The sequence below is a fragment of the Legionella tunisiensis genome (genome assembly GCF_000308315.1).
GTDB classification, from domain to species: Bacteria; Pseudomonadota; Gammaproteobacteria; order Legionellales; family Legionellaceae; genus Tatlockia; species Tatlockia tunisiensis.
In genome coordinates this window covers 1-40,410 of the sequence record NZ_CALJ01000318.1, presented here as the reverse complement: position 1 = coordinate 40,410, position 40,410 = coordinate 1, and the positions used below count along the sequence as shown (strand labels likewise).

The following is a 40,410-nucleotide window of genomic DNA, read 5'->3' as shown; positions in this document are numbered from 1 at the left end:
GCTTCAACCTGATTGGTATGAGCTAATAGCAAGGCAATAACATGCTGTGCCACGCTATCGGTGCTGTAATCGGGGATATTAGTAACGACAATACCTCGTTTGGTTGCGGCTGTAACATCAATATTATCTACTCCAGTCGCTGTTTCACCGATATAACGAAGCTTGGGTAATTGCGCAAAATGTGAATCATTTAATTTAATCTTATTCGTAATAATCATGTCAGCATCTTTTGCACGTTCAATTACTTGCTCAGCTGAAGTTTGATCGTAAAGACTAATTTCACCCAGTGCATATAAATTATCTAAACATAAACCATCATTTATTAAAGGTCTGGTATCGAGGAAGACGATATTAGGTTTTTTCATGACAGATAACTCCCTGTTGACTAAGTACACGTACTTGCTTGATATCCTGATAAGTTTGCAACTCAGAGCTAACACGTGCTTTGAGTGATTCTAAGCGAGTACTGCTATGGTTACATATCAAGTCGATGGTCATTTTGCCGTCGAGATAATGGAGCGTCCAATTTTGCAATTCGGGATAATCTTGTTGCCAGGCCAGCAAGAGTTTTTTTGTAGTACTTCCCGGCTTGGCAGATTAAAGGAAGGACAAGTTATTTCGTCATCTTCAGGATCAACATGAACGATGACATCTTTGACTCGCATAAATTTTTTAACGAGGGTTCGATGGACGTGCTGAGCAATGTAATGACCTTCTGATACTGAAATGTGAGGAGCGACTAAGATATGAACGTCAATCAAGATATCTCCACCCATTAAACGGCTGCGCAGTTGATGAATCTTTTCTACACCATCGACAGCCTGAATAGTTTGCTCTATTTGAGCAAGCAGTTTGGGATCAACTGCCGTATCGACCAATTCCTTGACGCTATTCCAACCATAGCTCCAGCCCATTTTAACGATCATGAATCCAACAATAATTGCTGCGAGGGCGTCAAGATAGATAAAACCAAATAGAGTGCCTATTAAACCTATGGCAACCACAATGGAGGAGGCAGCGTCTGAACGATGATGCCAAGCATTGGCAAGGACCAGCGCTGATTGAATAGAGGTTCCTACATGCCGAGTGTAATGAAATAAAATTTCATTGGCGACAATAGATAATAAGGCAATGGGAAGTGCAATCCAACCTGGTTTATCATGACTACCATGAAGGATTTCATCCAACGAATCCCAAGCAATGCCGATACCTGCCAAAATGAGTAGCAAGGCCAGCATAAGGGTTGCTGCAGTTTCGATCCGTTGATGGCCGTAGGGATGTGAATCGTCGGCATCTTGGCTGCCATATTTGGAAGCAAAGACTACCATAATATCAGTGATGAGATCGGCAAAAGATGCACACCATCGGCGACTAGAGCATGAGAGTGGTAGAGAAAACCGCCAATTAGTTTAATAACACCTAATACAGCGTTAGTAAGTGCGCCAACAAGCGTGACTTTTTTCGCTTGCCAATAACGATCCTGTTGTGTCATTCGCCATCCTTGACCAGTTGTAAAGTAATATGGATTTCATCATCCTTGTGTATGCAGTCGATAAGCTGGTGGCCATTAATACGACACCAGCTTGGCAGATCATGTTGAGCACCGGGATCGGTTGCAACGATTGTTAATGTATCACCATGATTGAGTTTTTTCGCCATATTTTGTGCTTTTATTACGGGCATAGGGCATAACAGGCGACGAGCATCTAATTCAAAATGGGGCATAACAATCTCACAAATACCATTCTTGGGGAATTTCTTCTGCACGCATCGGTTTAGCTTGTAATATCTGAGTTTCGCCATTCAGATGGTGTAAGTCTACTTCAATCTGTGGTTCATCACGTCCAGAGCAAAAACGGCCAGCGATGCGGGCACAGGTAAGCAAGTCATCTGTTGTGGGTTGTCCCTCAATCAAAATCATCGGACCACGATGTGTACGTATTTGCATATGGATGAATTCTTTGCGATAACCTGTTAAAAAATTACTTTCGGCCTCGTCGCGTGCAATGATCATTTTATAATGGGGTTTAGGGCGGATATGTCTGCCTGCTTTTAAAAGAATAATATCTTCCATATCGTAATCACAACTGTCGCGATGATCCCACATATCTCGTAAACGTCGAGTGTAATTTTCATCAGTTAATACACAGCAACCGCCAGCAGGTTGTGCAAACTCTTCAATTGCCATGGTTGCGGCAAGTCCTAACTGCGGTTTTCGATTGCGGCCTTGAAAATCATACAGTTCTTCGCGATTAACCCAACCTTCGCGTTCTGGCAATGTTGGTGGCAATAATTTCGCGCATAAAGGACGCAATAAACGATCCTCTGCGCCTGACTCTTCTGCAATAAGAGGCATGGTGGCTTTTCGTTGCGATTTTGGACGCTGGCCGACGACTTCACCAGTAATAATGAAATCAAAATGATTTTCTATCATCCATTCATGTGCTTGTTGTACCATGAAAATTTTGCAATCCAGGCAGGGATTGATATTTTTGCCATAACCATGTTTAGGATTCAGTAAAACATCTTTGTAAGGCTCAACGATATCAACGATATGTAATTTAATACCGAGTTGCTCCGCAACCCACAGGGCATCATTGCGAAGGGGCTTGGCACTATTCTTACGATTACGTATTGCCGAAGTGTGGCCGGAATGACAAAAACCAGTATAAAAATTGATTCCCTCAACATGAATGCCTTGTTTTTGGACAATTTTAACAGCTAACATCGAGTCCAAGCCACCCGAAATCAAGGCGACTGCTTTACGTTGTGACGACATGGGATAACCTGATAATAAAATGACCAGTATTTTAACCTTTCCTCGCCAAGGGTCAAGCCTAGGTATTTGTTGGTTAATGCTTTTTAGTAACCGGTAGCAAGTTGGTAAGTTCTGAAGCAGGTAAATTATACGCTTTATTTTCAAGCCTTTTCCCATTCTGTGCACAGGATTATCCACAGATTTTGTGGATAAAGGGAAGAGCTAACTAATTAAACAAAAAACAATAAAAGTTAGTACTGGCAAGGAGTAATGGTGAAAGGAGGCTCATTACGCGAATAATGAAGTTAGACGTTAACGAATAAGTTATCCACAGACATGGCTTGAGGAAACAGCAAAACCACTTCGGCTATATTAGCTAAAGAAAAAATGAAAAAACAGTCTTGACTTAGACTATTTTTAACTATTTTTACAAAATTCTTTATTAAGGCAAAATGGCTTTCCTGCATTTTAACCTTGCAAAAATTGTTCGAAATCACCTAACCAACGCTGAGCAATTGTGCGTGCCAGCTGAGGATTCTCGAGCACTAATTGCTTGGCTGTGTTGGCTACGACCGGTAAAAAATGGTGATCGCGTTGTAGGTTGGCAATTTTAAATTGATGGTAACCTGTTTGTCGGGTACCCAATACTTCACCTGCTCCACGCAATTGCAGATCTTTTTCTGCAATGATAAAACCATCACAGGTTGCCCGCATGATGCGTAAACGTTCGGCACCAAGTTGCGAAAGGGGTGATTGATAAAGAAGCAGGCAATGAGATTGCGCACTACCGCGTCCGACTCGGCCGCGTAATTGATGTAATTGTGAGAGGCCTAAGCGCTCCGCATTTTCAATAATCATTAAACTGGCTTTAGGTACATCGACTCCTACTTCAATAACGGTAGTTGCCACCAATAAATCGATTTCTCCTTGTTTAAATGCCGCCATAGTGGCTTCTTTTTCGATGCTTTTCATTCGGCCATGAACCAAGCCTACTCGCACATTAGGTAGCTGAGCCTGGAGATTTTCTGCGGTGGCAGTTGCTGCCATGCACTGTAATTTTTCCGATTCTTCGATGAGCGTACAGACCCAATAAGCTTGCCGACCATCGGCAATGGCCGATTGTAAGCGATTGATAACTGGTTCACGTTTTTCCTGGCTTAATACGGCAGTGCTGATCGGCGTACGTCCCGGTGGTAACTCATCAATAATCGATAGATCAAGATGAGCAAATTGAGTCATTGCTAAGGTTCTTGGAATGGGGGTAGCGGTCATTAACAGTTGATGAGGAGTAAGTGCTGCCTGTTGTCCCTTTTGTTGTAATAATAAGCGTTGTTCTACTCCAAACCGATGTTGTTCGTCAATGATCACCAGGCCGAGTTTGGCAAAGAGAACATTCTCTTGAAAGAGAGCGTGGGTTCCTATAAGAATTTGGCAGCCATGATTGGCCAGCAATGTTAACGTTTCCTTGCGTTTACTGGTTTTCATGTTACCGCTAAGCCTGCGGCAGCATATTCCTAGAGGATTAAACCAGGTCTCTAGATTGGCTGCGTGTTGTTCGCTTAGCAATTCTGTTGGTGCCATAAATGCAACTTGATAGCCGTTGGCAATAGCTTGTAAAGCAGCTAGCGCTGCTACCACCGTTTTACCAGAGCCCACATCACCCTGAACCAGGCGTAACATCGGTTTTGATTGTGATAAGTCTGTTGATATTTCTTCATTAATGCGTTGTTGTGCCGCTGTTAATACAAAGGGTAATTGCGCAATAAAGCGAGTCTGTAATTCCTGATTGTGGAGAATAAGCGGTGCCGATAACTGGCTTCTATGCTGCCTGGCAAATTGCATGGCCAGGCGTTGTCCCAATAACTCATCAAATACCAGGCGCTGCAAAGCGGGGTGTGTACCTTCTTCTAACGTTTGTAAGGAAATATCGGGGGGAGGGTTATGCAGTATTGTGAGGGCGTGGGAGAGGGGATAGAACTGCTGTTGTTGTAGCTGTTCTATTGTCATCCATTCTAGTTCGTCAATGGTTTTGTGACAGGTTTTCAGGGCTATTTTGACCAGTTGTCGCAGGCGGCTTTGCGTTAAACCTTGCGTAGAAGGATAAATTGGCGTCAGGGTTTCATCCACTATACAGTCTTCTTCATTCGCTAATAATTGATATTCCGGGTGAATCATTTCAAACTTATTAGCAAATTCACGAACTTCCCCAAAAGCACGTATCAGAGTACATTCCTGTAGCGCTTTGATTTGTTGTTTATTAAAGTGAAAAAAGCGCAGTTGCAAAATACCGGTTTTATCTTCCACATGGCAATAAAGCATCATGCGTTTGCCATATTTAACCTCGGTTTTACAAACTCTACCGACGATCACAGCCCAATCGTTGGCACGCAAATCACGAATAGCTGTAATTCGGGTTCTATCTTGGTAGCGATAGGGTAGATGAAAGAGCAGATCAGCCACTGTGGTTATACCACATTTGCTAAGTTTGGCACTCAATGTCGGGCCTACACCTGCTAAAATTTCACAAGATTGATGTAACACAGTATGATTTGTAAGAAAAAACTCATAATAGCAGAAAATAAGTTACTGTTGACCTTTATGACGATAAATGCAGGGACAAGGGTTCGTACTGTTACATTTGCAGCCAGTTTGATTCTAGTATGGATCATCGGCTATTTACTTATTGCTGGTCGCAGTTTGTTAATTCCCATCGTTATTGCCATTTTTATCTGGCATCTGTTAAACACAATCCATAACGCTGTACAGCGGACACCTTTTATTGGCCCCCGTTTACCTAATTGGCTGAGTATGGTACTGGCGTTATTAGTAGTAGCGCTTCTGGTTAAGATTCTCATTGATATTATTAGTAATAATGTCAATGACGTGATTGCTGCTTCCTCCCGTTATCAAGAGAATTTGACCAATATTTTTAATAGGGTGGATCAGCGTTTTCATATTAAAACCTTGGCAAATGTAGATGGGTTTATCCGTGGTCTTAGTTTGCAAGGTATTTTAGTGAACATTTATGGTGTTTTTACTACTATCACAGGCTCTGCTGTTTTAATCGCACTATATGTCATTTTTTGTTTGTAGAACAACATTTTTTCACTCAAAAGCTGGATGCTCTTTTCCCTCAGGCTGGTCATCGTAAATTGGTCAATAACATTATTACTCATATAGTGAAGGATACCCAAACCTATTTGGGCTTAAAGACTCTGTTGAGTTTACTTACAGCAACTACCAGCTGGATTATCATGAAATGGGTCGGTTTGGATTTCGCAGAATTTTGGGCTTTACTCATTTTTTCCTAAATTTTATTCCTAATATTGGGGCTATTTTGGCGACAGCCTTTCCTGCTTTATTAGCATTAATTCAATTCCAAAGCTGGCTGCCTTTTATTGTCATTACTTCAGGTCTTGTCGCAATCCAATTTATTGTAGGTAATCTTGTTGAACCCCGTTTTTAGGGAAATCCTTAAATTTGAGTGCCCTGGTGATTTTATTTGCCTTGGCTTTATGGGGTGCTGTGTGGGGCGTTTTGGGTATGTTTCTGTCAGTACCTATTACTGTCATGATGATGATTATTTTTTGCTCATTTCGAGGCAACCAGGCCCTTAGCCATTATGTTGTCGCAGGATGGACAAATACATAAGGCCTACGAAACCTTATAGAGGTTGGCTTTGTACTTCCTAATGGTTTTATTTAGTTTATACTGATAGAAACTGCCTCGTTAGCGAGCTCCTTCATGTCAGTTTTTAAGAAGCTAAAAAATTTTATCAAGCATCCGCAGAGAATAGGACTCAGATTCATGTGTTTTTGGGTTTTCTTGTCATTCCTGTAATTGGCATGAGTCTTCTTTATGCCTATGTCTGTATTTTTTGGTTATAAATCAACGGACATAGGTTGCGATGCACGGGCTGATTTCTCATTTCTTTTGTGGATTGAAAACTTGCCCTATAAACAGAATAATTCCTGATTTAGTATCGTAGAGAATGAATAAAAAGGGATGGTTTGCATTAAATTGGATAGGTTGCTGTAAAGCAGCACCAAACATCACTACAGCAGTTGCAGCCGCGGCGACAGTTCCTTGTTCATCAACTTCTATAACCGCTTTTTGAATAATATCGGAAATTGCCAAAGCAGACGTTGTTATGTTGGAGAAGGAAGCCTTATCACTGAACGCATCGATGACGCCCATTTGTTGTAGGGGTTGCTTTAAGGAGTTAAAGGTTGATGCCAGTTTAAATTTTGGCAGACTAACAAGAACTTTGAGGTTAGTTGCGTTTTGAAGAAGCTGAGAAAACGTTTCTTGAGTCAATGCTTGTTGTATTTCCTTTACTGAGTGAGTAGCTTTGGGCAATAAGACTGCCATTCTAATAGCGCTTTTTAAATAAGGTAATTGCAGCATTTGTAAGCTATTATTTTCACTATAGAAAAATTATCCAACTTGCCCATCATCGCTGTTTGGACGGAGCTTCCGTCTAATAACAGGAAGGGCTTTTGTTCGGTGGCTTCCGGTTTGAAAGGGGACTCCCATAACCCATTAAAATAAATAGCATTGACTAGAATGAGTCGAGTCGCTCTATTAATCATACCTGGTGCAATAAGCTCTTTGATATATTGATCCGTTTTTTCTTCGACCCAGTTATTAATACGTTGTCTGGCCGCCTCAGGCGTTTTATTAAAATTAACCTGGTAAAAATGATTGATGTGGCTTTGTCCCATAGCGGCCAGAAAGGACTTCTTATAAATCAAACTCTTCTCTGCCCAAAGTGAATTAGCAATTAAAAAAGTGGATGATTTGTTGAAACCAAACCATTTACTGGCGTGTTTAAATTTGCAACTGAACCAGCCTTGGCAATCACTATCGGGCATTAATTCTGTATCAATTTTAGCTAATTCAGCGGTACTATCGGTACTTCCTGCAGGAAAATGCAAGGCTTGATTGAGCTGTAGTTGTGTATTGTCGCTAGCACCCTCAGCTAAAATAACTAGAAGAGATGATAGGCTATAAGGTGATAAAATAAGATTCTGGTCGGTTGTGCCTATTTGCCGATAAAGATCAAAAGCAAATTCATTTAATTGTTGTGCTTTGAGGGCGAAATTTGCTGGTGTTGTGCTTGATACTGGTAAAGCAAATCCGAGAAATATAAGTAGGAGAATAAAAATACGTCCTTTTTGCTTTATTGTTTTCAAAATATAGCTCCTCTTTCCCTATACAGCCATTATAAAGATTTTTTACCTGAGGTAAGCAAAGTAGACGGAATTTAATCGCTCTTTCTTTATAGAGATATTGTTGTGATTCTATGCCTTATGCTGTCCCAGCGGAGTTAGACCATAGATCCATCTAACTTTGTCCGGTAGAAATAAGAAAAGACCGGTTTAAACCGGTCTTTTTATAAAGCTAGTCATATATAGGGCACTTATTTAGGGCTATTGAAAGCACTACCACTGCCAAGGACAGAATCTTCATTATGGAAACGAGCTTCTTTTGACTCTCCATACCCGTTAATTGCAGTAGCAACAGATCGAGTGATTAGGCTAACTGCGGATTTTAAGAAGCTTGCTACTGCACCTACAAAGGTTGCTGCGGAGACCATTAAACCCATCGCAGCATTTTCTCCATGATCTTTACCATCGTCTTTAGCGAATCCTGCATGAATTGCTAAGGCTTGAGCACCTTCCCATATGGCGTAACCAAGAGCAGCAACAGAAGCCACCATTCCTAAAGCCGGAATTGCAGTGGCCCCAACTACTTCGTCTGCAAAATCATAACGATCACGAAATCCTTCAAGGAAGTTCATTCGTTTAGTAGCTTCATCCTTAAGATAGCTCATGGCATCTTCGAGAGAACCTTTGTTTTTTGCTTTTTCCCATATTTTTTAGCATCTATTTCTAATTGATCCAAATGATCAGAATAGTTCTGAAGAAAATTTTTCTTAGCATCAGGTGTGTGTTGATTTGTTTTGACTTTCAGATTGCTTATGTCCTGCCCCAAACCTTTTGCACCCTGCTTTAACTCTTTAAAGAAATTTCCAAATTTTGGCATGATACTCCCCTATAGAGAAATTTTTTTGGCCTCTTGAGATTAAGTATAATACCCAATCATTAAGAAAATATTATGACCAAAATGAAGGGAATAGATTCGCGAGGTGACTTTTTTAAAATTTAAATAATATAAATAGATAGAGCAATTATTCCCTCCTTCTCTGAGGTAATAGGATTAGAAAGGGATGAAATAGAGACAATTATTCAGTGGATTGTTATACTAGGCTGATCGATATTTTTTCCCTCTATCAAGGCCATAACTGCCGCCTGTCACGGAGTCTTCCGTGGGATTGAAATCCATAGCCACTGCAAAACCAAGTTCGTTCTCTTCGGTAGACCAGGAGCGTTGATGCAAAATAGGTTCTATACGTTTGGTTATTGCATGCAAGGCTACTTCATCAATAGAAAGAAGATATTGTTTTCTGCTGGTTATCATCTTTTGCAGAGTGATATGAAGCGCGTACTTTAGTAAATAGAGGGCATGCTCCTCCGCTTTGTTCTGCGTGTTAAGTCGAATAAGTTGGGCTCCATCATAAAGATGGCTAAACTGATATTCATAAGCAGAAAAGTCCTGCTCAATAAGCTCTTTTTTATCTGTCTTATTACATTCACAACGAAAAAAAGCAAACGTTGATTGTGGTTATTTTTATCTGTCAATTTAAAACAGCCTTGAAAGATTAAAGGTTGTTCCCAAACAGCAACAAGGATTAAGGTTTCGATATAGATAGAAGTAAATGTTGACATAGTTAGCTTTACTGCGCTGCGCCTCGTGCATCAATATCCCAAACATCAATAACGGTGTCGTTGCGGGTGATATAAAATTTATCGAATAAATTAATGGTGGGATCACAATGCGGAACGATTAATTCAAGGATTTCTTTATTAACAGGTAGCGGAACATTGTTTTGGGCAGTTATTTTGCCATGCTCGTCACCAAAACCACCCCAATCGTAATTTAAATGGGAGTGACTGATAATTTTAGGTTTATTCACAGGATCAAAATAGAGCGCTTTAGTACCGGCATCAACAGTAACATGCTCTTGGCGGTTAGCACTGATGACTGTAGTCAGTAGTGTCATGGCATGTTGAAAGGTAGTAAACTGGTGAGGATTTTCTTTGGAGCCAATTCTAGCGTAATCAACATCCATAACGGCATAAGATCCTGGTTGTATTTCAGTGATTTCTGCTGCTGCGCTATCGATATCATAGGTACCTGTACCAGTACCTGTTAAAATAGAACAGGGCAATCCGGCTTTTTTAAGCCTTTGTACGATTTCACTGGCCTGTTGCATTGTTTTTAAAGAGTGTTCTTGTCGTTCTCGATAAGAGAAAATATGTTGCAAATTTCCGGCGTAGCACTGTACCCCAAGGAAATTCAGCCATTTGGAATTCACAATAGTGGTTGCTAAGGGTAAAGCGAGCTCTGGTTTGATCCCAGTCCTCCCTATACCTGGATCCAAATCGAGTAAGACATTCATTTTTTGATTAATGGAAGCAGCTGCTGTGGCAAGTTCAGCAATATTCTCCTCGTTATCAACGACTAGCATCGTATCAGGTGATTTTTTAGACAGTTCAGGAGACGTCTTATTTTGTAGTCACTAACAAGGGGAGACGTAATTAAAATGCCACTGATACCTTGGTTAATGAGTACTTCTGCCTCAGAGATTTTTGCCGCGCTAATACCAATTGCTCCATATTGGCGTTGCAGTTTTGCTAGTTGCGAGCATTTATGAGTTTTACAGTGAGGTCTAAGATTAATACGATTTGCATCAACATGTTGCTGCATACGTTTAAGATTGTAATCAAGTTTGTCTTTATCAATGACTAGGCAGGGAGTATCCAAGGCAAATTTATTAATACCAATAAACGCGTTTGACATGTTCGTTTCAGAAATAAGGTTCGTTAGGGGTAGGATAGCAAAGAATGTAAATCAACCCCTAGTATGATTAAACAAATACTGAGAAGAGTGGTGCAATTGTTTACTCCATCTCAGGATAAATCACGGAACCCTTATGGCTGCCCTGCCAAATTTCTTCCTCACTTAGTTCTGTTTCAATGAATTCAATGGGGGCACCACATTCTGCAATCATTGCAACCTTGAATCCTGGAAAAGGCTCATAGGGCGCAAGAATCACTTCTTTTCCTGCTATGGCTTCATCAATGCTATCGACTTTAAAGGCCACATGAGCTTTGGTTTTTATTAAAGGGTGTAAGGGAGAATCGGCTTCAAAGCGATGGTATTGAATACGATATTCACTGTCATGTCCTCCACTCGTATACATTTTAAATGTCGAACTGTATTTTTCACCTTCCCGAGGACTATCTGTGGGTATCCCCATGTGATGATATTGGTAGCCTGTAGTTTGTGTAGTCATTTTTTAGCCTCGTTGACAACTTTTATAACTAGTATAATTCAGAGAAAAAAGTTGTAAATTGACTTGTAATTAATTAATTATGAATAATAAGTTCATAATAAAGGGTTAAAACGATGTATAACCAGGGACAGGTATCCTGTTTTCTGAAAGTGGCTGAGCTGGCCAGCTTTTCTTTGGCAGCCAAGACGTTACACTTGACCGCAACAGCAGTTAGTAAACAAATAAAAATTTAGAGCGGGCGATTGGTGAACAACTGTTCTTACGAACTACGCGTCGTGTTTATCTTACTGAGTTTGGTCGCTTATTTTATGAACGTTGTAAGTCAATTGAAGAACAAATCCTGGCTGTTAATCGATTTATCGAATCAAACCGAGAGGAGCCACAGGGAGAATTAAGAGTCTTGGTTTCAACGATTACAGCCAAGGAATGGGTATTACAGCATTTACCAGCTTTTATAAATAATTACCCATTCCTTGAGCTGGAGTTATTTTTTCAGAGCAGGATGATGCGCTGTCACGTACTGATATCGATATTATGGTGGGGTTTCCGGTTATTCCGCCGGCAACAGAAACACTGAAATACCGTAAAATGTATAGTGTGAATAATATTCTCTGTGCTTCCAAAGAATTTGTCGCTCGTTATGGCTTGCCGAAGGATGCAGAGGACTTGCCGCGCTTTAAGATCATTTCGCATAGTCTGCGTAAACCAGCTCATTTTTTACCACTTGCTGATGGGGGACAATTACATTGTGCAAAACCTATTCTCTATATGGATAATTTTGAGGCTTTAAACCAAGCTTGTCTGACCGGGGTTGGGTTATTTTTAACGGGCGACATCTTAGTCAAAGCATGGTTAGAGTGTGGTGAGTTGGTCCAGGTATTAACCCAATATACTTTTCGTCATTATGACATTTTTATGTTTTACCGTGCTTATGATTTCGAACTACCAAAAATCCGTGCTTTTGTCGATTTTTTACTGCCAAACTTGCGTGATTATTTCTTTTGGAGGGCTGACAGGCTTAATCGTCATGGATTTGTCTTGATATTGCCAATAGACTTTGCAACTGGTACGAAAAAGCGCATAATAGCTGCTTTTTGACGAGTGAAAAAAGTGTTATGAAACAAACCGTCGAACAATTGCTCACCCAGGCGCTTACAATACTTAAAGCATCAGCCGCTATTCCACAAGATGTTGAGGTGGAAATCAAAGTTGAGCGGGCTAAAGATAGTAATCATGGTGATTTTGCGACGAATCTAGCGATGATGTTGGCCAAACCTTGCCGCCAGGGGCCCCGTCAATTAGCTGAGTTAATCATCAATACTTTACCTTCCCATTCAGCGGTGGAGCGAGTTGAAATAGCTGGTCCCGGATTTATTAATTTTTTCATGCGCAATGAAGTGCGCAGCCAAATTATTACTCAGGTACTTAAAGAAGGGGAGTTATTTGGTCGTAGCCATTTTGGGCAAGGACAAAAAGTCATTCTGGAGTTTGTCTCGGCAAATCCGACTGGTCCACTGCATGTTGGCCATGGCCGTGGCGCTGCTTTTGGTGCAACGTTGGCAAATATATTAAAGGCCGCTGGTTTTACAGTGAGTAGTGAATATTATGTGAATGATGCTGGCCGTCAGATGAATATTCTTGCCGTAAGTGTTTGGCTGCGTTATTTAAGTCTGGCTGGTGAGGGAATCGTTTTTCCTGCTAATGGTTATCGTGGTGATTATGTCGTAACTATTGCCCAGGAAGCCTTAAACAAGTATGGTCGTGATTTTGTACATCCCTGGTCTGTAGTACAAGAGGGCTTACCTGCTGATGAACCACAAGGGGGCGATAAAGAAGTCTATATTGATGCCATGATTTCTCAAGCGCGTATTCTGCTTGGTGAAAAGGGTTTTAACTTATTTCACAAGCTGGCTTTGGATTCGGTACTCGATGACATTAAAGATGATTTGGCAGGTTTTGGTGTGCAGTATGATTACTGGTTTTCAGAACAATCATTACTAGATGGCGGAGCAATTGATAAAGGAATTCAGGCATTAAAAGAAGCCGGCCATACTTACGAAAAAGAAGGGGCTTTGTGGTTTCGTGCAACTGATTTTGGCGACGAGAAAGATCGTGTATTGGTACGCGCAAATGGACACACCACCTATTTTGCTTCGGACGTAGCTTATCATTGGGATAAGTATAATCGAGGTTTTGAGCGTGTCATCGATATTTTTGGTGCCGATCACCACGGCTATGTAACACGCGTCAGAGCAGCAGTAACCGCTTTGGGCCATGATCAAAATGCTTTAGATGTTTTATTGGTACAATTTGCGATTCTTTATCGTGGTAGTGAGCGAGTTCAAATGTCGACTCGCAGTGGTTCTTTCGTGACTCTGCGAGAGTTGCGTGAAGAAGTCGGCAATGATGCAGCTCGTTTCTTCTATGTCATGCGTAAACCAGAACAACATATGGATTTTGATTTGGATTTGGCAAAGTCTGAATCAAACGATAATCCCGTTTATTACATTCAATATGCCCATGCACGCATTAGTTCTGTATTGCGGCAATTACAAGAGCGTGGTTTGCAATGGAATGAAGAAAATGGTCTTGCCCATATTGAATTGTTAGCGGAGCCCCAGGAAGCGGCTTTGATTTCTTTAATAAATCGTTACCCAGAAGTCATTGTGGCATCAGCAAGTACTTGTGAACCGCATCAGCTTGCCTATTATTTACGGGAACTAGCGAATGGATTGCATAGCTATTACAATGCCGTACAACTATTGTGCGAGCACGATGTCTTAAGGAATGCGCGTTTATGTCTTCTAAAAGCAGTACGTCAAATCTTGAGAAATGGCTTGCAATTAATTGGTGTATCAACTCCTGAGAGCATGTGATGGCAAAGGATTACGGAAGAAGACCGAGTCGGCAAAGGAGCCGTGCCCCGAAGCAAGTATTTTGGGTGCTGGCTTCTTTTGTAGTGGGTTATTTGGCAGCAACGGTGTTTGATTTTACTAGCTTAACTACCTGGATTAATACTCAGGTATTAGGACAGCAAGATGAACAAAAAATACGGCACACGTTGTTGCAAAACAAAATGAAATACCAAAACCAAAATTTGAGTTTTATACATTACTGGCTAAAGATCGAAGTGCACCTGCACAGGTAACCCATCAGATTAATCCTGCTACGATGGCGCCAGTTAAAGCGGTGGGTTCGCCTTCATCACCGGTAGCTATTGCTTCGACTCCTACGCCAGCAGCTGCAAATCAGCAAACGCAGACTCCAGCTGTTGTTACAGAAAGTAAGCCTGTAACGGTAGCCAGCACGAATAGTAAAGAATCCTATTTGTTGCAGCTTGCTTCATTCAAAAATAAACAAGAGGCTGAGCGTTTGAAAGCAGCATTAACTTTGAAAGGCTTTGACGTTCATGTTGCTATGTCGTCTCAGCAGCAGGGTAATTGGTTCAGAGTAATTCTCGGTCCCTTTCATTCACGGGGAGATGCTGAAAAAGCGCGGATGTCTATAGCACGCAGTGAGCGTATTACAGGGATGATTCGTAAAATGGATGTCTAGTAGAAATAAATAAATTTTTTCAGTAGTTCGTTGTAGTGAAACTGGGGTAAGAAGAACAGGTGCAGAACAGAATGCACGAGTCAGTACGGTAAGATTTGAACACTGTATTGACGAAACGATACCGCATGATAGCCAAATCGAAAGAAGTAAGCTCCAACCTAAGGAAAGACACAGAAAATCAGGGGAATACTTACTTGATGCTGTTACCTCTGCCGTCGTTGAAAGGAAGTTAGAAAACTATACTCAACGATAATTCTTGCAAAGGCATGCATCACGACAGGAATTTAACTTATGCCAAAAAATATAATATTTCAGGGTTCTTTTTTAGTGTCTGGGATTATGTGTCACGGAGGGTGTGGTTTTGCAGTACAAGAGGCACTCAGTGATTTGAGTGGTACTGACTTATTACCGTCTGACGCAGCAATCGATTCTATAGATGCCCAACCACGGTTAGGTACTCAGGAAATATTTGTAACGATTCGAAGTGGAGAAGAAGGGTTTAACAAGGATGGCAGACATAATCAAGCTATTCTTGATATCCTCAAAAAAATAACCTCCGTTGAGTTTCACGAATTTGAAGTCATTGATGAAAAAATCTAGAATCAGAAAATCAATCAAAGTGGCCTAATCGGACCAATATTTTAATTAATTTAGTCGCCATGTTTGGTATTTTTATTTTATCACTCGCTTATCCTCCCTCATTATTCTTAACCGTTATTTTAACAGCAGTTACTTCCTTAACTACCGCTTATACGGGGAGACATTATCTCTCTACCTTTTTACGTAATCTGCGTAATAAAAATATTAATGATATGTCTTCGACGGTTAGTCTCGGTTGGCTATTGTCTTTGATTCATACACTCTATCATTCGATTACCATGCCTCTGGCAAGTAGTTTTTCGATGGTATTCATGAGTTTCATTATGCCAGTGATGCTGATAGCAATAGTAAACGGTATGGATGAAATTAAGCGCTTGGTTTTACAAAAATCAAAGACAATGCATTTAAAAGGCATGAAATCCTTATTTCCACAAATGGCAGAACAATACTCTTGTTATCAACTTTCTGAAGAGGAACAGGGACAATTAATAGTGTTGATGGAAACGTGGTCTGCAGATGTTAATGTTGAAGCGTTTTTAATTCCCACACAGAGCTTGTTGGATAAGGATAGAGTAATGCAGCCCAAGCAATCATTAAAGAAGGGTATGCTTATCCAAGTGAATGTTGGTGAGTGTTTTCCTGTAGATTGTACCCTTATACAGGGGGAGACTTTGGTTGATGCGTCGTTATTAACAGGCGAGCTACAACAGCCTAAACAACGTCTGGATAAGATTACGGCTGGTGCAATTAATCTTGGTCAAACAGTGACTGTGTATGTGGAGAACGATTCTTATAATAGCAGCATTAATAAAATATTATTTCGTTCAAATCGAGCGCCCAAAGCGAGCGCTACAATAGCTGACTCTTCTAAATTCACCTCTCTTTATATAAGCCTGATCATTGTAAGTATTGTTGCCTCAGCCGTAACGCCACTTGCTTTGGGAGTATTCACCGTTCCGTTAGTATTAAAAAATATTACAGGTATTTTATTTGCTGTTTGCCCTTGCACTATTGCTATTGCGCATCAGTTGCCGCAGTTGCTAAGTATCTATCAGCGCAATAATAAAAATATCTTATTGCGCAATGAAAATTTGAATACGGAGGAAATCCATACCGTTGTATTTGATAAAACGGGCACGCTTACAACAGGTAAGAGCCAGGTGGAGTCCTATGTGGGGCTTAACGACGCTACCTGGCAACGAATTCATTTATTAGAAAAAATCATGGTGCGGGACATCCACTTGCTAACGCAATTAACCGTTTTTATGAAGACAAGATTGCCAAGAGTATTGTCTTTCAGGATATAAGTGAAGTAGTTCGCGACCCTAAAAATCGTGGTTTGTCAGCGGTTGTTCAAGGTTTACCAATTCATTTAGGTAATGCGGATTATATGAAGCAATCGGGTGTGGTGTTGTCGGATGAGCATTCGCTTTTGATTGAAAATAAATTAGCGCAAGGTTATACACCAGTATATGTGGCTGAAAATAGGGCTTATAAAGGAGTCATTTTCATACAACATGAACCAAGAAGTGATATTTTAGAAGCGCTGAAGCGCTTAAAGAAAGAAGGTAAAACGTTAATCATGCTTACTGGTGATAATTCTGTGTCGGCGATGGCATTTAATAAACAATTATCGGCCAAGGCATATCCAGATAGTGAAGAAACCATTTTTGATCCCAAAAATATTCATTCTGAGCAACAGCCACATATGAAGGAAGATTTTTTACGAAAATTAATGAGGACCTTTGAGCCTGTTCCTGCACCTAAAAAGAAGGTTGGTTTGTTAGCAAAGACGCATTTTTAAGAAAATTAAGAAGTAGTTGGGATGGCGTGAAGCCTGCGGAACCTAAAAAATATCGAGGGGGTGTTTGGTTTGTCGGGGATGGTTTAAATGATGCGCCTTGCGCCCGAATTGTGACAGAAGAAAACGGGGTCAGTTGTGCGATGAATTCCACTGACAAGGCTGCTTTTTTTACCGATATTTGCTTGAATGGTTCATTGGCTTATCTATTTGAACACCATAAATTGGATCGTTTTTTCCAAAAAAATATTCGTCAAAATCAAGGGTTATTAGTTTTTAGTGCCATTGCTTTTTTAGCGTTTATTATTAGTTTTTCAATAGCAGGCATGGGTGTGTCTCCTTTGATTCCAATGTTGATCATGATGTCAACGACCGGATTTACTTTGCTCAACTGTTACCGTGTAAAACTTTCAGTTGATGATGCACTTGATAAACGCCGTTCATGGCTTAGAGAATTTCTTGTTGCAGATGCTTCTGTAGGATTAGGGGCTGGTGCAAGTACACTATTAATTGTTGGTCTGCTCATCTCAACTGTTATGTCAAAAGGATTGGGGTTATCTGCATTTACTGCAGGAAGTTTGGCTGCGATAGGCTGTGCCTCTGCTTTATCAGGAGGATTAATATTGACTTTGTTCATTTTGACAGCTGTTAGCTACTTAATCTTTGACCAATTTAATCCAACAACTGGAGACGGCGCTATAAGCCAGAGTGAGCCTTCAAGACTCGCAAGACAGGAGATTACTCACCAATCCACAAATCCTTCTGCAAAGCAAGAGGTTTTTTATAGAAGGCTTTTTCGTTTCTAAGCCACCTAGCGATGACAGGATGATAGCTACACCATCAACAGAACCATTCAACTCTATTTAACGGGTTACAGTCACCCGAATATCGCGAGCATTTTTTATTGCTTGCGGTTTACTAATGCTAATGGTTAGCTGTGGGAGGTTATACTCATTTTTAATTAATTGAGCAATATGGTCAGCGACTGTTTCGATCAGATGAAAGGAGTTTGATTCCACATAGTTGGTGACTTGTTGGCATAGTTTGGCGTAATCGATGGTATTGGCTAAATTATCTTCACAATTGGTAAAGTCAGCCGGAATAGTAATATCAATTAATAAGGGTTGGCAGATTCGCTGTTCCCAGTCATAGACGCCAATTCGAGCGGCTACAGTTAGACCCTGAATATAAAGACTGTCCATTCAACAAATTTAAGCAGAAAGAAGTTTTTCTAGCATAGCAAGTGAGCGTTTTAGGGGCAATCTTTTATCAATAAGAATATTTTTCAGAGGATTTATTCGTACAGCACGTCTGCAAGGGCCTTAATGTTCTGAAATGCCATTGACGTTATTTTTTATGGCAATATACCAATGTCAGTAGCAACTTAACGACAATCTATGACATATATTTATATCTTGCCCGGGATATCCCTCGCTTGCTCGAGATGACGAGGGAAATTATGATATTTATTGTCCTAAAGCCATTGTTGTAGAGGGTTGATGTTTATCTGAAACACTGTTTCTAGGTTGTGGCATAAATCTGCAAACATCGATAGAGCATGATTCAGAAAGATTCTCACGCCAAGCTCCTACAGGTGTTTGTTCCCCTTCTGCTGTTGACTGAATGGGTGGGTTCACCGTTGTAGTTATTATGTGATCCATCACTGAATATGCTGCTTCTTTTTCAAGAGGCGATGTCACTACTACAGTTTTGCTAGCAGTTGGTTGTTCGAGTTTTGGAGAATAGATAAAACTTAACAGTCTTAATTTAGCGACTAACCAAATCGCAGTGAAATAACCTAATTCTTTATAACCATGATTAGTGGGATCTTGGCGTGTTGCTGCATATTGCTCAGTAGTTAACATGTCTACTCGGCTAATATTGGCTCGGTAATAAACCTTGCCATTGACTCCATGTATCAATAAAGGTTGAGGCTGAGATTCCCTGTAATTTACCTCCGGCAGAAAAGCAAGACCACCATACTCAGACGGTTTAGATTTCTGATTACCTAGTAAGCGTCTCGTAATATCGCCAAGTGAATTATCCATGCCATTAATGAGCTGATTACTATCCGCATCGTTTGAGCGTTCAAAATAGGTACCATCACCGTATGCTTGATCTTTACTCGGGTTAATACCAAAGACGGTATCGGCTCCATATTGTTTATAACCGTGGGGTTGAAACGGATTTAACACGTTTACGCCAAAGGTATTATCTTCATTGTGCATATTATTGATGAGAATAGATCCCCAATTACCAAATTGCGCAGGCATAATTTGACGCAATAAACCTATGCGACTTAGGTGTCCACCTGCAAAGTGATCAGAATAAAAATGCATGGTAAACAGATCTTGGCTGACTGCCAGGGCATGGTAACGGTAATATAGTTCTTGGTAGATCGCTTTATTATTGGTTAAATCATAACAAGCAAATTCGGTTGGGTTTTGACGGATTTTTTCTGCTCGCTTCAGTGCGTTGACAAGTGTCGTGGCATCGACTTTAGTGAGGTCGCCATCTTCGGCTAACAGCTTAAAAGCATAAGCGAGCTCAGCTGACTGAAGAGCGGCAGTGTGGCCAACCATGTAAGCGCGCGTTGACCAAGGAGCGAAATGTGCTTCGTTTAACAGTAATTTTTTATTGTAATCCTTGACCTTAAATGCATACACCAATTGTTGAAAAATGTTATTAAGCGATGACAAAAAGGGAATATAGGTTGTTTCTTCAATCGCATAAATTTTTTAATCTCATCTTCACTCAGGGTTGGTGAGGCTAAATCACTATAGGCATCAAGAAAGACTCCATTTTCCTCAGGACTGACAGCTAAGTTAAATAACGCTTCATTGTCTTTTTTACGTGGCCTGTCATTGCTGGGATTTGTAAATCCAGACCCCCAACCTGCTTTGGTGAAATAATCTCCGGCCAAAGCAACAATATCACCAGCGTCTACTTCGACGTCTAGAGGAACAGGAATGCCCTCAACAATTCTCATCATACGAACACGTAAATTCTCGCTGTCTGGGGATAGACCGTTGCTACCCTGTAAATAAGGGTTATCTAAGGTCATAATGCGAATTTTATTACCGGCATCACGATGCTCGTTAGTTTCCATTCTTGTCTCACAAAAAACGTAATTGCCCAATTTTAATGTGTAAAAATTAAGATAACCTTAAGCTGGAGCGCTAAAACAGTGCTAAAATTGATAATTCCCTACTAATAAAAAATGGTTGTTATGACAAGCATCAATGAATCTTTGTTTATTCGAGCTTTACAGCGGAAGCCTGTCACTCGAACTCCTGTATGGTTTATGCGCCAGGCCGGCCGTTATTTGCCGGAATATCGCAAAGTTCGTGAACAAGCGGGTGATTTTCTTAATCTATGTAAAAATCCCGAGTTAGCATGTGAAGTTACTTTGCAGCCACTTAGGCGTTTTCCCTTGGATGCAGCTATTTTATTTTCTGATATTCTCACTATTCCTGATGCCATGGATTTAGGTCTTTATTTTGCGGAGGGAGAGGGGCCTTGCTTTAAAAGGTCAGTACAGACTATACAGGCAATTGATGCGTTACCTATTCCCAATCCGGCTGCTGATTTAGCTTATGTAATGGACGCAGTACGCTTGATTCGTCAAGAGATGCCTAAAGATTTGCCATTGATTGGTTTTGCTGGCAGCCCATGGACTTTGGCTTGCTACATGGTTGAAGGTGGTAGTAGCCGTGAATTTAAGAAGGTTTTGCATTTACTCTATGCAGAGCCACAGGCTGCTCATTTGCTTCTAGCCAAACTTGCTCAGGCAGTGAGTCTCTATTTGGATGAACAAATCAAGGCAGGAGTGAATGCTTTGATGATTTTTGATACCTGGGGAGGAATTCTAACTCCTGCAAACTACCATGATTTTTCACTTCACTACATGGCGGAAATCGTTACGCAATTAAAATCCCGGTATCCCTATATTCCTATTATTCTTTTTACTAAAGGAGGAGGGCAATGGTTGCCGCAGATGGCAAATACTGGTTGTGATGCACTTGGTGTAGATTGGACAGTTGATCTGGCCGTGGCTCGAGCCCAGGTTGGTGAACGGGTTGCTTTACAAGGTAATCTTGATCCGGCTGTATTGCTAACAAATCCGGATTGTATACGTCAACAAGTTAAGCAGGTATTAGCCTCGTTTGGTCAGGGGAATGGCCATGTATTTAATTTAGGCCATGGGATTACTCCGGATGTGCCCCCTGAACATGTTGCCGCAATGATAGAGGCTGTCCATGAATATAGCCCTGCTTATCATAAGGAAGAGTGCTTATGATAATAGAAAGCACGTTCAAACCCGCTTGGTGGTTGCCAAATTCTCATGTACAGACGATGTACCCAACCCTGACTCGCCGTATCCAGGCCCCCATTGATTTGCGCGAGCGCATTGAATTACCTGATGGTGATTTTATTGATTTGGCTTGGGCGATTAATGGCAACAATAGTGAAACACCTTTAGTTATTTTATTGCATGGTTTGGGCGGGAGTGCCCAATCTTCTTATGTAGGTGGATTAATGCATGCGTTTAATCGCTACGGTTGGCGAGCTGTATTAATGCATTTTAGGGGAGCAAGCGAGGAACCGAATCGTTTGTTAAGAGCTTACCATTCTGGGGATACTGAGGATATCAATTATTTATTGAACTTATTAAAGCAAAAGGAACCTCACAGTAAAAAGCAGTCGTTGGTGTATCGCTGGGAGGGAATGTTTTACTCAAATGGCTTGGAGAACAGGGACAGCAATCTTTAATTGATGCTGCTGTAGCTGTATCGGTGCCTTTTCAATTGCGCTTGGTCGCTGATCGGATGAGCCGAGGATTTTCTCGCGTTTATCAAGGTTATTTATTGCGTCGTTTAAGACAGGTTTTTGAACAAAAGAAAAATAATTATACCGAGGACTTACCCGAGGTTTTGCGAAATATGCATAAATGGCAATGTTTCTGGACTTTTGATGAATTTGTAACGGCGCCAATACACGGGTTTCCTAATGTCCATGCGTACTATAGAGAGTCGAGTTCTCGCCGTTATCTGCGTCATATAGCCACCCAAACTTTGATTATTCACGCGCTTGATGATCCTTTTATGACACCAGAGATTTTTGCCGCAACCAGACGAATTATCTTCAGATATTACCTTGGAACTTAGCTCCGCAGGCGGGCATGTTGGTTTTATTAGTGGAATATTGCCAGGAAAGCCGCTCTATTGGTTAGAACAGCGAATTCCTGACTACTTACAAGAGATATTTTCTACCTTACATTAAATTGTTTGCTGAGCTGAATTGCCATTTCTAACGATTGCTCGTAATTCAAGCGAGGATCCACGAGGCTGCGATAGGCATGTTTTAGATCTTCTGCACTTAAACCACGTGCACCACCGATACATTCAGTAACGTTATCGCCAGTTAATTCAAAGTGAACGCCACCCAAATAACTACCCATTTCACGATGAATTTTAACTGCTTGCTGTAATTCTGACAGGATATTGTCAAAATGCCTGGTTTTAATACCATCAGAGGTTGTTTCTGTATTCCCATGCATGGGGTCACAAGACCAAGTTACTGGATTTTTGCTCGCCTTTACAGTTTCAATTAAAGGGGGCAATAGTTTATCAATATCTTTTGCACCCAGACGGGTAATAAGTAATAAGCGTCCTTCTTCACGCGTGGGATTAATGATTTCCATCACTTCTGTCAGCCATTCTTTCGTAGCAGTGGGGCCTACTTTAATACCAATTGGATTTTGTACACCGCGCAAAAACTCCAAATGCGCACTATCCAGTTTTGCAGTCCGCATGCCAATCCAGGGTAAATGAGTTGACAAATTATACCAGAGGCCATCATGCAAATGCCGAGTTAAGGCTTGTTCATAATGAAGATGCAACGCTTCGTGGGAAGTAAAAAATCAACTTTATTAAACAAGGTATTGTTACTGGAGCCTTCAATTGCTTCAATAAAGGCTAATGAATCAGACAACGAGCGCACAATAGCATGATATTCATCAGCTTGTGGTGAATGCTCAACAAAACGTAAATCCCAGCGCTGCGGATGATGCAGATCGGCAAAGCCGCCATCCAATAAAGCGCGAATAAAATTAAGTGTCATGGCGGCACAGCTGTAGCCCTGCAGCATTAATTTTGGATTTGGTACTCGCGAGGGAGCATCAAATTGTTGTGAATTAACTAAATCGCCACGATAACTTGGCAAAGTAATACCATCGATGGTTTCGTGATCAGAGGAACGAGGTTTCGCATATTGGCCGGCGATACGACCTATCCGTATGATTGGTTTGCGCATCCCGTGCAACAGGATAAGGCTCATTTGCAACAGAATTTTAAGCTTATTACTTATGATGTCAGAACGGCATTCGTTAAACGATTCGGCACAATCGCCTCCTTGCAGAATAAACGCCTCACCCCGGCCAGCCTTTGCAATGGCCTGCTTTAAATTTCTTATTTCACCACTGGTTACCAGCGGTGGTAACTGGCTTAATTGTTCAACCACTTTTGCTAACTGATTCTGATCGGGGTAACTAGCAGCTTGCTCATAAGAATATTGTTGCCATGACACTGGCGACCACTGGTGCATAAAAAATCCGTTGGTTATCTATAATACTGAGTATGCGATGAATGAACACTTCTAGCAAGATTTAGTTCTTAATAAATGACAAGATTTTACCTCTGTAAGAAGAAACTGACTGGTTTGTAATGAATTAAGCAATTTAATGACAAACGGACTTGAAATTTTCCCTGATAGCCCCCAATTACTGGCATTAACTTATTCAGGAGTTTTTGCATGAGCGAAGATAAAAGAAAAAATTGGCATAAAATCAAAGAAGAAAGCAATTTAGAAGATGAATTGCTTGAAAATGAAGATTTTGATGATGAGGACGTTGAAGGGCAGTCCGGGTCTGGCGAGGGCGCTTTAGAACATCCTAGTTATTCTGCGCTTGAGGAGCAACTCACGCTGGCAGAACAAAAAGCACACGAAAACTGGGAAAAAGCAGTGCGAGCTATGGCAGAAGTAGATAATATTCGCCGTCGTGCTGAGCGTGATGTTGCTAGTGCGCATCGTTATAGCCTAGAGAAAATAATTAATGCTTTATTACCGGTGGTTGATAGCCTCGAACAAGCTTTACAGCTTTGTGAAAAAGAAGGCCAAGAAGGTATGAAAGAAGGATTAGAGTTAACCATGAAGTTATTCATTGATGCTTTGGAAAAACATGGTGTGACTCAGATAAATCCGGAGGGTGCTTCTTTTGACCCACAAGAGCATGAAGCCATGTCGATCCAGGACGTTCCTGGTGTTGCGGCAAATACTGTTTTGACGGTATTCCAAAAAGGCTACAAATTGAATGATCGACTAATTCGTCCAGCAAGAGTCATTGTTGCTAAAGCGAAATAAACCTATGAATGGTTTAATTGAGTTATTTTATTACGGGTATAGCTTGAAATTGGCAAATTTTATCCCCATATAGCGATTATCGCAGTACTAACTTTTGAGCGGAGCAAGAACAAATGGCAAAAATTATCGGAATTGACTTAGGTACAACAAATTCCTGCGTAGCAATAATGGAAGGTGATAAACCTCGTGTAATTGAAAATAGCGAAGGTTCTCGTACTACTCCTTCAATTGTTGCTTTTACCGATGATAATGAAGTATTGGTTGGACAGTCTGCAAAGCGTCAGGCAGTAACTAACCCTAAGAAAACCCTGTTTGCAGTAAAACGATTGATTGGTCGTCGTTTTGATGATCCAATCGTACAAAAAGACATTAAAATGGTGCCTTATGAAATTGTTAAAGCAGACAATGGTGATGCTTGGGTAAGAGTAAACAATCAAGATAAAGCACCCCCACAAATCTCGGCGGAAGTTTTACGTAAAATGAAAAAAACTGCTGAAGATTATTTAGGTGAAGAAGTGAAAGAAGCCGTTATCACGGTTCCTGCCTATTTCAATGATTCACAACGTCAGGCAACCAAGGATGCTGGTCGTATTGCTGGCCTTGAAGTCAAGCGTATTATTAATGAGCCAACTGCAGCGGCGCTTGCTTATGGTATGGATAAGAAACGAGGTGACTCAGTCATTGCTGTTTATGATCTTGGTGGCGGTACTTTTGATATTTCTATTATTGAAATTGCTGAGGTAGATGGCGAACATCAATTCGAAGTATTAGCTACCAATGGTGATACTTTCCTTGGTGGGGAAGATTTTGATTTAGCATTGATTGAATACCTTGCTGCTGAATTTAAAAAAGACGCAGGTATTGATTTACACAATGATCCCTTGGCTCTGCAACGCTTAAAAGAAGCCGCTGAGAAAGCCAAGATTGAGCTGTCTTCTGCACAGCAAACGGATGTGAATTTGCCTTATATTACAGCCGATGCGTCAGGGCCAAAACATTTGAATATCAAACTGACCCGTGCCAAATTGGAATCTTTGGTTGAGAAATTAGTTGAACGCTCTATTGAGCCTTGCCGTGTAGCATTGAAAGATGCGGGTTTGACTATATCACAAATCAACGAAGTAATTTTGGTTGGTGGTCAAACACGTATGCCGCTTGTGCAAAAAACGGTACAAGATTTCTTTGGCAAAGAGCCACGTAAAGATGTGAATCCTGATGAAGCTGTGGCAGTTGGTGCTGCTATTCAAGCGGCTGTTCTATCTGGGGACGTAAAAGATATTCTCTTGCTTGATGTTACTCCACTTTCCTTAGGTATTGAAACGTTGGGTGGTGTGATGACCAAGCTAATCGAGAAAAATACCACGATTCCAACTAAAGCGAATCAAGTGTTTTCAACTGCGGATGATAATCAGACGGCAGTGACAGTTCATGTGTTACAAGGGGAACGGGAACAGGCTTCTGCCAACAAATCGCTGGGTCGTTTTGATTTAACTGATCTTCCTTCAGCACCACGCGGTGTACCACAGATTGAGGTCACGTTCGATATCGATGCGAATGGTATTCTCAATGTCTCTGCTAAAGATAAGGCAACTGGTAAAGCACAATCTATCGTGATTAAAGCATCAAGTGGTTTGAGTGATGCAGAAGTCGAAGCGATGGTGAAAGATGCTCAATCGCACGCAGAAGAGGATAAAAAATTCAAAGAGATGGCTGATATACGTAACCAAGCCGACAGTCTTATTCATAACAGTGAGAAATCATTAAAGGATTTAGCGACTGAACTGTCTGATGATGAGAAAAAAGGTATAGAAACAGCGATTGCCGAATTGAAAGAAGCTGTAAAAGGCAATGACAAAGCACACATAGAAGATAAATTAAAAATTCTAAGTGAGGCTTCTTCCAAGATGGCTGAACGTATTTATGCCAAAAAATCAGCAGAAGGCCAACAACAGGAAGCACCTGGTGAAGCTAACGCTCAAGAATCAACAAAAGCAGCAGATGAAGGTGTTGTTGATGCTGAATTCGAAGAAGTTCAGGATGATAAAAAATAAAGCTTAATAAGGTACAGGACTGACGAAAAACTTGGAGCTTTGCGTAAGTCTTATAAGAGGTGATCGGGGTGCTTTGTGGCACTCCGTTCTTTTATGGCTATATGATAAATATAGTCTTTAATTTTTTGATGGTATTAGAGTTATGGAACAGCAGGATTATTATGAACTTCTTGGCGTTAGTCGTAATGCTGAGGAAAGCGAAATCAAAAAAGCTTATCGCAAACTGGCGATGAAATATCATCCCGACCGTAACTCTAATGACAAAGCAGCGGAAGAAAAATTTAAAGAAATACAGAAAGCCTATGCGGTGTTATCCGATCGACAGAAACGTGCTGCTTACGATCGTTTTGGTCACGCAGGTGTTGATCCTTCTTCTATGGGCGGTGGCCATGGCGGTTTTGGTGGCTTTGGCGATGTTTTTGAAGATATTTTTGAGAACATATTTTCCGGTGGACGTGCCGGAGGTAGGCAATCCCGTGCACAACGCGGTGCAGATTTACAATTTAATGTACAGCTCACGCTGGAGGAAGCTGCTCTTGGCAAACAAATTGAAATCACTGTTCCCAGACATGTAGTCTGCGAAATTTGTACAGGTTCGGGCGCTAAAAAAGGGACTACGCCAAAAACGTGCGAAACCTGTAATGGCGTGGGCCAGGTTCGCATTCAGCAAGGTTTTTTTCCATACAGCAAACCTGTCCCACTTGTCATGGAGAAGGCAAAATCGTTACTGATCCTTGTACTAATTGTCATGGGCAAGGTCGAGTCCGAGAGAGCAAAAAATTAACTGTCAAGATTCCTGCTGGTGTTGATAATGGTGATCGTGTGCGTCTAGGTAGTGAGGGAGAGGCTGGTATCCATGGTGGTCCACCTGGTGATTTATACGTACAGATTAATGTTAAAACGCACGCTATTTTTGAACGGCATGAAAGTGATTTGTATTGCGAAGTCCCTATTAGTTTTATTACCGCAGCGCTAGGAGGATCAATTGAAGTACCTACCCTGGAGGGGCGCGTTACTTTGAAGATTCCCAGCGAAACACAAACTGGAAAAACATTCCGTTTACGAGGCAAAGGCATGAAATCAGTGCGAGGTCATGCGACAGGCGATTTATTATGTAGCGTTGTTGTAGAAACTCCCGTGAATTTATCACGTGAACAAAAAGAGTTGCTTACTAAATTACAAGATTCTTTGGATAGCAGCAAAAAACTCATTCACCGCGCTCTACTTCCTGGTTTGACGGTGTAAAAAAATTTTTTGAAGACATGAAATTTTAATGGCTGTGCTGTACAATTGGTTGTTTTTATCACAGCTTGTAGGTGTTGCATAGAGCAAACTGAGATGTTAGGTTGAAAGACTTAAGCATGCGCTCCCGCAACACCGCCTTGATTGAAGAGTCTGAAATATGTTCAATAAACCTGCAATATTAGTGCTTGCCGATGGAACGGTTTTTGAAGGCGTCTCTGTTGGTGCCGATGGTGACTCCGTAGGTGAATTAGTTTTTAACACAGCAATGACTGGTTATCAGGAAATGCTGACAGATCCCTCTTATGCCAAACAAATTATTACTTTGACGACCGCTCATGTTGGAAATACAGGTTGTAATCTTGAAGATATGGAATCATCGAAGATCTGGGCTGCTGGTTTAGTGATGCGTGATTGTTCTTTAGTAGCCTCAAATTACCGCTCTGAACAATCGTTGCCAGATTGGTTAAAAAAGCATGGCGTTGTGGCAATTGCTGGTATAGATACACGGGACTTAACACTTCGGTTGCGTCAACAAGGTGCTGTGGCTGCCTGCATTAGTACGTCGGTAAATGAAATGGAACTTGCTTTAGCAAAGGCTAAAGCGTTTGCTGGTTTGGAAGGTATGGATCTAGCTTGCGAAGTATCGCGGAAAACCGTGGAGCGCTGGCATGAAGGGCGCGCGGGATGGGGAGAGGCTTCCAAACCTTCTCGATTCCATGTTGTAGCTTATGATTTTGGTGTGAAACATACTATTTTGCGTATTCTCCATGATAAAGGTTGCCATGTAACGATTGTACCAGCTAAAACCTCGGCCGAAGAAGCACTGGCACTGAATCCTGACGCTATCTTTTTATCAAATGGGCCAGGTGATCCATTGGCTTGTGATTATGCAATTGCAGCAACTAAAAAATTTCTCGATGCGAATGTACCGATTTTTGGAATTTGTTTAGGTTTTCAAATATTGGCTTTAGCCTGTGGTGCGAAGTCACTTAAAATGAAATTTGGTCATCATGGCGCTAACCACCCAGTCATCGAGACAGATGGATCTAAACGAGTTCTAATTACTAGTCAAAATCATGGGTTTGCAATCGATGAAAATTCTTTGCCGGATTGCCTAGAAGTCACACACCGGTCTTTATTTGATAAGAGTTTGCAAGGAATTAGGCATAAGCATAAATCAGCCTTTGGTTTTCAGGGTCATCCGGAAGCTAGTCCAGGGCCGCATGATATTGAAGTCATTTTTGAACAGTTTATGACAATGATGAGTTAAATTTAATAATTATAAAAGGGGATAAAGTGAGTGATTTTCATGTTTTTACCTCAGAATCGGTTTCTGAGGGGCACCCAGATAAGATTGCCGATCAAATTTCTGATGCTATTTTGGATGCTATTTTAGCTAAAGATCCTAAAGCCCGTGTGGCTTGTGAAACTTTTGTTAAAACCGGTATGGTTTTAGTTGGTGGCGAAATTACGACTACTGCATGGGTTGATGTTGATGAAATTACTCGTGCGGTGATTAAGGATATTGGCTACAACAGTTCAGATATGGGATTTGACTGGGCGTCATGTGCGGTCTTATCCGCCATAGGTAAACAATCCCCTGACATTGCCCAAGGAGTAGATAACCAACAGACTAAAATTCTTGGTGCAGGCGATCAAGGCATGATGTTTGGCTATGCCAGCAAGGAAACAGATGTCTACATGCCAGCACCTATTGCCTACTCGCATCGCTTAATGAGAAAACAGGCCAGTCTTCGCAAAGAAAATAAGCTACCCTGGTTACGTCCAGATGCCAAATGTCAATTAACAATGCGCTACGAACAGGGACAACCTGTCGCTGTAGATACCATCGTGTTTTCTACTCAGCACTCTCCAGATATTAGTCACCAGGAATTAACCGAAGCGGTCAGAGAGGAAATTATTAAATCGGTATTGCCTGCTGAATGGTTATTACCTAAAACTCGTTATTTTATTAATCCAACCGGGCGCTTTGTTATTGGTGGTCCACTTGGTGATTGTGGTTTAACGGGGCGTAAAATCATTGTTGATACCTATGGCGGTATGGCACGTCATGGTGGTGGTTGTTTCTCTGGTAAAGATCCTTCTAAGGTAGATCGCTCTGCTGCTTATGCCGCGCGTCATGTGGCAAAAAATATTGTAGCGGCCGGTTTGGCAGACAAATGTGAGGTGCAAGTGTCATACGCTATTGGTGTTGCGGAGCCAACATCTATTAGTGTTGATACTTTTGGTACTGGTCATCTGGCTAATTCAGAAATTATTGAATTGATTAATACTCATTTTGATTTAACACCACAAGGTATTATCGATCATCATGATTTATTACGTCCTATCTATAGGCAAACCGCTGCTTATGGACACTATGGGCGTGAAGATTTACCTTGGGAACGCTTAGATAAAGTTGCTGCTTTAAGTAAAGCCTTATGAGCTTAACGTGCTAATGCCAGATCAGGGGGGCTATTACATTTCGCTTGCTTTGCGGCCAAGATTGTAAAAATGCCAATAGACCCTAGTTGATGGATCGATTGAGAGGATAACTGATGAAACAGGTGGATGCTGTTGTAACAAAGAATCATGTAACCCAAGATTATAAAGTTGCTGATCTGTCTTTAGCTGCCTGGGGGCGAAAAGAAATCGCCGTTGCGGAAACAGAAATGCCGGGTTTGATGGCTTTGCGGAAGGAGTTCGCTACCGAAAAACCACTGCAAGGTGCACGTATTGCTGGTTGTTTGCATATGACAATTCAAACGGCTGTTTTGATTGAAACCTTGCTTGCTTTGGGCGCTGAAGTTCGTTGGTCATCATGCAATATTTTTTCAACGCAGGATCATGCTGCTGCCGCAATTGCGGCAGCAGGTATACCCGTATTTGCTTGGAAAGGTGAAACAGAAGATGAATATTGGTGGTGTGTAGAGCAAACTCTGCGCGGCCCCGATGGTTGGTCACCCAATTTGTTACTCGATGATGGCGGTGATTTAACCAAGATTATCCATGAAAAATACCCAACCATGTTGACGGCAATTAAAGGGGTATCGGAAGAAACAACAACTGGCGTGGCAAGACTTTACGACATGGCCAAAAAAGGGCAATTAGGAATGCCCGCTATTAATGTCAATGATTCAGTAACCAAATCTAAATTTGATAATCTTTATGGCTGCCGTGAATCACTTCTGGATGGTATTAAGCGTGCAACAGATGTGATGATAGCAGGTAAGGTAGCACTGATTCTTGGTTATGGGGATGTAGGTAAAGGTTGTGCACAAGCTCTGCGAGGTCAGGGTGCCTCGGTATGGATTAGTGAAATTGATCCGATTTGTGCATTGCAAGCAGCAATGGAAGGTTATCGAGTCGTTAGACTGGATGAGGTTGCTGAACAGGTTGATATTGTTATTACAGCTACAGGCAATTACCACGTGGTCAAACATGACCATATGATACGTATGCGGAATCAAGCTATTTTATGTAATATAGGCCATTTTGATTCAGAAATTGATATTCAGAGTTTACGAGAGCGTGGGTATAAATGGGAAAATATTAAGCCGCAGGTTGATCATGTTATCTTCCCTGACGGTAAGCGTTTGATTATCCTTGCTGAAGGACGCTTAGTCAATTTGGGTTGTGCTACTGGACACCCAAGTTTCGTGATGTCTACCTCTTTTACAAATCAGGTTTTGGCGCAAATAGAATTATTTCAGCATACTCAATGTTATGACAAACAAGTCTATGTTCTCCCTAAACATCTGGACGAAAAAGTCGCACGCTTACATCTAGAACGTATTGGCGCAAAATTGACGCAATTAACTGATGAACAGGCAAAATATCTCGGTGTTCCCATTGATGGTCCTTACAAACCCGCATACTATCGTTATTAGATGCAAAACGCAGAAACCCAAGCGACACCAAGATAGTAGAAATGCAGGTAAGGTCTTGGTGTTGTTTCAAAAAACTGCAAGATAAGCTAATTGCCTTTTGCCAGGATGGCGCAAAGGGTAATTCTCCTGCATGTTGTCACAACGCTTATTCTTTTACATACTTACTTGTTGAATTACAGTAAAAGGAGTTAGATAGATGCGTTATCAAGGATTGATAGGATTAGCCCTGTTTTCTTTTATACACATGGTTGCTGCTCAAGAAGCTGCTGTGCGAGTGATTGTAAAATATAAACAGCCTTTAGCGGCGTCTTCTTTGCGAGCTGTACTGAGTCAAACTGCTCATTTACCTATCTATTCATTAACACCTATCGCAGGTGGAGCCTATACGTTAGTGTTTAATGATAAAAATTTACCGAAAAGTGGCCTAAAAAAATTGATATCACTACAAGAGTTCTTGAGCAATTACGTAAAAATCCAAATGTAGTTTATGCAGTTAAAGACAGAGTAGGTCATTTTAAACCGGTTCCTAATCCCCAGCCTATGATCTCGAGGCCAATGCTTTCTCATGAGTTGCAATGGGATGAATTTTCACCCCCGGCGGGGATGATGTTGGAATCTGCACCAGGACGCCGAGATGGTGCTTGGGCTTACAGTACTGGTCTAGCAAGAAATCCAGTGGTTGTTGCTGTGCTGGATACAGGTATTACCCTGAATGACAGTTTAATTAATAGCGTTGTGAAAGATACCTTAGGAAATATTTGGGGATGGAATTTTGCAGCAAACAATAACAATGTCATTGATGAAACGGGTACTTACCACGGCACTCATGTAGCGGGAATTATCGCTGGTTATGGTGATGTCATGGTTGGAGTTGGTGAGAATCTGAAAATTCTACCTGTTAAAATTCCTGATGTAACAGGGATGTTTTACGAAAGCCAGGTGATTAATGCCATTTATTGGTCTGTGGGAGGGCGTGTACCTGGAGCACCGGTTAACATCTACCCTGCTAAAGTACTCAATATGAGTTTTGGTATTGATGAGCGCCCTGGTAAGGAAATTGATCATTGTGATGAGGCGTTACAGGATGCTTTGTTATTTGTGCGTAAACAAGGAGCGGTTATTACTGCTGCTGCAGGTAATGACAATCGCTGGGAGCATTATAATGCACCTGCTGCTTGTAACGGGACTATAAAGATTGCTGCTACAGGACCAGAAGGTTTACGTGCTTATTATTCTAATTATGGGCCAAGCGTCAGTTTTGCTGCCCCTGGCGGGGATCTGCGTTATGGCAGAGAAGGTGGCATTCTTTCCACGGTTAATCCTGGCGGTGGTTATCAAGGTACGGGTTTTGATTTCTACCAGGGAAGCAGCATGGCATCACCCCACGCAGCGGGTGTGGCTGGTTTGATTTTTGCAATTAGAGAGGGAGAAATATTACCAGAGCAGGTGGAGCAAATTCTTTATGCGACGACCCATGATTTCGGAAAAAGCAGCGATAGTAATAAATCTTGTGTTGATGAAAAGCCTTGTGGGCATGGAATTTTAGATGCTGAAAAAGCTGTTAAAGCAACATTAGCCAATTTTGATAGGGTTATTACTGTTCCAACAGCTAATGAGCTAACTCTTTTCTCTTGTGGCAGGAGGAATACTTATCGACCCGCTGTTGCCATATTAAAGACTGGTACAAAGAGAGAGCCAACAGAATGGTTACAAATGACGGCAACTTGCCAGCAGAAAAGTGAATATTCTCGTATACAGCTGCGTCAAACTAATAAGAAAGAAATCGTTGTTAACTATGGTGCGGTAAGCTATCGTTTAGATAATTCAGAATTTAGACATTGCCAACTCATTGGTAAACAGGGTGTAGGCTGCTATCGCTAATACGAACGGTATCTATAACAGTGCAACGTTGTTGAGCGCTTTATTTAACTACTTTAGTTAACTAGAATTTGACAGTCTACACACATTTTTATCCACAAATTTTGTGGATAAAGCAAGCGTTCAAAACAAAAGCAAAAACAATTTAATTCTTTAAAACCAAGGACTTTTGGGATAAAGGATTTTTTGTTAACAAATAAAATGAGGAAGGAATAAAAAATATCCACAGGATATAAGAACGAGGAACAAATTCTACTAGGCCGGTAATCATAACAAAGAAATAGTAAAAAAAGTCTTGACTTGTTATATTATTTCGATTTTAGGGAAGCTCCAGTAACATGGATGATAAATGATGGTGCTGTTCTTGAAGGGAATTAAATAGAGGGTATTCTTGTCGCAGTTTCTTATTTCTAGGTGGACGCCTCGTAAGATGTTTTAGGCTTCTTAAGTTAGTTAAGCATGCACACCACATCGTTAACCTAGCATCCTTCAGTCTATTTGTAAATTGGACAAGGAATACTCTCTATTGATTATAAGATAACCTTAATGCTCACTAGTAGACAACAGATAAATTGTTAAATTATAGAAAATTTTAATTTGTAGCTTAACTGAGAAGTGATAATTATTTTAATTTATTAGAAAGAGCGTTTTGATTCTTCACCGAATTAGCAACTTTTAGTTCACCCTTCTATGGCGTGGGGATGGATGATTGTTCATAACCTTGCTCATAAAAAGGATTGTCATATTCCGTTCCATTTTTGGCGATATAGCTGATGATCTTTTTTGCTGATAATGCAAGAGCAAGTGTATGGCATTTGTTTCTCAGATCTACTCCACTTAAAGAGCCCCCAATTTCAGAAGCAGCTAGAGTGATTTTATAGCAGCCATGGGCTTTTGTATCTTCCTGTAAGTCTGCGCGAGACTGGTAAAAATTCCTATAGACGTTTCCTGATTCAATCCATCTCCAACTATTGTATTCACTAAGATCATGGCCAGGATCGATTACTTCGAATACGGGGGTATAAAATACCAGTTTCTGATTACTATTTTTGAGTCCGAAAAATGAAGACATGGTGAATCCCTCCTGTATCAGTATCTTATTGTTGATCTATTTTTGAAAAGAATTTAAAAAGTCATAATGTTAATATTCTATTCATATTTGATCTGTATAGTACAGTGTTGTTTCAATTAAATCATATATAGAACGATGAAAACAGTACTGGATCAAATTAATAGTAAACTTTTAGAAAGAGTAAAACCTAAGAAATCATTTACATTGTTTAGTGATACTGAGTCTGATTTTTTAGTTCTCTCCATAAACAACTTAACTTAAGTAATGCTATGGCAATCCATGATTTGCTGAATGCAATTGCTATACTAGAGAGCATGCCGCTAGGGGCTAAAACGTTCAAAGATTATTTAGATAACGAGCGGTATCGCACTCTGGATGATTTGGATAATTTGAAATTAGATATTCCTGAACAGGCCCGCTTTGCTGGTAAATCCAAAATTGCGCCAACTTTGTTACCAATGTTGGCGAAAATTCATGAGCGTCTTTTTTCCACCTATGAATTAGCCTATTTCCATGCTCACGGTGAGTTGCCAGTGAATCAAATTGATTACCATCAAGTGATGATAGAAGAATCGCAAAAATTTAATGAAATGAGTTTGACGACTAAGCAAGCAGAGTTACCTGATAAGGCAACAATCGTGAAGGATGTGGCTAGAGGTACTGTCACTATTGCAGGCCAAAGGATCCTGATTGAGGATTCTTCTGATCCTTCAGCCATTATTACTGCAATTGAATCGTTGACTGGAGACAAGGTAACGAGACTGGGGTCGAAAGCTAACAAATTATTTAACTTTGGTGGTCAATTCTTGCAAGCGACTCTTTTACAAGAGTTTTGCAGTACAGGTATGATAGTTGATAAGAAACTCATTGGGCTCGATTCTGGTTATACGAAAGGTTCAATTAATTGGGTTAAAGATAAAATAACCGGGGAACCTGTTGCAGAAATAAAACTCAAAATTTTAACTTGTAGTTATCTAAATCCCAAGGGCAACGAAGCAGCAAAGCTTTATGCCATGGCCGCAGATGGAAGCTCCTTATTAGAATTGAATGATAACAATGCGGTTGAGACTATTATGCAACGTGCCAAATCAGAACTCAGTGGAAATACCACTGATGATATGATACCTATTGCTGAAGTAAATGCCACGATCCGTTTGGTTCCACAACCTTATAAACTACCGCAAGAACATTTTATGCAAGTGGAAACAGCCTCTATTCGCTACAATACCCCAGATATGGTATCAACAAAAGAAAGAGGGTTATTGGCAGAGCTTGTTTTGGAGCGCATAGACGATTCTTTAACTGTCTCGACCCGTTATTACTAACAGGCTCTCGCTTAGTATTTTCTAAGATGATAATAAGCAAAATTAGCTTTTGCGTAGTATCCTTTTGGTAGTCTAGGCAACGTCTGATTTCAGTATGAAGCCTGTTAAGATCCCCGGGCTAAAGGGATTGATTTGATTTTGAGTTTTCAACAGATACCGTCCAGAATTACCATTTACTTCAAATAAGATTTGTAAGCTGGCGCTATCGTTGCTATCAACAAGTACATTGACTTTTTCCAGCATCTTAAAGAATGCCCAGGTGCCTGTTTCTTCCAGTTCGTAATGATTCCCCTCAATGGAATATAATGTTAATTTTGCATCCACTTGCGGCCAGTTAAAGAGAGTATAGGAGTCACTACTCTGGTTATCGCTTAAAGTGGTTTTACCAATGGTCAACTGTAAATTGGATACGACAGGATCTAAATTGATTTTTTGGAGACTAAATTCAATTTTGCTTGTTTCGGTTTCTTCAGGAAAGAACATATTGGTAATGACATTGGCACGGATTAACTCATTCGTGATCTCACTTGAAATAGGTAATACATAGCCATTTAATTCCTTGGGTTGCCATTGGGGAGTAGACGTATCTAAAAAGGTTTCAAATAATTGTTCACAAAGACATTAAGCACTCCATGGGGTGCAAAGAAACGATCAAAATCACCGAGAGTTACCTCATCTTTTTGTGAAGGATCAAGTGGGTAACGATTAGCTATGGTGGTTTGGTATTCTTTATAGACGGATTGCTGCCATTGTTTATTTAGATAAGTTCTACTCTCGTTAATAAAAATGAACCAGGTATCATCTGCTAATTGTTTTGCCCAGGTAGAAACCGGTTCTGGGAGTTGACGTGCTCTATTGTACAAAGTACTGAGCGGATCGGATAAGGTACCTCCTTGAAAACGCGTTTTGGTTAAATCAAAGATCGTACGTCCTTGATCATTGATTAATGAAAGCGTAGTAAGGAATTTTTCCAATTCATTGATATTCTGCGAGAGTTCGTTCGTAGCGGAATGACTCAGTAAATTTAAATACATGAATTGGTTAGCTACTTTTTGATTAAATAAAGCAGCGTCTTCAGTCAACTCGGGGCTTGTTTGCTGTTGAATTAACTCAATAAGTTTGCTTATGGAGTTGTTTTGATGCAACGTTTGCGTGAGTTGCCGTGCTTGTTGATAATCCTGGTAATGTTGTGGCTTGGTGCGTCGAATGAAATTTTGCCACCAGGTTACATAGTCAAAATAATAAGCCTCTTCTAGGAGTACAGGCAGGTTATTCAGATCTTGACGCGCTAAAACCCAATTTTCATGTTGGAGTTGGGTTGCTAGTTTCGGCAGCAACATAATGACTTCTTTAAAGCCAGCCTTGGTATAGTAAACAGGCAGTTCTTTACTGGCTAATTCAAAGCCATTCACTTCAATATCTTGTTTCTCGGTAGAAAAATTATTTTTTGCCAGCGAGTAATAAAGATAAGTTACGGGCAAAGCATTGAGGTAATTCCGCACATCACTGACCAGCTGTCTATTAATAACTACGGGTTGCATAGGTTGTTTTAAAGCATCTTTAAGCAATAATAACTGCTTAGATAAATTACTCGATTGGTTATTGGCTTGCCAATATTGGGAGAACCAATGAGTTACTTCGCTTTCTGAGTAATGCTCTGGCTCTCCCAGCATTAGATAAATTTTTAAGGCTTGATACCGTGCTATTTGTGTTTGTGCCGGATCGGAAATGATTTGCTCAACATGGGATAGCAACTCAGGTAAGAAATTATCGCGTAAACGATGTTTAGTATTACTATGCAATTGAGTTTTTAATTGCTCGATAATTGGTACAGAAAGTATATTAGAAGGAATTTGTTGCAATTTGGTTGCAGCCAATGACAAATGATAAAGTGCCGTAGTTTTATCATTGACTTGCCCAAGCATTGATTCATAGGCCAGCAATTCCTTGCTCGCTTCATCTAATAGTCTTGAGGTTTTGAAATGTTGATGAACTATCCACACAAAAGATAAACCAAGTATTCCAGCAGTTAGCCCTGCCAGTAATTTCTGAATGGAACTTGTTTGCTTGGTATGACGCTTGGTTTGTTCCTGACAAGCTTTCAAAGCACCTTCAATAAAATAAGGCCGATAATTATTGGATTGAGGAAATTTATCCTGAATAGTTAGAGCATATTCATGCTGAATCTTCTTATTTAATCGGTCAATACTATGACCGCCTTGTTCTGCACTGCTAAAATAGATGGCCTGTATGCGCAATAATTGGATCGGCAAATTTTGTAATAAGGATTGAACAGGTACACGCAAGCTGGCAAGCTGGAGAGGAAATTCTCTAATTAGGGTCCGTTTGGCACTGGAGCGGGCAGGATGTAGTTTATTGATAATTTGCTGGCTCAATACCTCCAGCATTTGATCAAATTGTTGCCTGTAATTAACAAGCATTTTACTTCTCTGCTTTGTATAATCCAGGGAAAACCCAAGTGGTTTTGCAAGTTCACTGGCATGATCTGACTGAAAAAATTCACAAAACCCAGCGAGAGTATCGAGTTTAGTCAAAAGAATGGAGGCCTCAACATTGTAGCCTAAGGCATGTCCAAAACGTTCGAGTAGTTGTGCATGTGATTTACATTGCTCGACAAGCTGTACTGGTTCTGCAAGTAATAGCTCGTTACTGTTAATACATAAAATGATGCCACTAATTCTGACATTATTGTGGCAACGATTGAGTTGTTTCAGAGTATAAGTGAGTAAATTTTCACTTTGATTAAGCCAGGTTTCTCCAAGCTCTAAAATTACCCCATTCTGATTATAGAAAAAATTAGCACGATTTTCGGTATCAACAGGATAATGAGTTAGATTGCTTTGACGTAGCAAAGCTGTTTTACCTTGATTTATTTTGCCTGTAATCAAGAGAAAAGAGATAGCATTATTTTGTGGTTTTAAGTAGCCCAGAATTTTTTTAATGCTTCACAAAGTGCGTTTAAAGATTTGTCCATTAATCATCCAGCTTAGCAGTTACAGTATGTCCAAATTGAACGATTTTGGCTTGATTTTCCAATAACGTATGGCTAATAAAATAACCAGCGACCAATATAACCAAGGCTGAGACTGCTGTTACAATGACAGGCCTATAATTTTGGGGAAAGTTATCAATCACTTTTTGTTCGTGAAATAAACGATGCGGTTTGTTGACACGGTGCTGTTGGATTAATTGATACAAATCTTCGATTAAATTATCCAAGACTTGCCTGCCATTTGGACGCCCATGCTGTTCTCCTTCAAAACCTGCAATTAGGCAATAATAAGCGAGTTCGATTAAATCCAGATATTGATTTGGTTGTTGCTTAATATAATTAACAATGTCAAAAAAACGCTGTTGTGGGCCTATCTCACCATGTGACGAGGGGGTGAAAGCCTTAAATTCAGCAGCCTTACCATAAAGGCGTAGATAATTTTTTCCCAATAGCTCATCAACAGTGGCGCAAAGAATATAGTGAGCAAGAGCATCGATTTCTTCAGTAGATGTTTTGCTATTGACCCGACTATGAAAAGCACGTAGTTCGTGCTCGATATTTTCACGGATACTCGTGATCGGTGGCAAAGAAGGTGTAATGCATAAACGCTCTAATAGAGAGAGCAATGGCCCTGCTGCTGCCACAAGCGGATTGGTAGTAAAAGGTGCAATAAATAATTTAGAACGATAATATCCTTGGGGCATTTGCTGCGCGTTAGGTAATGACAGTCGGCTGACAAAAGAGGCCGAAAAGGGTTCGGCTGCCATGGCTTTACTCCAAATAGGATTAATTATCTGTAACTTTTCACCTTACTAGCAATTTAGATGTTTTGGAATCATCTAAAGATTGAAGGTGCAGTCACTATTGTTCTAAAAAAATATGAAAGGTTTAACGATAATACGTTATCTGTAAAGCCTTGTCGATAAGTTGTGTTAAACGCAGTCAATCTTCATCAAACGCATCTTTAAAATAACGAAGAACCCAGTTTTCACCAAGATATTCAAAGCAGTCTTGAAGGAAATCGGCAAGCTCTTCTGCTGTTAAATGGTGTTCAAAACCAGCTGGTTCAACATGATGATGAAAATAATCGTTAAAATAGTGCTCACAAAAATTGACATAATCTTGTGTATGCAAGATGAAATTATGCCACATTTTATCCATCATTAGTAAAGGACCGAACAAGTAGGTTGGGCGATTGTTTGTTTGACGATAGGCATTGACCCACATCCAAGCCAAGAGATCCTGAAATAATTGGGTACTTTTTTCATGTGAAAAATCGGGGTATTGGTGGCAGAAATGGCGAACTACCTGCTCGTTTTTATAAGTTAGTAGTTCGGTAAGGGGGGGGACTCTCATTAGCGGCAACAGGTTTTTTGCC

Annotated in this window: 35 protein-coding genes, 1 other RNA gene and 7 pseudogenes; 21 read left to right on the top strand and 22 right to left on the bottom strand. The window is 40.6% G+C overall.

The genetic code is table 11. From position 1 onward, the window contains the following. The 5 genes and pseudogenes from BN58_RS19500 to recG form a co-directional block, all read right to left on the bottom strand. A pseudogene (locus tag BN58_RS19500) lies at positions 1-365 on the bottom strand (D-2-hydroxyacid dehydrogenase); the annotation flags it as partial. Further along, positions 352-1,492 (bottom strand): annotated as a pseudogene (locus BN58_RS27525) (cation diffusion facilitator family transporter). The pseudogenes BN58_RS19500 and BN58_RS27525, both read right to left, overlap by 14 nt. Next, positions 1,489-1,725: a sulfurtransferase TusA family protein gene (locus BN58_RS19490; protein ID WP_019218266.1), complete on the bottom strand. Its 237-nt coding sequence runs from the start codon at positions 1,723-1,725 to the stop codon at positions 1,489-1,491. The pseudogene BN58_RS27525 and the gene BN58_RS19490 overlap by 4 nt, the downstream one beginning before the upstream one ends. A 7-nt stretch (positions 1,726-1,732) precedes the next feature. Beyond that, positions 1,733-2,779, bottom strand: a complete 1,047-nt coding sequence (locus tag BN58_RS19485) for a tRNA (5-methylaminomethyl-2-thiouridylate)-methyltransferase (RefSeq protein ID WP_026069625.1) — start codon at positions 2,777-2,779, stop codon at positions 1,733-1,735. A 447-nt stretch (positions 2,780-3,226) separates the two neighbouring features. Next, positions 3,227-5,299: an ATP-dependent DNA helicase RecG gene (recG, locus tag BN58_RS19475; RefSeq protein WP_019218263.1), complete on the bottom strand. Its 2,073-nt coding sequence runs from the start codon at positions 5,297-5,299 to the stop codon at positions 3,227-3,229. Positions 5,300-5,356: 57 nt separating this feature from the next. On the opposite strand from recG, the pseudogene BN58_RS27520 reads away from it, so the two are divergent. After that, positions 5,357-6,428: pseudogene (locus BN58_RS27520) on the top strand (AI-2E family transporter). A gap of 254 nt (positions 6,429-6,682) precedes the next feature. Here the strand turns inward: BN58_RS27520 and BN58_RS37300 are convergent. The 7 genes and pseudogenes from BN58_RS37300 to BN58_RS19440 form a co-directional block, all read right to left on the bottom strand. Next, positions 6,683-7,953 (bottom strand): annotated as a pseudogene (locus BN58_RS37300) (serpin family protein). A 227-nt stretch (positions 7,954-8,180) separates the two neighbouring features. Next, positions 8,181-8,594, bottom strand: a complete 414-nt coding sequence (locus BN58_RS27515; protein WP_019218261.1) for a hypothetical protein — start codon at positions 8,592-8,594, stop codon at positions 8,181-8,183. After that, a complete protein-coding gene (locus BN58_RS35500; RefSeq protein ID WP_019218260.1) occupies positions 8,591-8,806 on the bottom strand; it encodes a hypothetical protein in 216 nt (71 codons plus the stop codon). Before BN58_RS35500 ends, BN58_RS27515 begins: the two co-directional genes overlap by 4 nt. A gap of 219 nt (positions 8,807-9,025) precedes the next feature. Then, positions 9,026-9,241, bottom strand: a complete 216-nt coding sequence (locus BN58_RS29295; protein ID WP_019218259.1) for a hypothetical protein — start codon at positions 9,239-9,241, stop codon at positions 9,026-9,028. A gap of 316 nt (positions 9,242-9,557) precedes the next feature. After that, positions 9,558-10,352 (bottom strand): alanine racemase, encoded by a 795-nt coding sequence (locus BN58_RS27505; protein WP_019218257.1) that lies wholly within the window; start codon positions 10,350-10,352, stop codon positions 9,558-9,560. Further along, on the bottom strand, positions 10,346-10,684 hold the full coding sequence (locus tag BN58_RS38145) for an alanine racemase (RefSeq protein WP_051131968.1): 339 nt from the start codon (positions 10,682-10,684) through the stop codon (positions 10,346-10,348). Before BN58_RS38145 ends, BN58_RS27505 begins: the two co-directional genes overlap by 7 nt. A 100-nt stretch (positions 10,685-10,784) precedes the next feature. After that, complete coding sequence (locus BN58_RS19440; protein WP_019218256.1) at positions 10,785-11,180, bottom strand: glyoxalase/bleomycin resistance/dioxygenase family protein; 396 nt, start codon at positions 11,178-11,180, stop codon at positions 10,785-10,787. A gap of 113 nt (positions 11,181-11,293) precedes the next feature. Here BN58_RS19440 and BN58_RS38140 point away from each other — a divergent pair, with 113 nt between their 5' ends. The 9 genes from BN58_RS38140 (at position 11,294) to BN58_RS19400 (ending at position 17,942) form a co-directional block, all read left to right on the top strand. Continuing rightward, complete coding sequence (locus BN58_RS38140; RefSeq protein WP_019218255.1) at positions 11,294-11,413, top strand: LysR family transcriptional regulator; 120 nt, start codon at positions 11,294-11,296, stop codon at positions 11,411-11,413. A 253-nt stretch (positions 11,414-11,666) separates the two neighbouring features. Beyond that, on the top strand, positions 11,667-12,278 hold the full coding sequence (locus tag BN58_RS19430) for a LysR substrate-binding domain-containing protein (protein WP_332248032.1): 612 nt from the start codon (positions 11,667-11,669) through the stop codon (positions 12,276-12,278). A gap of 17 nt (positions 12,279-12,295) precedes the next feature. Continuing rightward, complete coding sequence (gene argS / locus BN58_RS19425; protein WP_026069623.1) at positions 12,296-14,056, top strand: arginine--tRNA ligase; 1,761 nt, start codon at positions 12,296-12,298, stop codon at positions 14,054-14,056. Further along, positions 14,056-14,328 carry a hypothetical protein gene (locus tag BN58_RS29280; RefSeq protein ID WP_051131967.1) on the top strand — a complete coding sequence of 91 codons (273 nt, stop codon included), beginning with the start codon at positions 14,056-14,058 and terminating at the stop codon, positions 14,326-14,328. Before argS ends, BN58_RS29280 begins: the two co-directional genes overlap by 1 nt. 23 nt (positions 14,329-14,351) lie before the next feature. Continuing rightward, a complete protein-coding gene (locus BN58_RS29275) occupies positions 14,352-14,735 on the top strand; it encodes an SPOR domain-containing protein (protein WP_019218251.1) in 384 nt (127 codons plus the stop codon). A gap of 291 nt (positions 14,736-15,026) precedes the next feature. Next, complete coding sequence (locus BN58_RS19415) at positions 15,027-15,335, top strand: hypothetical protein (RefSeq protein ID WP_019218250.1); 309 nt, start codon at positions 15,027-15,029, stop codon at positions 15,333-15,335. A 59-nt stretch (positions 15,336-15,394) separates the two neighbouring features. Next, positions 15,395-16,642: an HAD-IC family P-type ATPase gene (locus BN58_RS19410; protein WP_026069622.1), complete on the top strand. Its 1,248-nt coding sequence runs from the start codon at positions 15,395-15,397 to the stop codon at positions 16,640-16,642. After that, positions 16,528-17,139 carry an HAD family hydrolase gene (locus tag BN58_RS19405; RefSeq protein ID WP_156812650.1) on the top strand — a complete coding sequence of 204 codons (612 nt, stop codon included), beginning with the start codon at positions 16,528-16,530 and terminating at the stop codon, positions 17,137-17,139. The genes BN58_RS19410 and BN58_RS19405 overlap by 115 nt, the downstream gene beginning before the upstream one ends. A 26-nt stretch (positions 17,140-17,165) precedes the next feature. After that, positions 17,166-17,942, top strand: coding sequence for a hypothetical protein (locus tag BN58_RS19400; protein ID WP_019218248.1), 777 nt, complete (start codon positions 17,166-17,168; stop codon positions 17,940-17,942). Between the two features lie 57 nt (positions 17,943-17,999). Here the strand turns inward: BN58_RS19400 and folB are convergent, their stop codons facing one another. The 3 genes from folB to BN58_RS29270 all read right to left on the bottom strand — a co-directional run bounded on the left by folB (position 18,000) and on the right by BN58_RS29270 (position 20,245). Beyond that, positions 18,000-18,338 carry a dihydroneopterin aldolase gene (gene folB, locus BN58_RS19395; protein WP_019218247.1) on the bottom strand — a complete coding sequence of 113 codons (339 nt, stop codon included), beginning with the start codon at positions 18,336-18,338 and terminating at the stop codon, positions 18,000-18,002. A gap of 264 nt (positions 18,339-18,602) precedes the next feature. Next, positions 18,603-19,802 carry a hypothetical protein gene (locus BN58_RS27495; protein ID WP_020424305.1) on the bottom strand — a complete coding sequence of 400 codons (1,200 nt, stop codon included), beginning with the start codon at positions 19,800-19,802 and terminating at the stop codon, positions 18,603-18,605. Further along, positions 19,757-20,245: a hypothetical protein gene (locus tag BN58_RS29270; protein WP_020424304.1), complete on the bottom strand. Its 489-nt coding sequence runs from the start codon at positions 20,243-20,245 to the stop codon at positions 19,757-19,759. Before BN58_RS29270 ends, BN58_RS27495 begins: the two co-directional genes overlap by 46 nt. A 120-nt stretch (positions 20,246-20,365) precedes the next feature. Between BN58_RS29270 and hemE the strand changes: the two genes are divergently transcribed. Together hemE and BN58_RS38135 are read left to right on the top strand one after the other, a co-directional pair. Further along, positions 20,366-21,436, top strand: a complete 1,071-nt coding sequence (gene hemE, locus BN58_RS19380) for a uroporphyrinogen decarboxylase (protein ID WP_026069621.1) — start codon at positions 20,366-20,368, stop codon at positions 21,434-21,436. Then, positions 21,433-22,419: pseudogene (locus BN58_RS38135) on the top strand (hydrolase). The gene hemE and the pseudogene BN58_RS38135 overlap by 4 nt, the downstream one beginning before the upstream one ends. Here BN58_RS38135 and BN58_RS27485 read toward each other — a convergent pair. Further along, positions 22,406-23,742 (bottom strand): annotated as a pseudogene (locus tag BN58_RS27485) (3-deoxy-7-phosphoheptulonate synthase class II). The pseudogenes BN58_RS38135 and BN58_RS27485 sit on opposite strands and share 14 nt — an antisense overlap. A 207-nt stretch (positions 23,743-23,949) precedes the next feature. Between BN58_RS27485 and grpE the strand changes: the two are divergent. The 8 genes and pseudogenes from grpE (at position 23,950) to BN58_RS27475 (ending at position 33,625) form a co-directional block, all read left to right on the top strand. Then, positions 23,950-24,558, top strand: a complete 609-nt coding sequence (gene grpE, locus BN58_RS19365) for a nucleotide exchange factor GrpE (protein WP_019218245.1) — start codon at positions 23,950-23,952, stop codon at positions 24,556-24,558. 113 nt (positions 24,559-24,671) lie between these two features. Continuing rightward, positions 24,672-26,609: a molecular chaperone DnaK gene (gene dnaK, locus BN58_RS19360; RefSeq protein WP_019218244.1), complete on the top strand. Its 1,938-nt coding sequence runs from the start codon at positions 24,672-24,674 to the stop codon at positions 26,607-26,609. Between the two features lie 142 nt (positions 26,610-26,751). Further along, positions 26,752-27,883, top strand: a pseudogene (gene dnaJ, locus BN58_RS27480) (molecular chaperone DnaJ). A 128-nt stretch (positions 27,884-28,011) separates the two neighbouring features. Further along, positions 28,012-29,124 carry a glutamine-hydrolyzing carbamoyl-phosphate synthase small subunit gene (gene carA / locus BN58_RS19350; protein WP_019218243.1) on the top strand — a complete coding sequence of 371 codons (1,113 nt, stop codon included), beginning with the start codon at positions 28,012-28,014 and terminating at the stop codon, positions 29,122-29,124. A 26-nt stretch (positions 29,125-29,150) separates the two neighbouring features. Further along, positions 29,151-30,299 carry a methionine adenosyltransferase gene (gene metK, locus BN58_RS19345; protein ID WP_019218242.1) on the top strand — a complete coding sequence of 383 codons (1,149 nt, stop codon included), beginning with the start codon at positions 29,151-29,153 and terminating at the stop codon, positions 30,297-30,299. Between the two features lie 113 nt (positions 30,300-30,412). Beyond that, entirely contained in the window at positions 30,413-31,744 is a 1,332-nt protein-coding gene (gene ahcY, locus BN58_RS19340; RefSeq protein WP_019218241.1) for an adenosylhomocysteinase, read from the top strand. Between the two features lie 196 nt (positions 31,745-31,940). Next, a complete protein-coding gene (locus tag BN58_RS35485; protein WP_232220845.1) occupies positions 31,941-32,228 on the top strand; it encodes a hypothetical protein in 288 nt (95 codons plus the stop codon). A 71-nt stretch (positions 32,229-32,299) separates the two neighbouring features. Continuing rightward, on the top strand, positions 32,300-33,625 hold the full coding sequence (locus BN58_RS27475) for a S8 family peptidase (protein WP_232220843.1): 1,326 nt from the start codon (positions 32,300-32,302) through the stop codon (positions 33,623-33,625). Positions 33,626-33,998: 373 nt separating this feature from the next. Here the strand turns inward: BN58_RS27475 and ssrS are convergent. Both ssrS and BN58_RS19330 read right to left on the bottom strand, forming a co-directional pair. Next, positions 33,999-34,150, bottom strand: a non-coding RNA gene (gene ssrS, locus BN58_RS38320) — 6S RNA. Positions 34,151-34,310: 160 nt separating this feature from the next. Next, on the bottom strand, positions 34,311-34,694 hold the full coding sequence (locus BN58_RS19330; RefSeq protein ID WP_019218240.1) for a hypothetical protein: 384 nt from the start codon (positions 34,692-34,694) through the stop codon (positions 34,311-34,313). A 269-nt stretch (positions 34,695-34,963) separates the two neighbouring features. On the opposite strand from BN58_RS19330, the gene BN58_RS19325 reads away from it, so the two are divergent. Next, positions 34,964-36,019, top strand: a complete 1,056-nt coding sequence (locus BN58_RS19325) for a hypothetical protein (RefSeq protein ID WP_019218239.1) — start codon at positions 34,964-34,966, stop codon at positions 36,017-36,019. A gap of 72 nt (positions 36,020-36,091) precedes the next feature. Here BN58_RS19325 and BN58_RS35480 read toward each other — a convergent pair whose 3' ends face one another. From BN58_RS35480 to BN58_RS19310, 4 genes are all read right to left on the bottom strand, one after another. Next, entirely contained in the window at positions 36,092-36,502 is a 411-nt protein-coding gene (locus BN58_RS35480; RefSeq protein WP_232220841.1) for a type VI secretion IcmF C-terminal domain-containing protein, read from the bottom strand. 104 nt (positions 36,503-36,606) lie between these two features. Further along, positions 36,607-38,928, bottom strand: coding sequence for a type IVB secretion system protein IcmF (icmF, locus tag BN58_RS27470; RefSeq protein ID WP_232220840.1), 2,322 nt, complete (start codon positions 38,926-38,928; stop codon positions 36,607-36,609). Between the two features lie 85 nt (positions 38,929-39,013). Next, positions 39,014-39,799 (bottom strand): type IVB secretion system protein IcmH/DotU, encoded by a 786-nt coding sequence (gene icmH / locus BN58_RS19315; RefSeq protein ID WP_019218238.1) that lies wholly within the window; start codon positions 39,797-39,799, stop codon positions 39,014-39,016. 175 nt (positions 39,800-39,974) lie between these two features. After that, positions 39,975-40,388: a glycine-rich domain-containing protein gene (locus BN58_RS19310; RefSeq protein ID WP_026069620.1), complete on the bottom strand. Its 414-nt coding sequence runs from the start codon at positions 40,386-40,388 to the stop codon at positions 39,975-39,977. Positions 40,389-40,410 lie beyond the last annotated feature (22 nt).

Bases quoted from the DNA above. Each gene is read 5' to 3' on its own strand.
- BN58_RS35480 (WP_232220841.1), bottom strand. From the start codon at position 36,502: ATGTTCTTTCCTGAAGAAACCGAAACAAGCAAAATTGAATTTAGTCTC.
- BN58_RS38145 (WP_051131968.1), bottom strand. From the start codon at position 10,684: ATGTCAAACGCGTTTATTGGTATTAATAAATTTGCCTTGGATACTCCC.
- BN58_RS19415 (WP_019218250.1), top strand. From the start codon at position 15,027: ATGCCAAAAAATATAATATTTCAGGGTTCTTTTTTAGTGTCTGGGATT.
- argS (WP_026069623.1), top strand. From the start codon at position 12,296: ATGAAACAAACCGTCGAACAATTGCTCACCCAGGCGCTTACAATACTT.
- BN58_RS19310 (WP_026069620.1), bottom strand. From the start codon at position 40,388: ATGAGAGTCCCCCCCCTTACCGAACTACTAACTTATAAAAACGAGCAG.
- BN58_RS38140 (WP_019218255.1), top strand. From the start codon at position 11,294: ATGTATAACCAGGGACAGGTATCCTGTTTTCTGAAAGTGGCTGAGCTG.
- BN58_RS29275 (WP_019218251.1), top strand. From the start codon at position 14,352: ATGGCGCCAGTTAAAGCGGTGGGTTCGCCTTCATCACCGGTAGCTATT.
- icmH (WP_019218238.1), bottom strand. From the start codon at position 39,799: ATGGCAGCCGAACCCTTTTCGGCCTCTTTTGTCAGCCGACTGTCATTA.
- BN58_RS27475 (WP_232220843.1), top strand. From the start codon at position 32,300: ATGCTTTCTCATGAGTTGCAATGGGATGAATTTTCACCCCCGGCGGGG.
- BN58_RS29280 (WP_051131967.1), top strand. From the start codon at position 14,056: ATGGCAAAGGATTACGGAAGAAGACCGAGTCGGCAAAGGAGCCGTGCC.
- BN58_RS19440 (WP_019218256.1), bottom strand. From the start codon at position 11,180: ATGACTACACAAACTACAGGCTACCAATATCATCACATGGGGATACCC.
- carA (WP_019218243.1), top strand. From the start codon at position 28,012: ATGTTCAATAAACCTGCAATATTAGTGCTTGCCGATGGAACGGTTTTT.
- folB (WP_019218247.1), bottom strand. From the start codon at position 18,338: ATGGACAGTCTTTATATTCAGGGTCTAACTGTAGCCGCTCGAATTGGC.
- BN58_RS19485 (WP_026069625.1), bottom strand. From the start codon at position 2,779: ATGTCGTCACAACGTAAAGCAGTCGCCTTGATTTCGGGTGGCTTGGAC.
- BN58_RS35500 (WP_019218260.1), bottom strand. From the start codon at position 8,806: ATGCCAAAATTTGGAAATTTCTTTAAAGAGTTAAAGCAGGGTGCAAAA.
- BN58_RS19325 (WP_019218239.1), top strand. From the start codon at position 34,964: ATGGCAATCCATGATTTGCTGAATGCAATTGCTATACTAGAGAGCATG.
- dnaK (WP_019218244.1), top strand. From the start codon at position 24,672: ATGGCAAAAATTATCGGAATTGACTTAGGTACAACAAATTCCTGCGTA.
- ahcY (WP_019218241.1), top strand. From the start codon at position 30,413: ATGAAACAGGTGGATGCTGTTGTAACAAAGAATCATGTAACCCAAGAT.
- hemE (WP_026069621.1), top strand. From the start codon at position 20,366: ATGACAAGCATCAATGAATCTTTGTTTATTCGAGCTTTACAGCGGAAG.
- BN58_RS19410 (WP_026069622.1), top strand. From the start codon at position 15,395: ATGTTTGGTATTTTTATTTTATCACTCGCTTATCCTCCCTCATTATTC.
- BN58_RS29295 (WP_019218259.1), bottom strand. From the start codon at position 9,241: ATGATAACCAGCAGAAAACAATATCTTCTTTCTATTGATGAAGTAGCC.
- BN58_RS27515 (WP_019218261.1), bottom strand. From the start codon at position 8,594: ATGAGCTATCTTAAGGATGAAGCTACTAAACGAATGAACTTCCTTGAA.
- grpE (WP_019218245.1), top strand. From the start codon at position 23,950: ATGAGCGAAGATAAAAGAAAAAATTGGCATAAAATCAAAGAAGAAAGC.
- BN58_RS19330 (WP_019218240.1), bottom strand. From the start codon at position 34,694: ATGTCTTCATTTTTCGGACTCAAAAATAGTAATCAGAAACTGGTATTT.
- BN58_RS27505 (WP_019218257.1), bottom strand. From the start codon at position 10,352: ATGCTAGTCGTTGATAACGAGGAGAATATTGCTGAACTTGCCACAGCA.
- BN58_RS29270 (WP_020424304.1), bottom strand. From the start codon at position 20,245: ATGGAAACTAACGAGCATCGTGATGCCGGTAATAAAATTCGCATTATG.
- BN58_RS19490 (WP_019218266.1), bottom strand. From the start codon at position 1,725: ATGCCCCATTTTGAATTAGATGCTCGTCGCCTGTTATGCCCTATGCCC.
- BN58_RS35485 (WP_232220845.1), top strand. From the start codon at position 31,941: ATGCGTTATCAAGGATTGATAGGATTAGCCCTGTTTTCTTTTATACAC.